We start from the raw sequence: 50212 nt of genomic DNA, 5'->3' as shown, positions 1-50212 counted from the left end.
GGGCCGGCCGGGCAGCAGCCCGGGCCGCCGCGACCGGGTGGTGGGCCGCCGGCGCAGGGGGGCGGCCGGCAGCGGCGCAAGCTGACGATGTTCCTCGCGGGTGTGGTGGGGGCGCTGGTCGTGATCGCGGCGGCGTTCTTCTTCACGGATCTCGGCGGGGGAGACGACGACAAGCAGGCCAAACAGCCGACCCCCACGCCGACGACGAACGACGCGGACCTGCCCGTCGGCGTCGAGTGCAGCGGTGACGACTGCACGGGCGAGGACCCGGAGTCGATGGGCTGCAGCGGCGAGTACGCGAAGACCACGGACGAGGTCACGGTGGGTACGACTCTCGTCGAGGTCCGCTACAGCAAGACGTGCGGGGCCGCGTGGGCGCGGATCAAGCAGGCCGCGGTGGGCGACGAGGTCGCCATCTCGGTGGACGGGGCCGGCAAGGGCGCGGAGCAGTCCGCGACCGTCAAGGACGGGGACGTCTACACCCCGATGGTGGCAGTGCCCAAGGCCTCGGCGGCCAAGGCGTGTGCGACGTTGGCGCTGGGCACGGAGGGTTGCACGTCCTGACCTCCCGGTCGGGGCACGGGTTTCTTGGCCTCGCCGGCCTGGCTCCAAGTGGCCTCAATCGCCGGCCGGGCTATATAAAGCCCGGCCGGCCATCTATAGCCCGGCCGGCGATTGAGGCCATCAAGAAGCCCGGCCGGCGTTCGAGGCCAAGAGGAGAGCCCGGCCGGCGTTCGAGGCCAAGGGGTCGCCCGGCGACCCCACCCCCACCCCACCCCGAGGACTCGGTATGGTGGCGGAAGGATCTCCCTTGACGTCAAGAGATCGATCATCCGTGGCGTCGGAGGGACCCCTCACCCGCCAGCTGTCTTAACGGAGATCTCCATGACCCGCACTCCCGTGAATGTCACCGTCACCGGCGCGGCCGGTCAGATCGGCTACGCGCTGCTGTTCCGCATCGCGTCCGGTCACCTGCTCGGCCCCGACGTGCCGGTCAAGCTCCGTCTCCTCGAGATCACCCCGGCGCTCGGCGCGGCCGAGGGCACCGCCATGGAGCTCGACGACTGCGCCTTCCCCCTCCTGCAGGGCATCGAGATCTCCGACGACCCGAACGTGGCCTTCGACGGTGCGAACGTCGCGCTGCTCGTCGGCGCCCGCCCCCGTACCAAGGGCATGGAGCGCGGCGACCTGCTCGAGGCCAACGGCGGCATCTTCAAGCCGCAGGGCAAGGCCATCAACGACCACGCCGCGGACGACATCAAGGTCCTCGTCGTCGGCAACCCGGCCAACACCAACGCGCTCATCGCGCAGGCCGCCGCCCCGGACGTACCGGCGGAGCGCTTCACCGCGATGACCCGCCTCGACCACAACCGGGCGCTCACCCAGCTCGCCAAGAAGACCGGCACCACGGTCTCCGACATCAAGCGGCTCACCATCTGGGGCAACCACTCGGCGACCCAGTACCCGGACATCTTCCACGCGGAGATCGCCGGCAAGAACGCGGCCGAGGTCGTGAACGACGAGCAGTGGCTGGGCGACACCTTCATCCCGACCGTCGCCAAGCGCGGCGCGGCGATCATCGAGGCCCGTGGCGCCTCCTCCGCCGCCTCCGCGGCCAACGCCGCGATCGACCACGTGCACACCTGGGTCAACGGCACGGCCGAGGGCGACTGGACGTCGATGGGCATCCCGTCGGACGGTTCGTACGGCGTCCCCGAGGGCCTGATCTCCTCGTTCCCCGTCACCACCAAGGACGGCGCGTACGAGATCGTGCAGGGCCTGGAGATCAACGAGTTCTCCCGTACCCGTATCGACGCCTCCGTCAAGGAGCTCTCCGAGGAGCGCGACGCGGTCCGCGGCCTCGGTCTCCTCTGACCCGAAGCAGCACCGCGCAGCACCGAGCAAGTACCGAGCAGCACCCGCCGCCCCCGGCAGCCGTACAGGCCGCCGGGGGCGGTCCGTTTTCACGGAGCGTGGCTGTACGGGTACGAACATGGCTCGCTTCGTCCTGGACATGACGTCACCTCTCGGCAAGTCAAAGCCCTCATAAGCAACTATTTTGGACCTATTACGGGCACCGGGAGTGATGAGCAGCACTTTCGAAAAGGGAACTGGCATGCTTTCCGGCCCCCGGGGCAGGGGGCATCCGACCGCAGCAGTGACTGGCTGTGAACAAATCGGTAAACGGAAGGCATAACGCGAAGTGTCCGCACAACACACCATCCACGTGCACGGAGAGTGGCGTCCCGCCGCCTCCGGGGCCACGCGAGAGATCCTCGACCCGGCGGACGCCAAGCCGTTCGCCGTGGTGGCCGAGGGCGGGATGCAGGACGCGGACGACGCGATCGCCGCCGCCCGCGCCGCATTCGACCGCGGCGACTGGCCGGCCACCCCCGTCGCCGAGCGCGCCGCGCTGCTTCGCCGGGTCGCCGACCTGCTCGTTCGGGACCGCGAGAAGATCGGGCTCCTGGAGAGCCAGGACGCCGGCAAGACCGTCGAGGAGGGCCGCGTCGACGTCGACTGCGTCGCGGATGCCTTCCGCTACTTCGCCGATCTCGTCATCGGCGAGGGCGCGGGCCGGGTCGTGGACGCCGGCTCCGACACTGTGCACAGCGTCGTCGTGCACGAGCCGGTCGGCGTCTGCGCGATGATCACGCCCTGGAACTACCCGCTTCTGCAGGCCAGCTGGAAGATCGCGCCCGCCCTCGCGGCCGGCAACACCTTCGTCATCAAGCCCAGCGAGGTCACCCCGCTCACCACCGTCGCGCTGATCGAGCTCCTGGTGGAGGCCGGTCTCCCGGCCGGCGTCGCGAATCTGGTGACCGGCCCCGGCGACCCGGTCGGCGCCCGCTTCGCCGAGCACCCCGACGTCGACCTGATCTCCTTCACCGGAGGCCTGGTCAGCGGCACCAAGGTCGCGCAGGCCGCGGCCGTCGGCGTCAAGAAGGTCGCACTCGAACTCGGCGGCAAGAACCCGAACGTGGTCTTCGCCGACGCCTGCCTCACCGACGAGGACTTCGACACCGCCGTCGACCAGGCGCTGAACGCGGCGTTCATCCACAGCGGCCAGGTCTGCTCGGCCGGCGGCCGGCTCATCGTCGAGGAGTCCGTACGCGACCGCTTCGTCGCCGAACTCGCCCGCCGCGCCGCGAAGATCAGGCTCGGCCGCGGCACCGAGGACGGCGTCGAGTGCGGCCCCCTCGTCTCCGCCGCCCAGCTCGCCAGGACCGAGGACTACGTGGCCTCCGCGCTCGCCGAGGGCGCCGTCCTGCGCTCCGGGGGCAAGCGCCCCGAGCCGTCCGAGGTACGGCCCGCCGAGGGCTACTTCTACGAGCCGACCGTGCTCGACCAGTGCCACCGCGAGATGCGCGTGGTGCGGGAGGAGGTGTTCGGACCGGTCCTCACCGTCGAGACCTTCCGTACCGAGGACGAGGCCGTCGCCCTGGCCAACGACACGGAGTACGGCCTCGCCGGCGGCGTCTGGACCGCCGACGCGGGCCGCGCCCGCCGCGTCGCCGGCCGGCTGCGCCACGGCACCGTGTGGATCAACGACTTCCACCCCTACCTGCCGCAGGCCGAATGGGGCGGCTTCGGCAAGTCCGGCGTCGGCCGCGAGCTCGGACCGGCCGGCCTCGCCGAGTACCGCGAGACCAAGCACGTGTACCAGAACCTCGCGCCCGAGCCGGTCCGGTGGTTCGCGGGCTGACCCCCCGCGGCCGCAGGGCCTCATTACGCGGAGCACCTTGCCTGCGACGTACGCGAGTACGAAGCGCGCACGAAGCACGAAGTACGAAGTGGAGAACCAGCACATGTCCCAGTACGACTACGTCGTCGTCGGTGGCGGCACCGCAGGATCGGTGATCGCCTCCCGCCTCACCGAGAACCCGGACGTCACGGTCGCCGTGATCGAGGGCGGCCCCTCCGACGTGGACCGCCCCGACGTCCTCACCCTGCGCCGCTGGATGGGACTGCTCGGCGGGGACCTCGACTACGACTACCCGACCACCGAGCAGCCGCGCGGCAACAGCCACATCCGGCACAGCCGCGCCAAGGTGCTCGGCGGCTGCTCCTCCCACAACACCCTCATCGCCTTCAAGCCGCTGCCGTCCGACTGGGACGAGTGGGCGGCGAACGGCGCCGAGGGCTGGGACGCCGCCGCCATGGACCCGTACTTCGGGAAGCTGCTGAACAACGTGGTGCCGGTCGACGAGAAGGACCGCAACGCGATCGCCCGCGACTTCGTCGACGCCGCCCAGGCCGCGCTCGGCGTGCCCCGCGTCGAGGGCTTCAACAAGAAGCCCTTCGACGACGGCGTCGGCTTCTTCGACCTCGCCTACCACCCGGAGAACAACAAGCGTTCCTCCGCCTCGGTGGCGTACCTGCACCCGGTCATGGACCAGCGCCCGAACCTGCACATCCTCCTGGAGACCTGGGCGTACCGCCTGGAACTCGAGGGCACCCGGGCCCGCGGCGTGCATGTGCGCACCAAGGACGGTGAGGAGCAGTACATCGAGGCGGCCCGCGAGGTGCTGGTGTGCGCCGGCGCCGTCGACACCCCGCGCCTGCTGATGCACTCCGGCATCGGGCCCCGCAAGGACCTCGAGGCGCTCGGCATACCCGTCGTGCACGACCTGCCCGGCGTCGGCGAGAACCTCCTCGACCACCCCGAGTCCGTCATCGTCTGGGAGACCAACGGCCCCATCCCGGAGAACTCGGCGATGGACAGCGACGCGGGTCTCTTCGTACGCCGCGACCCGGAGCACCAGGGCCCCGACCTGATGTTCCACTTCTACCAGATCCCGTTCACGGACAACCCGGAGCGCCTGGGCTACCAGCGGCCCGAGCACGGGGTGTCGATGACGCCCAACATCCCCAAGCCGAAGAGCCGCGGCCGCGTCTACCTGACCAGCGCCGACCCCGAGGTCAAGCCGGCTCTCGACTTCCGGTACTTCACCGACGAGGACGACTACGACGGCCGCACCCTCGTCGACGGCATCAAGATCGCCCGTGAGATCGCCAAGACCGAACCGCTCGCCAACTGGCTCAAGCGCGAGGTCGCACCCGGGCCCGACGTCAACGACGACGAGGCGCTCAGCGAGTACGCGCGCAAGGTCGCGCACACCGTCTACCACCCCGCCGGCACCTGCCGAATGGGCTCTTCCACTGATGAACTTGCCGTAGTGGCCCCGGACTTGAAGATCCGCGGCCTCGACGGCATCCGAATCGCCGACGCGTCCGTCTTCCCGACGATGCCAGCAGTGAACCCGATGATCGGGGTCCTGATGGTCGGGGAGAAATGCGCGGAACTGCTGACCGGGAGTGATGTCCGATGACCACCACCGACAAGACTCCGGCCCCGCCGGCCGACGGCGGGACCGCCGATGGACCCGTCTTCACCGTCCGGGACCTGTGGAAGGTCTTCGGCCCCAAGGCCGACCGCATCCCGGGCAACAAGGAGTACGCGGACCTGAGCCCCGCCGAGCTGCGCGAGCGCACCGGGTGCACCGCAGCCGTCCGCGACGTCAGCTTCGATGTGCGCCGCGGCGAGGTCTTCGTCGTCATGGGCCTGTCCGGCTCCGGCAAGTCGACCCTGGTGCGTACCCTCACCCGGCTCATCGAGCCGACCAGCGGCGCGATATCCATCGACGGCGAGGACGTCCTCGCGCTCGACAAGAACCGGCTGCGCGAACTGCGCCGCCACCGCGCCGCGATGGTCTTCCAGAACTTCGGCCTGCTCCCGCACCGCACCGTCCTCGACAACGTCGCGTACGGCCTGGAGATCCAGGGTGTCGCCAAGGCCGAGCGCCGCGCCAAGGCCCGCGAGGTCGTCGCCAAGGTCGGCCTCGAAGGTCTCGAGGAGCGCCGCCCCACCCAGCTCTCCGGTGGCCAGCAGCAGCGCGTCGGCCTCGCCCGCGCCCTCGCCGTCGACCCCGAAGTGCTGCTCTTCGACGAGCCGTTCAGCGCGCTCGACCCGCTGATCCGCCGGGACATGCAGGAGGAGGTCATCCGCCTGCACCGCGAAGAGGGCCGCACCATGGTCTTCATCACCCACGACCTGTCCGAGGCCCTCCGCCTCGGCGACCGCATCATGCTGATGCGGGACGGCGCGATCGTGCAGCTCGGCACCCCCGAGGAGATCGTCGCCAACCCGGCCGACGACTACGTCCGCGACTTCGTCCGCGACGTCCCCCGCGAGCAGGTCATCTCCGTACGCCGCGCCATGCGCCCCGCCGACGGCGCGGAGGCCGACTCGGGTGCGGCCATCGCCCCGGACATGCTCGTCGCCGACGCCATCGAGGCCGTCGCCCGCAGCGGTGAGCACTGCCGTGTCGTCGACGACGGCCGCACCCTCGGCGTCGTCGACCACTCGCAGCTGCTGGCTGTCGTGGCCGGTCTCGACGACAACCCGGACGGCACGCGGGACAAGGAGGTGGCGGCCGTATGAGTGCCGCCCCGAGCCCGGTCCTCGACAAGCAGGACCGCGCCCCCGATCCCGCGCCCGACCAGGACACCACCCCGAGCCTGCCGGCCCGACTGCTCGCGAGCCCGCGGGCGCTCGCCGTGGTCGTCGTGCTGCTGCTCGCGATCGTCAGCGCGGCCGTCACCAGCTCCGGTGTGTGGCCCGCGGACCTGACGTTCGACGCACGCTCCCCGCTGGACGACCTGAACAACTGGCTGGTCGACAACCGCACCACCCACCCGCTGTTCCTGTACTTCCTGCTGCACATCAGCAACACCGCACAGAGCTCCGTCGACGCCGTGCTCAGCGGCCTCGAGGCCCTCGGTTTCATCGGCGTCACCGTCCTGGCCGTCGCCCTCGCCTGGTACGCGGGCGGCGCGGGCCTGCGCCGCCGGGCGCTGCGCACCGCCGGCACCGCGCTCGCCACCTTCGTGGTGATCGGCCTGCTCGGCATGTGGGAACCGGCCATGGAGACCCTCGCCCTGATGGTCATCTGTGTCCTGGTGGCCGCGATCCTCGGCGCGCTGCTCGGCCTCGCGGCCGGGCTCTCGGACCGAGCGGAACGCATGCTGCGGCCGGTGTTCGACACGATGCAGGTCCTGCCGGCCTTCGCGTATCTGCTGCCGTTCGTGCTGATCTTCGAGGTCGGCACGCCCGCGGCCCTGGTCACCACGGTGATCTACGCGTCCCCGCCGATGGCCCGCCTCACCTCACTCGGCCTGCGCGGCGCGGACCCCGCGGCCCTGGAGGCCTCGGCCTCGCTCGGCGCGAGCCCCTGGCAGCGCCTGTGGACGGCGCGGCTTCCGCTCGCCCGCAAGCAGATGATGCTCGGCCTCAACCAGACGATCATGATGTGTCTCTCCATGGTCGTCCTCGCCTCGATGATCGGCGCCGGCGGCCTCGGCGACGAGATCTACACCGCCCTGTCCACGATCGACGTCGGCCTGGCCCTGGTGCCCGGCATCGCGATCGTGCTGATCGCGATCTGGCTGGACCGCACCACATCGGCCGCCGGCGAGCGGCTCGACGACCCGGCCACGACCGGCGGTGACCGAAAGCCCTGGCTGCTCTGGGCGATCGTGATCGGCAGCACGGTCGTCGGTACGGTCATCGGCGCCGCGCTCGGCCGCAAGGAGTGGCCGGAGGGCTGGGTCGTCCCGATCTCCGACCCGATCAATTCGGTCGTGGACTGGATCGAGGGGAACCTGCGCTCCGGCGTGCCGGTCTTCGGCGGCACCAAGGTGTGGGGCGAGGGCTTCGCGAACTACGTGATCAACCCGATCCGGGACGGTCTGCAGGCCACGCCCTGGTGGTCGCTGCTCCTGGTGGTCGCCGTGGTGGCGTACCTGGTCGGCCGCTGGCGGGCCGCGCTCGCCGCCGTGCTCGCGCTGGGTGTGATCGGGGCGATGGGGCTGTGGACCCGCTCCCTGGACACCCTGTCGCAGGTGATCGCCGGTCTCGTGGTGACGCTGATCCTGGGCTTCGCGATCGGTCTGCTCGCGGGCCGGGTGGCCTCGGTGCAGCGGGCGATCCGACCGGTCCTCGACACGATGCAGACGATCCCGCAGTTCATCTACCTCATCCCGATGATCGCCTTCTTCGACGGCGGCCGGACGGCCGGTGTGGCAGCCGCCGTGCTCTATGCGCTGCCCGCGGTGGTGCGCATCACCGCGCAGGGCATCCGCGCGACCGACCCGGCGGCTCTGGAGGCCTCGCGGTCCCTGGGCGCCAGTACGGGGCAGCAACTGCGGCAGGTCCAGATCCCGTTGGCCCGTCCCGCGCTGCAACTCGCCGTGAACCAGGGCGTCGTGCTCGTCCTGGCCATGGTCGTGATCGCCGGCATGGTCGGCGGCGGCGCGCTCGGCTTCGACGTCGTCAAGGGCCTGGCCAAGGGCGACCTCGGCCTCGGCATGACCGCCGGTATCGCCATCGTCTGCCTGGGCATCGTCCTCGACCGGATCTCGCAGCCGGGCCGCGACGTCAAGGAGCGCAACCTGTAGCGGGCCCCGCCCCGACGGGCCGCCCGCACCCCGCTTTTCCGATCCGACTCACCATTCGAAGCAAGGGAACACTCTCGTGAAGCTCAACAAGCGGATTCGCACTTCAGCCGTCGCCGGCATCGGCGCCCTGTCCATGGTGGCCCTCGCGGGCTGCGGCGCCGCGGACACCGGCTCCTCCGGCGGCTCGGACCAGGTCACCATCACCGTTCCGTCCTGGGTCGGCGCGCGCGCCAACGTCGAGGTCGCCAAGGTGATCATGGAGCAGGAGCTCGACGTCAAGGTCAAGGCCCAGACCATGGACGAGCCGCTCGCCTGGGACGCGCTGAACAACGGCAAGGCCGATGCGCTCATGGAGGACTGGGACGGCCAGCCCGAGAAGCAGAAGCTGTACCTCGACCAGAAGAAGACCGTCGTCCCCGGCGGTGACCTGGGCGTCGTCGGCCACATCGGCTGGTTCGTGCCGAAGTACTACGCCGACGCGCACCCCGAGGTGAAGACGTACAAGGGCCTCAACAAGCTCGCCAAGGACTTCAAGACCTCCGAGTCCGGCGACAAGGGCGAGTTCCTCGGCGCCGCCCCCTCGTACACCTCGTACGACGAGGCGCTGATCAAGAACCACAAGCTGAACTTCAAGGTCAAGGAGACGGGCAACGAGGCGGCCCAGCTCAAGGAGATCCAGCAGAAGTACAAGAACAAGGAACCGTTCATCACCTACTGGTGGGAGCCCCAGTGGCTGAACAATGACATCGACCTGGTCGAGGTCAAGCTGCCGGAGTTCAAGGAGGGCTGCAACGAGCCCGCCGCCAAGACCGAGTGCGCCTACGCCAACACCCCGCTGAAGAAGTTCCTGAACAAGGACTTCGCGGACGAGAACAGCGACGCGGCGAAGTTCATCAAGAACTTCAAGTGGACGACGGAGCAGCAGAACGAGGTCGCCAAGATGATCGCCAAGGACAAGATGTCCGGCGAGGCCGCGGCCAAGAAGTGGGTCAAGGACAACAAGGACGTCTGGGAGGCGTGGCTCCCGAAGAAGTAACCCAGCGCTGAGCCGCTTCGGCTGCGCGTAGTCCGATTGCCGGTGGGGCCGGCCCGGGGTTCCGGGCCGGCCTGCTGCTAGCGGCGCCCCCGTGTGGCGATCCACGCGGCCAGGGCTCCTCCGGGGAGGACCACCGCCGCGTAGATCAGGATGGTTTCACCGAGTCCGCCGCCCAAGCGCTGCTGCTCCGTGATGAGCATGACCAAGAAGAACAGCAGGACTGCGGTGATCCCGGCAATCGCCGAAGCAGTTCCCTTCTTCGTCATCTGTTCTGCTCCCGTCACTTCAGGCACTTGGCGCCCTTGAACTTGGCGAGGTACGAGAATCGCATCTCGACACCCTTCTTGCACTTCGCCAGGTTGTCGCTGCCGAGGCTGGCGACATATGAATAGACACCTGCCGCGACGGCACCGCCGATACCTCCGGTGATGGTGCCGATGATGCCCGCGGCTGTGGCAGCCGACCCGAACATGATGGCTCGGGCCTGCTTCTGGCTGATGCGGACGTATACGTACCAGCCGAGCGTGACACCCCTGGTGCTGGGCCCCGCCTCGTCAGGTATGTCCCCCTTGACGACCTGGACGGCGTCCGAATCCTTGAAGGCTTCGACTGCCTCCTCGTATGTGTAGCCTTCGGACGCGAGGTCGATGTAAGCGCCGTCGGCGGCCGCTGCGTTGCGCGTCGTTCCTGCGCCAGTGGTCGCGCCGGCGGTTGGAGCGACGGCGGCCAGGAGTGCCCCCGCGAGAAGCGTGGAGCATGTGGCCTTGAACAGCCGTGACTGATGGATGGACAAACTTCCCCCTACTGACGGCACGGATTTTGCCGTGCGCGGATCGGTCATGATCGCAATGAATCATGATCAAACCTCTTTCACAGGTCAAACCGCGGCCTGGCCCTCTCCCGCCGGTTGCCTTTTCAACAGGAATCCAATTCCTGTTCCATGGAGGGGACTTCGGTAAGCGGCGAAGTCAGAAGAGGGCCGGTCTTCCTGCACCCGGGCCTGTGCCCGGTCCGGCAGGAGGAGCCTGCCGGTGGGCGAAGGGGCTTGAGTCTCCAGTAGGGGGAGACGCGAAGGTGGGGGCATGGACGGCGACACGCTCTACTCGATCGGCGAGCTCGCTCGGCGGACCGGTCTCACGGTCAAGACCATTCGGTTCTACTCCGATCGCGGAATCGTGGCGCCCACGGACCGTAGCCCGGCCGGCTACCGCCGCTACAACGTCGATGCCGTCGCACGCCTCGACCTCGTGCGGACCCTGCGCGAGCTGGGCCTCGGCCTTCCCACGATCCGCAAGGTCGTGGACCGGGAGCTCTCGCTTCCCGAGGTCGCCGCGGCGCACGCCGACGCACTGGCAGTGCAGATCAGCGTGCTGCGCCTGCGGCGCGCGGTGCTGACGGCGGTCGCCGAGCGCGGGTCCACACCTGAGGAGACGGAACTCATGCACCGACTGGCCCAGCTCTCCGAGGACGAACGCCGACGTCTGATCGGCGATTTCCTCGACGCCGTCTTCGGCGGTCTTGACGCCACCCCCGCATTCGCGGGGGCCATGCGCTCGATGACCCCCGAGCTGCCCGACAACCCGGAGGCGGAACAGGTCAATGCGTGGGTGGAGTTGGCCGAAATGTCGCTGGACCCGGCCTTCCGGGCCGCCATGCGGCAGATGGTCGAGGACCTGGCAGCCGAGCAGGCCCTGAGCGACGCGACGGGCCCGCATCGCGACATCGCCGCGGCGGTCCGTGACCAGGCCGGTCCGGCCCTGACCGCCGGTATCGCCCCGGCCTCGCCCCAGGCCGATCCGATCGTCGCGGCGTTCACGGCGCCGTACGCGCGCCTCCTCGGCCGCCCCGACGACGTCGACCTCCGCCGCCGCCTCGCGACCCGCCTCGAGAACGTGAACGACCCCCGCAGGGAGCGATACCTCCAGCTGCTCGCGGTGGTCAACGGCTGGCCGGCCCCGGAGAGCCTGGCTCCAGCGTTCGACTGGTCCGTCCAGGCACTGCGCGTCCGGACGTGACATTGAGGGGGCGCGCTGGGGCCTTCGAGCCCTCGCCTACCTCGGCCGTACAGGTGAGCCCAGAAAGGTCCGCCAGGCGGTCGGGGTGAGCCGGATCGTTCCGGCGGTTGGGTGCTTGGAGTCGCGGATGGCGACAGCGTCGGGGATGTTGAGGGCGACCTCGACGCATTCGCCGCCGGCGGTGCTGTACGTCGACTTCATGAACTCGAACTCGGTCATCCGTCCGCACCTTCTTGCCCGTTGGGGCTTGTCGGGGTCGTGCGTCAATCCTGCAGGTGAGGGAGTAGGGCCTGCCAGGCATCCGGAGTGAGCCGGATCGTTCCGGCGGTGGGGTGCTTGGAGTCGCGGATGGCGACGGTGCGGGGGATGTTGAGGGCTACCTCTATGCATTCCCCGGAGCCCGTGCTGTAGGTCGACTTCACGAATACGTACGCGGTCATGCGTGCGTACCTTTCTGCCTGTTGGGGCCTTCGGGGCCGGGCGTCAATCCTGCAGGTGAGGTAGCAGGGCCTCCCATGCCGGCGAAGTGAGCCGGATCGTTCCGGCGTCCGGGTGCTTCGAGTCGCGGATGGCGACCGTGTCGGGGATGTTGAGGGCTATCTCGACGCATTCGCCGCCGGACGAGCTGTGGCTGGACTTCACGAATTCGAACTCGGTCACCCGTGCATCTCTCTTCCGATCGTCTCGATCAACTTCGCGGAGTCGTGGGGCGCCAGGCTGAGCCTTGCGGTGCGATCGAAGAAGGCGCAGTGGGTCGCACCTTCGGCCACGCTCTCCACCCATACCGTAGAGGCGATCGAGTCCACGTGGACGACGTCGAGCGCCTGGTCGTCGGCGAACGAGATGATGTTGAACGGGCCGGTGATGCACGGGTGTCCGCCCGCCCGGAACGGCAGCACCTGTACGTGGACGTTCGGCAGCTCCAACATCGTGCGCAGGTGATCCAGTTGAGCCCGCATAACGCCAGGTCCGCCGATCTGCTGGCGCAGGGCCGCTTCCCAGACCACCGCGTGCAGCAGCAATGGTGTCTCGTCGTGCAGACGCTCCTGCCGCTTCATGCGTACGGAGACGATGCGCTCGATGTCGTCCGGGTCCTCCCAGACGTCGTCGCTGACGGCGAGTGAGCGCGCGTAGTCGGCGGTCTGCAACAGGCCTGGAACAAGGGAGAGTTGCCAGGTTCGGACCCGCGTCGCCACGTCCTCCATGGCGATGTACTCGGCGAGCGAGCCCGCGTCGAGGGACTGCTTCCACCACCCCTTCGCCTTGCGGCGCTCGCGGTCGAGCTTGGCGATGCGGAGGAGGCCGTCGACCGTTTTCGGGTCGTCGACCTCGTACAGCTTGCACAGCGCTATGACGTCGGGGTCGCGGAAGGGCACCCAGCCGCGCTCCATCTTGGCGACCTTCGCCGCCGTCGCGCTGAGCGCAGCAGCCGCCTGTGGCTGGGTGAGCCCGGCCCGGTCGCGGTGTCGCAGCAGTTCGCTGCCCAGCTTGCGGGCCAGGACAGTCGACGTCCGGTTCCCCAACCCAGCCTGACTGGCTGCCACTTCGCACCACCTCCAGGAGCGGGACCAGTGTGCGCCCGATCAACTGGCCACACAACTTCCGGGGATATATATCTCCGGAATTTGTTGCGCATCCTGTTGCGGCATCGCTACGGTCGGTGCTCAACCGCTCGCCCTGCGAGGTCGATTGGCGGAAGTGCACCGCCCTGCCCTGTGCGGGTGCGGCAGAGCCACCGCTCAGACTCGGCTCGCCCGCACAAGGAGGTGCGTGAGCCCATGCCCGTACCCGCGCCCGTATTGCGCGACTCAGCCACCTACCCACCCCACCTCGCATCCGTCCCCCTCGCCCGCCGCCGGATCGACAGGGCGGTGCGTGGGTGGGGGTTACCCGAACTCGCCTACGACGCCGCGCTGTTGGGCAGTGAACTCGCCTCGAACGCGTTACTGCACGGCTGTCTGCGGGACCGGTTGTTCCGCGTCGAGGTGGAGCGTACGGCCGACGGTGTACGAGTCTCCGTCACCGACCCGAAGGGGGAGCGGTGGCCCCAGCCGCGTACCGCCGAGGCATCGGAACAGTTCGGCCGAGGGCTCGCGATCGTGCAGGCCGTGGCAACGCGCTGGGGCGTGCTCGCCCGTGCGGTCGGGAAGACCGTGTGGGCCGAGCTCGACGCGGGCGCCCCGTGAGGGGTCAGCGCGCGGCCGACACCTCCGCCGCCGACCGCGACTTCCCGTCCTCCTCCAGGGCTTCGCCCTGTTCGTCACTGCTCGCCCGGAGCTGGATCCTGGACGCACGGCGGGTGGACGGGAGGAACAGGGCGAAGAGGAGGCCCACCGCGACCGCGCCCATCGCGATCAGGAAGGACGTGCGGAAGCCCGTCATCGTGGGGATCGCGACGCCGTCCACATGGTCCGCCGTACTGGCCAGGACCATGCCGATGACGGCACTCGAGACCGACGTACCGATCGATCGCATCAGAGTGTTGAGGCCGTTCGCCGCGCCCGTCTCGGACGGGTCGACCGCGCCGATGATCAACGCGGGGAGCGAGGAGTAGGCGAGGCCGATGCCCGCACCGATCAGGACCGAGATGACGACGGTCTGCCAGGCGGCGCTCATCAGACCGAGGCCCGCGCCGTACCCGATCGCGATGATCAGCATGCCGAGGATCAGGGTCACCTTCGGCCCGTACTTCGCCGAAAGCCGCGCGTACACCGGCGCCGTGACCATCATCGTCAGGCCGAGCGGCGCCACGCACAGGCCCGCGACGACGATGGACCGGCCGAGTCCGTAGCCGGTCGACTCGGGGAGCTGCAGCAGCTGCGGCAGTACGAGCGAGATCGCGTAGAACGCGACGCCGACCATGACCGAGGCGAGGTTGGTGAAGAGGACGGCGGGGCGGGCCGTCGTACGCAGGTCCACCAGAGGTGCCTTGAGGCGCAGCTCCATCACGCCCCACAGGACCAGGACGACGGCCGACGCGCCGAACAGGCCGAGCGTCGTGCCCGAGGCCCACCCCCAGTCGCTGCCCTTGGTGATGGGGAGGAGGAAGAGGACCAGACCGGCGGAGAGGCCGAGCGCGCCGATGTGGTCGAAGGTGCCCTGCGCCTTGACGTCGCTCTCGGGCACGGCGAGGACGGTCAGGAGCATGGATATGAGCCCGAGGCCCGCCGCGCCGAAGAACAGCGTGTGCCAGTCGGTGTGCTGGACGGTGAGTGCCGCGAGCGGCAGCGCGAGGCCGCCGCCGACGCCGATCGACGAGCTCATCAGGGCCATCGCGGGGCCGAGCTTCTCGCGGGGAAGCGTGTCGCGCATCAGGCCGATGCCGAGCGGTATCGCGCCCATCGCGAAGCCCTGCAGCGCCCGGCCGACGATCATCACGACAAGGTCATCGGTGAACCCGCAGATCAGCGAGCCCACGACCATCACGGCCAGGCTCGCGAGCAGCATGCGCCGCTTGCCGTAGAGGTCGCCGAGGCGGCCCATGATCGGGGTCGACACGGCGCCCGCGAGCAGGGTCGCCGTCATGACCCAGGTGGCGTTCGCCGGGGTCGTACTCAGCAGCGTCGGCAGGTCCTTGATGATCGGTACCAGGAGCGTCTGCATCACCGCGACGGTGATGCCGGCGAAGGCGAGTACGGGGACGACTCCGCGGGTGCCGCTTCGGGTGCCGCGTTGATGGGTCGTCGACTGCGTCATTACGTGGGGCCTCCGGGGGCGGTGCGCAGGCCGGCGGGGCCGGCCGAGGTGGAGCCGGCAGGGGTGCGTGCAGGGCGTGGGCCGGCGGATACGTGCAGAAGGAACCTGTTTCCCCGGGCGACTATTCCGACGGATGCCGCGCCTGGGTAAATCCTTACCTGTTGTTAACCGTCCGCTTGTGCAGAGCCCTGGGGCTTGTGAAGAGTCCTGAGGCGTGTGCAGAGCCCTGGGCGCAGGGGATCACTCCGCACGCACCACCACCGCCCGGCGATCGTCCGCCCCGGCGGGGATGCCGTCGGCCTCGGCGGGAGTGCCGTCCGCCCCGGCATGAGCGAAGATCCCGTTGACCACCGCGGGCGTCAGCCGCAGCCGACGCTGGTGCTCGATGCGGGTGTGTGGGAATCGCACGAAGGCTCGGCGGTATACGGCGAGGCGTGTGGGTGGGGGAGGATACGGCGGGGGAGATTCGCCGGCATCGTATGGATCGTAGATCGCAAGGGGGGCGTCGATGGGCGTGAGTGGGGCGAAGGCGCGGCTCGGGTGGCGGCCCGGGCGTACGCCGATGCGGCGGCGGGTGCTCGCCGCCTTCGTCTTCGGGGCGATCTACTTCGGGCTCGGCGTGCTCAATGAGTTCGTACTGCCCTGGGGCGACCGGGACTTGGGGAAGGCGGTCGTCTTCGCGGCCGGCTTCGGAGTCATGGCCGCGGTCACCTTCCCCGGCTGGGACGACGACGAACTCGCCCGCTGCATCAGGGCGCAGCTCCCGACCGGGGAGACCGTGACCATGATGCTGCCCGTCCGCGCCGCCACCCGGGGCCGCCCCTACTGGTTCGTGCCCGACAGCCGCGTCCTCGTACTGACGGGCACCCGGCTCGTCGCGTACGGCCGGAACCGCCTCACCGGCAACCCGACGGGCCGGCTGTGGCAGTACGGTCTCGCCGATGCGACGGCGACCGCGACGGCGTCGCTGTCCGGCGACGGGAGACGCCTTGCCATCGCGGCGGCCGGCACTCCGGACGGCACGGGCGGCGTCCCCGCCGTCGAGCACTTCCACATCCAGCTCAAGTACCGCAAGCGCGCGGCCCGCTTCGTCACCCTGTCCCAGCGGGGTCCCGTCACCGAGTGAGCCCGTACCGCGAGGTCACCAGGGCTTGCCGCCCGGAGCGATGCGGCGGGCGACCATCAGGCGGTTCCAGGTGTTGATGACCGTGATCAGGGCGATGAGGTGGGCGAGTTCGGGCTCGTCGAAGTGGCGGGCCGCCTCCTCGTACACCTCGTCCGGGACGTAGGACTCGGTGAGCAGGGTGACCGACTCGGTGAGCGCGAGCGCGGCCCGCTCCCGAGGCGTGTAGTAACCCTCGGTCTCCGCCCAGGAGTTGAGCAGGTCGAGGCGCTGCTCGCTCTCGCCGGCCTTGCGGGCCAGCGCGAGATGCATGTCGAGGCAGAACGCACACCGGTTGATCTGGGAGGCCCGGACCTGCACCAGTTCGGCAAGGATCGCGTCCCCGAGCCCTCGCTTCGCGGCGGCGCCCGCGGCCTGCAGGGCGGCGGCGAAACCTGCCGGAAGACGGTTCGTACGCGACCTGCCGGCCCTCGAACTCGGCTCGGCGGCAACGGAATCGGTGGTGATGCTCACGTGCGCCCCCGTCAGTGCTGCGCCGACGCGGCGTGGTAGTGGCCGGGCGTCATCCGCGCGGTCACCCCGAACCTGTTCCACGCGTTGATCGTCGCGATCGCCGCGATGAGATGGGCGAGTTCGCCCTCCTCGAAGTGCTCGGCCGCCGCCTCGTACACCGCGTCCGGCACGAACCCGTCCGTGAGGACCGTCACCGCCTCCGTCAGCTCGAGCGCGGCCACCTCGCGGGCCGTGTAGAAGTGCCGCGACTCCTCCCACGCCCCGAGCTGCACGATGCGCTCCACCGTCTCGCCCTGCGCGAGCGCGTCCTTGCTGTGCATGTCGAGGCAGAACGCGCAGTGGTTGATCTGCGAAGCCCGGATCTTCACCAGGTGGAGCAGCACCGGGTCGATCCCCTCGGCGACCGCCTTCTCCAGGCCGAGCATCGCCTTGTACACCTCGGGCGCCTGCTTCGCCCACGCGAGCCGCGCCGGCCGTTCGGTGACGGTGGCCTGGGCGGAGGTGGTGGCCCGTGTGTCGTTCCCACGGTCGTTGTTCGTCATGCCTCGACCCTACGAACGGAATAGCCCATGGGTATGGTCCATTCCCGTACAGATCCGCTGGGCCAATCCCGATCCGGAGGCTGCACTCCAAGTGACCCGCAAACCGGCCCGCACCGCACCGGCCACCCCCACCGACCTCGGCGTCGACCTCCACCTCGACCTCACCACCACCGGCGTACGCAAAGGCCTCACCGACGCACTCCGCAACGCCGTACGCACCGGCCGCCTCACCCCGGGCACTCGACTCCCCGCGTCCCGCACCCTCGCCGCCGACCTCGGCATCGCCCGCAACACCGTCGCCGACGCCTACGGCGACCTCGTCGCGGAAGGCTGGCTCACCGCGCGCCAAGGCTCCGGCACCCGCGTCGCGACCCGCGCCGCGCCCGGCCCCGCCGCCTCGGCCACGCCCGGCCGGACCCGCGGCCACGTCACCCACGACCTCAAACCCGGCTCCCCCGACCTCGCCACCTTCCCCCGCGCCGCCTGGCTCAAGGCCGCCCGCCGCGCCCTCACCGACGCACCCAACGACGCCTTCGGCTACAACGACCCCCGCGGCCGCATCGAGCTGCGCACCGCCCTCGCCGACTACCTCTCCCGCGCCCGCGGCGTCCACGCCGACCCCGACCGCATCATCATCTGCTCCGGATTCGTCCACGGCCTCGCCCTCCTCGCCTCGGTCCTGCGCACCCGGCACGTCGCCAACATCGCCGTCGAGTCCTACGGCTTCGCCCTGCACCGCAAGCTCCTCACCGACGCCGGCCTGCGCCTGCCACCCCTCGCCTACGACGAACTCGGCACCCGAGTCGACGAGTTGCCCGCCCTCGAAGCGGGCGCCGCGCTCCTCACCCCCGCCCACTCCTTCCCGCTCGGCATGCCCCTGTCGCCCCAGCGCCGCGGCGACGCCGTCGACTGGGCGCGCCGCACCGGCGGACTGCTCCTGGACGACGACTACGACGGCGAATTCCGCTACGACCGCCAACCCGTCGGCGCCCTGCAGAGCCTCGACCCCGACCACGTCGTCCATCTCGGCACCGCAAGCAAGGCACTCGCCCCCGGACTGCGCATCGGCTGGATGGTGCTTCCCGGCCGGCTCGTCGGCGAAGTCGCCGCCGCCAAGGGCCGGATCGACTGGTCATGCAGCACCCTCGACCAGCTGACCCTCGCCGAGTTCCTCACCTCCGGCGCCTACGACCGGCACGTACGGGCCGGCCGGCTGCACTACCGGCGCCGCCGCGACGAACTGGTCACCGCCCTCGCCGAGCACGCACCCCATGTCACCGTCAGCGGCATCGCCGCCGGGCTCCACGCCGTCCTCGAACTCCCGCCCGGCACCGAACAGTCCACCGTCCGCGCCGCCGCCTGGCAGAACCTCGCCGTCAACGGCCTCACCGGCTTCCGCCACCCGACCGGGGCCCTGCCCCCGCGCGACGGCCTCGTCGTCGGCTACGGCACACCCGCCGACCACGCCTGGCCGGGCGCCCTCGAGGCCCTCTGTGCAGCACTGCGAGCCTGAACGTGTCGGGCCGCCGAGCGCCCGGCCACCGCACCCACCCCTACGAGCCGGATGAACCGGATGAACCGGATGAGCCAGTCGAGCCAATCGAGCCAATCGAGCCAGTCGAGCCGGACGAGTCCAGAAGCACCGCCCGCAACTGATCAAGTCCCCAGTCCAGATCCTCCTTACTGATCACCAGCGGCGGAGCGATCCGGATCGTCGAACCATGTGTGTCCTTCACCAGCACCCCCCGCCGCATCAACCGCTCCGAGATCTCCCGCCCCGTACCGTGCGCCGGATCGATGTCCACCCCCGCCCACAGACCGCGACCCCGCACCGCCCGCACCACACCCGAACCCGCGAGCGACCCCAACTCACGATGGAGGTGCTCACCCAACTCCGTCGCCCGCTCCTGGAACTCCCCGGTCCGCAGCATCGCGATCACCTCCAGCGCCACCGCACACGCCAGCGGATTCCCCCCGAACGTCGACCCGTGCTCCCCGGGGTGGAACACCCCCAGCACCTCCGACGACGCCGCCACCGCCGACACCGGCACCACACCGCCACCCAGCGCCTTGCCCAGGACATACATGTCCGGCACCACACCCTCGTGCTCACACGCGAACGTCCGCCCCGTACGGCCCAGACCCGACTGGATCTCGTCCGCGATGAACAGCACATTCCGCTCCCGGGTCACCTCCCGCACTCCCTGCAGATAGCCCGCAGGCGGCACGAGCACACCGGCCTCTCCCTGGATCGGCTCGAGCAGCACCGCCACTGTGTTCTCCGTGACAGCAGCCCGCAGCGCCGTGAGATCGCCGTACGGAACGATCTCGAACCCCGGCGTGTACGGACCGAAATCCGCCCTCGCCTCCGCATCCGTCGAGAAGCTGACGATCGTCGTCGTACGGCCGTGGAAATTGTCCGCCGCCACGACGATCTTCGCCATGTTGTCCGGCACGCCCTTGACGCGGTAACCCCACTTGCGAGCCGTCTTCACCGCCGTCTCCACCGCTTCCGCGCCCGTGTTCATCGGCAGCACCATGTCCATGCCGCACAGCTCCGCGAGCTGCGTACAGAACTCCGCGAACCGGTCGTGGAAGAACGCCCGGGACGTCAGCGTCACCCGCTCCAGCTGCGCCTGCGCCGCACCGATCAGCCGGCGGTTGCCATGACCGAAGTTCAGTGCCGAGTATCCGGCCAGCATGTCGAGATAGCGGCGGCCCTCGACATCCGTCATCCACGCGCCCTCCGCGGACGCCACGACCACGGGCAGCGGGTGGTAGTTGTGCGCACTGTGCGCCTCGGCAGATGCGATGGAATCTTCCGTACGAGACACGGGATCTCCGTTCGTCATGCGGCTCGGACGCGTCGGAGGGGCCACCGTGATGACCGCGACGCGACCCTGGCGGGCTGGGTGTCGCCCCATCCCTATCGTCGCTCGAATACTGGACCAAGAAACCTCGCCCGGCTGACCCCGGTAAGGTGCACGGCAGGGCCGTGACTGGCGCGCTTGGATGGGATCGACCATCGGGGAGCGGCCCGCCGACCGAGTGCCGTGCGCCTGGGCCGACCCGCGAACCACTCCGTCCGGAGGTCCGTCCGTCATGTCCCACGTGCCGCAGCCCGCCGAGGCCACTGCCGCCACCGCATCCACCGCCTTCCGCAGCGCGCTCGAAGTGATCCGCGGCGTCGAGCCGCGCGTCGCCGACGCCATCGGCCAGGAACTCGCCGACCAGCGCGAGATGCTCAAACTCATCGCCAGCGAGAACTACGCCTCGCCCGCGACCCTCCTCACCATGGGCAACTGGTTCAGCGACAAGTACGCCGAGGGCACCATCGGCCGCCGCTTCTACGCCGGCTGTCGCAACGTCGACACCGTCGAGGCCCTCGCCGCCGAGCACGCCCGCGAACTCTTCGGCGCCCAGCACGCCTACGCCCAACCCCACTCCGGCATCGACGCCAACCTCGTCGCCTTCTGGGCCGTCCTCGCCCAGCGCGTCGAGGCCCCCGCGCTCGAGCGGGCCGGCGCCCGCCAGGTCAACGACCTGACCGAACAGGACTGGGAAACCCTCCGCCGCGACCTCGGCAACCAGCGCATGCTCGGCATGTCCCTCGACGCCGGCGGCCACCTCACCCACGGCTTCCGCCCGAACATCTCCGGCAAGATGTTCAACCAGCGCAGCTACGGCACCGACCCGGAGACCGGCCTCCTCGACTACGAGGCCCTCCGCGCCACCGCCCGCGACTTCCGGCCCATGATCATCGTCGCCGGATACTCCGCCTACCCCCGCCTGGTGAACTTCCGCATCATGCGGGAGATCGCCGACGAGGTCGGCGCCACCCTCATGGTCGACATGGCCCACTTCGCGGGCCTGGTCGCCGGCAAGGTCCTCACCGGAGACTTCGACCCCGTACCGCACGCCCAGATCGTCACCACCACCACCCACAAGTCCCTCCGCGGACCACGCGGCGGCATGGTCCTCTGCGACTCCTCCCTCGCCGACCAGGTCGACCGGGGCTGCCCCATGGTCCTCGGCGGTCCGCTGCCGCACGTGATGGCCGCCAAGGCCGTCGCACTCGCCGAGGCCCGCCAGGACAGCTTCCGCGACTACGCCCAGCGCGTCGTCGACAACGCCCGCGCCCTCGCCGAGGGCCTCATGCGCCGCGGCGCCACCCTCGTCACCGGCGGCACCGACAACCACCTCAACCTCATCGACGTCGCCTCCTCCTACGGTCTCACCGGCCGGCAGGCCGAGGCAGCCCTGCTCGCCTCCGGCATCGTCACCAACCGCAACGCCATCCCCGCCGACCCCAACGGCGCCTGGTACACCTCCGGCATCCGCATCGGCACCCCGGCCCTCACCACCCGCGGCCTCGGCACCGGCGAGATGGACGAGATCGCCGGCCTCATCGACACCGTGCTCTCCGCCACCCAGCCGGGCACCACCAAGAAGGGCATCCCCTCCAAGGCCCAGCACGTCCTGGAGGAGAAGACCGCCGACGAGGTCTCCCAGCGGGCCACCGACCTCCTCAGCGGCTTCCCGCTCTACCCGGGAATCGACCTGAGCTGACAGCTCGCCCGGCACCCGATCGCGAGCGAGCGTGCCCCGCCCCCGCGGGCGGGCCACCCGGGTCCGCCCCGTCAGTTGTCGATCAACTCCTGGCGGGGCAGGCCCCGTTCGTCGTCGTCCCCGTCGTCGGGATGCCTCCTCCTCAGCCTTGCGCTCATCCCGGTGCTGCCGCGCAAGGCCTGGCGTATGGAGAGCGCCAGGGCGGCCCCGGCTCCGGCGCCCGGTATCGCCCACCACCAGCCCGTCGTGCCGTCGGCCACCGACAACTCGCCGTCACCGCCCGCCCGTTCCGCGCCCGCCCCGGATGCCTGCGCGCCGGCCTTCGGGCTCGCGGTGCCGCCCCGATCCGTGGTCCCCGGTGAGCCCGCCACAGCCGGGCCCTCGGCCTTGGCCGCCGGATCCTTGTCGAGGACCTTGAGCCGGTCCAGCAGAGCCAGCAGCCGCTTCCCGTCCTTCGCCTCGTGCCAGTAACCCGCACCCTCCTCGACCGGATAGGTCGTGGTGTGGATCCAGACGATGCCCGATGCCCCGGACCGCGGGGGATGGACCTGGTCCACCCGCCAGGGCCGGGTGTCGTGCACCATCCACGTCACATTGACCCGGGGAGCGTCCATCGCAGCGGCCAGCCCCGGCTGCTTCCCGGGTGACGGCGCCGCGCCCTCCGGCGGACCGAGGGCCTTCTCCAACCGCCCGTACTCCTTCTCCGTGTAGTACAGCGAAGCCGTCTGCCCATTGCTCGGCGAAGACAGAAGCACACTCGTGGGCCCTCCCGCCGCGGCCGGCCCGGCGCCGGTCAGTACGAGCGCCAACGCCGCCGCAGCCACGGACAGTGCGCCGGCCAGGCCGGCCCGGACCCTTCGGTAGTACATACGCCCTCACGCCCCCTCAGAAGCACTCCGCCGATCGGGACCACGACCCAACTGCGGCCGAGCGGTCCCGGTTCCACCTCTGGTACACCGCCCGGCCGCCCCGGGTTCCCAACTCGACAAACTTTTCCGAGACTTACCGACCGAACCGCTACGGTGCCCCTCCGTCACCGCTCGCGCTCCGCGCGATCCCCACCGCCCGCTCCCGTGACGTCTCGCCCTCCAGGCGCAGGGTGCGGTCGCCCGTCTGCCAGATCAGTGTCGGGCCGGCGGGGCGGGTCGTCCGGTGGTAGTGGTGGCCGTCCTCGCCGACGAGGCGCAGCTGCAAGGTGTGTGGCTCCGGGAACCACAGGCCGTTGAGCTCCGCCGTGCGGATCGTCTCGAACGGGGCGGGGGACGTCTTCCAGAACAACGGGTCGAGCGTGGCCGGGAATTGCTCCAGGCGTATCGGGGCGGCGTCCCTCTCCCAGCACAGGGTCAGGACGCGGCGGTACCCCGGGCCGTGGATGGTGACGGATGCGGCGGTCGGTGGCCCCAGCTTCTTCGGCAGGCGGGGAGCGAACCCGGCCAGGCGGGTGGCGTCGGCCACCGTGAGCAGCCCTGCGCATCCGTGCCCCTGTCCGGAAGGCGGAGCATCGGACGGTGGCGCCTTCGCCGACGGGTCATGGCGTACGGCCACGCCTCCGAAGCCGATCCAGTCGGCGACGGCCGCCCGGACGGGCGGCGTCACCGCCGTGACCGTGAGCAGACCGCACAGGGTCGCCGTCACACCGCGCCGGTGCCGCCGGAACCAGCCGCGTACGCGCTCCGTGCGGCCGGGCGTCACGAGGGCCGGTGTCGGGATCGAGTCGGCGACTATGCGGGCCAGAACCCGCTCGGCCATCGTCTCGCCGTGCAGGTCGGGGCCGCGCATCTGCCGGCCCAACTCGACGAGCTCACGGCGCAGTTCAGCATCTGTGCCTGTGCCTGTGCCGGTATCTGCACCCGTACCTGTATCTGCATCCGCAGGTGCGTCGTCGGGTCCCTGGTCGGCCCCGTCCTCGTCGGTCATGCCTCTCACCTCCTCTCCCTGTGCGGTACGTCGTGCCGTGGTGCTCCGGACGCCGGTCCCGGCAGCAGTCGGTGGAGCTTCTTCAGAGCGCGGTTCAGCCGGGACTTCACCGTGCCGCGGGGCCAGCCGAGCGCCTCCGCCGTCTCCGCCTCGTCCATCTCGAGGAGGTAGCGGTAGGTGACGACGAGGCGGTGGTCCCGGCTCAGTCGGGCGAGGGCGCGGCGCAGGGCCGCGCGCCGCTCGACTTCGACCGCTGCCACGGCCGGGTCCGCGGACTCGGGTATGGCCGGCTCGGAGGGCAGGAATGCCGCTTCCCGGTCGGTGGCCGCTCGCAGGCGGCCGGCCGATCGGACCGTGTTTTTTGTCTCATTTGCCACGATTTGAAGGAGCCAGGGGCGGAACGACCGGCCGTCCTGGAAGTGCCCCAGCGACTGGTACGCCTTGAGGAATGCCTGCTGCACCGCGTCCTCCGCGTCCGCTCCCGCTCCGAGTGCCCGCGCGGCCCGCAGGGCGATNTGAGGAATGCCTGCTGCACCGCGTCCTCCGCGTCCGCTCCCGCTCCGAGTGCCCGCGCGGCCCGCAGGGCGATGCCGGTGTGGGCGCGCACCAACTCCGCGTACGCCTCCGGCTCTCCGGCGCGCACCCGCTCGATGATCGCGGCCTCATCGCTGATGATGTGGCCCCCCTCCCGCGTTCTCACAGAGGTGATACACCGCTGCCGGGCGCGGGGTTCCCACTTCGAGACAGGCATTTTCCCGAGCGGTCGCGGCGGAGTCCCGGAGGCGGGTCCCCGGCCCCCTTCCGAGACGTTCCCCCACCAACGCCCGGACCGGTCCCCGCCACCTGAGACAATGGGCCGCATGGCCTCTGATCGTCCCTCCACCTCGCAGCGCCGCCCTCGTGCGTTCTCCGGCATCCAGCCCACGGCGGGCTCGTTCCACCTGGGCAACTACCTCGGCGCCATCCGTCAGTACGTCGCTCTGCAGGAGACCCACGACGCCTTCTACTCGGTCGTGGACCTGCATGCCGTGACGGTCCCGCAGGACCCGGCGGAACTGCGGGCGAACAGCCGGCTCGCGGCCGCGCAGCTGCTCGCCGCCGGTCTCGACCCGGAGCGCTGCACGCTCTTCGTCCAGAGCCACGTGCCGGAGCACGCGCAGCTCGCCTGGCTGATGAACTGCATCACAGGGTTCGGCGAGGCCTCCCGGATGACCCAGTTCAAGGACAAGTCGGCGCGGCACGGCGCCGACCAGGCGACGGTCGGCCTTTTCACGTACCCGATGCTGATGGTCGCCGACATCCTGCTCTACGACGCGGACGCGGTGCCGGTCGGTGAGGACCAGCGCCAGCACCTGGAGCTGACGCGGAATCTCGCGGAGCGCTTCAATTCCCGCTTCGGTGCGACCTTCAAGGTCCCCGAGCCGCACATCCTCAAGGAGGTCGCCAAGATCTACGACCTCCAGGACCCGTCGGTCAAGATGAGCAAGTCGGCGTCGACCCCCAAGGGTCTGGTCAATCTGCTCGACGAGCCGAAGGCGACCGCGAAGAAGTTCAAGAGCGCGGTGACGGACACGGACACCGAGATCCGTTTCGACGCCGAGGCCAAGCCGGGTGTGAGCAACCTGCTCACGATCTACTCCACCCTCACCGGTGCCGGTATCCCGGAACTGGAGCAGAAGTACGCGGGCAAGGGCTACGGTGCGCTGAAGACGGACCTGGCCGAGGTCATGGTGGAGTTCGTGACGCCGTTCCGGGAGCGGACCCAGGCGTACCTGGACGACCCGGAGACGCTCGACTCGATCCTGGCGAAGGGCGCGGAGAAGGCGCGGACCGTCGCGTCCGAGACCCTCGCCCAGGCCTACGACCGGGTGGGCTTCGTGCCCGCCAAGCACTGACCGGACGGAGTGTCCGGCGGGCCGGGAGGACTCCTGGCCCGCCGGTGGACAGGACGGACGACCCTGGCCGGGTGACGCGGGCGCCGGAGACACTGGCAGCGCCTGCACCCCGGGCAGCCCCTGCCGACCACAGATGGAGGACAACGACGTGGGGACCGTAACGCTCGGCGTTTCGATCGCGGTCCCGGAGCCTCATGGCAGCCTGCTCCAGGAGCGGCGCGCGGGCTTCGGTGATCCCGCGGCGCATGGCATTCCGACCCACGTCACCCTGCTGCCGCCGACCGAGGTGGACGCCGCCGCCCTGCCGGCCATCGAGCTTCATCTGGCGGAGGTCGCCGCGGCGGGCCGTCCGTTCCCGATGCGCCTCTCGGGTACGGGGACGTTCCGGCCCGTGTCGCCCGTCGTCTTCGTGCAGGTGGTGGAGGGCGCGGACGCCTGCACGTGGCTGCAGAAGCAGGTGCGGGACGCCTCCGGGCCGATCGCCCGTGAGCTGCAGTTCCCGTACCACCCGCATGTGACGGTGGCGCACGGCATCGACGACGAGGCGATGGATCGGGCGTACGAGGAGCTCTCGGACTACGAGGCGTCCTGGCCGTGCACGGGGTACGCGCTGTACGAGCAGGGCGCCGACTCGGTGTGGCGCAAGCTGCGCGAGTTCAGCTTCGGCGGGCCGACGATTCCGCCGCAGTCCGCCGGGCGTGACGTCCGCGGCTCACTGCCCGCCTGCTGACCGTACGTCCTGCGCCTACGGGCCCCGGCCTAAGGGACCCCCGGCACCCGTCGCCCCATCACACCGGCAGCCGCCGGAACAGCGCGCGTGGAGTGTGCCGCAGCGCCGACATCACAAGCCGCAGCGTCCCCGGCACCCACACCGTCTCCGAACGCCGCCGCAGCCCCAGCTCGATGGCGGTCGCCACGGCCTCGGGCGTGGTCGCGAGCGGCGCATCGGGCCGGCCCGCCGTCATCCTGGACCGTACGAATCCGGGGCGTACGACCATCACATGCACCCCCGACACATGCAGCGCATCGCCGAGGCCCTGGGTGAACGCGTCGAGCCCGGCCTTGCTCGAGCCGTAGATGAAGTCGGCCCGGCGGGCGCGTTCACCGGCGACGGAGGAGAGCACGACGAGCGAGCCGTGGCCCTGGGCCTGCAGTGCGGTGCCGCAGATCAGACCGGCCGAGACGGCCCCCGTGTAGTTGGTCTGTGCGACACGGACGGCGGCGAGCGGATCGGCCTCGTCGCGGTCCTGGTCGCCGAGGACGCCGAAGGCGAGCAGCACCAGGTCGATGTCGCCCTCGGCGAAGACCTTGCCGAGCACCTCGGCGTGCGATTCGGTGTCGAGTGCGTCGAAGGCGACGGTGCGGGTGTCGGCGCCGAGCGCCCGCAGCCCCTCGGCGGCTGCTTCGAGGGCGGGGGAGGGCCGGCCGGCGAGCCAGACGGTGCGGGTGCGCCGGGCGATGAGCCTGCGGGCGGTGGCGAGAGCGATCTCGGAGCTCCCGCCGAGCACGAGCAGGGACTGCGGAGTGCCGAAGGCGTCCTTCATGACAGGGGCTCCTGACTCGGATATCCGGGCTTGGGGGAGAGGACGAAGAGGCTCAGAGCGCCAGCCGGCGGGCCAGGTCCGAGGTGAAGACGCCCCGCGGATCGAGATGGGCGCGCAGCGCGCGGAAGGCGTCCAGGCGCGGGTACATGGTGGCGAGCAGTTCGGGCCGCAGCCGGGCGTCCTTGGCGAGGTAGACGCGCCCGCCGGCCTCCGCGACCTCGGTGTCGAGTTCGTCGAGGAACGCGGCAAGCCCGGACATCCGGGCGGGCAGGTCGAGCGCCAGCGACCAGCCGGGCACGGGGAAGGACAGCCAGCCCGGATCGCCCTCGCCGAACCGTTTCAGTACGGCCCGGACCGAGGGGCAGCCGCGCTCGGACAGCCGCCCCACGATGCGCCGCAGGGCCTCCTCCTGCCCGTATGGGACGACGAACTGGTACGGGACGATCCCGCTGCGCCCGGCCGCCCGGCTCCAGTGCGGCACCCCGTCGAGCGGATGGAAGAACGTGGACAGCTTCTGCAGTTCGCCGGTGCGGGCGCGGGGCGCACGCCGGTAGCGGAGTTCGTTGTACAGGCCGACCGACCCGCGCCCCAGGAGCCGCTCCGGGACCAGCGCGGGGGCGGACGGCAGTCGTCTCGGGCGGTAGACGAGCGGCTCCCTGCGCGCGCGGGCGGGCAGTGCGTCGACGGGCGCGTGGTCGCCGCGCCTCAGCACGGATCGGCCCATCGACGTCCCGCGCGCGAGGAGGTCGATCCAGGCGACGGAGTAGCGGTACTGGTGATCGCCGGCGGTGAGACGGGCCATCAGGTCGTCGAGGTCGCTGGCCCGTTCGGTGTCGACGGTCATCAACGAGGTGCGGACCTGGGTGAGTTCGACGGTCGCGGTGAGCACGATGCCGGTCAGGCCCATCCCGCCGGCGGTGGCGTCGAAGAGTTCGGTGCCGCGCTCCACGGTGCGTACGGAGCCGTCCGCGGTCAGCAGCTCGAGCGAGGACACATGCCGGCTGAACGACCCCGACCCGTGGTGATCGCGGCCGTGGATGTCGGCGCCGATGGCTCCGCCGACGGTCACATAGCGGGTCCCGGGGGTGACGGGCACGAACCAGCCGAGCGGAAGCAGCACTTCGATGAGCCGGTGCAGGCTGACGCCCGCGTCGCAGACGACCGTGCCCGCGTACGAGTCGATGGAGTGGACCTGGTCGAGGGCGGTCATGTCGAGGACGCAGCCGCCGGCGTTCTGCGCGGAGTCGCCGTAGGCGCGGCCGAGTCCGCGTGCGATGCTGCCGCGCGCCCCGCCGTCCCGTACGGCGGCGGCCGTCTCCTCGTGTGTGCGTGGGCGGATCAGGCGGGCGTTGGTGGGGGCCGTACGACCCCAGCCCGTGACGGAAACCGAGTCGGCAGACATGGGGGCGACGCTACCGGCCGTCGGGCGAATTGCCGGATCTATGACACTCGCGACCGCTGATGGCCAAAATGCGTGATTAAGGGAGTGTCACCCGGTATTGCGGTAGTGATATCGGCCGGACAGCGACAGACCGGACCACGGCGGACCGGATCACGGCAGAGTCGAGCAGGCCGGACGGGGAAGGCAGAAATCATGGACTGGCTCAAGAAGCTCCCGGTCATCGGACCGCTCGCCACTCGCCTGATGGGCACGCACGCGTGGCGGTCGTACGAGACCCTCGACGCGGCGCAGTGGTCGCGGCTCGCGGCGGCGATGACGTTCATCAGCTTCCTCGCGCTGTTCCCGCTGGTCACGGTCGGTGCGGCGCTGGCCGCGATGTTCCTGAGCGAGAGTCAGGTGGACAAGGTCGAGGAGACCCTCGCCGAACAGGTCCCCGGTATCGCCGGTGAACTGGACATCTCCGCCCTGGTGGAGAACGCCGGCACGGTCAGCCTGCTCGCCGGCGGCGCCCTGCTCCTGACCGGTATCAACTGGGTGGGATCGATGCGCGGCTGTCTGCGCGCGGTGTGGGGCAAGCCCGAGGTCGACGAGGACGAGAACGCGATCCGGCGCAAGGCCGCCGACGCGGCCGTGCTCGGCGGCCTCGGCCTGACCGGCCTGGCCTCCTTCGGCGCCTCGTACTTCGGCTCGGCCGCCGCGAGCTGGACCGCCCGCCAGGCCGGCGTCGAGGACACCTGGGCGGGCAGCGGACTGCTGGTCACGGTGGCCTTCGCCCTCGCCGTGCTCGCCGACTTCCTGATCCTGCTGTACGTCCTGAGCCTGCTGCCCGGGGTGCATCCGCCGCGCCGCCGCCTCGTGGTCGCGGCGCTGCTCGGCGCGGTCGGCTTCGAACTCCTCAAGCTGCTGATCGGCGGCTATATGCGCGAGGTGGCGGCGCGGTCCATGTACGGGGCGTTCGGGGTGCCGGTGGCGCTGCTCCTGTGGATCAACTTCACCGCGAAGCTGCTGCTCTTCTGCGCGGCCTGGACGGCGACGAAGTCCGTCACGCACCCCGAGCAGGACGAGACCGCCGAGGACGAGACCGCGGAGGAGGAGAGCGCCGAGGGCGTCAGCGGCGGGGCAGCCGGCGGACCAGGTCCGGCAGCGGCCAGCGGCGGTTGACGACGAAGACGCCCGCCCCGATCACGGCGAGCACACCGCCGGTGATCGCGAGCGCGATGCCGAGCCCGCCCGAGTCGTCACCCTTCGCGGCGGCGGACGCCTGACCCGTGCCCTTGCTGTGCGGCTTGCCGTGCGCGCCCTTGGACGCCGCATCGCCCGCCGCGCCCTTCGGGGCGACCAGCTCGCCGACGGGATCGACCTTGCCGACCGCGGCGAAGCCCCAGTCGAGCAGCCGCGCGCTCTCGTTGTAGACGGCCTGCGACTCGTCCGAGTCCGGGTTCATCACCGTCACCAGGAGCACCTTGCCGTCCCGCTCGGCGACACCGGTGAAGGTGGTGCCGGCGTGCGTGGTGCTGCCGTTCTTCACACCCGCGATGCCCTTGTACGGGGTGACGCCGTCGGCGCCGGTGAGCAGCCGGTTGGTGTTCTGGATGTCGAAGTACTCGCGCTTCCTGCCCTTGCCGTCGCCGGGGAACTTCGCGGTGGCCGTCGAGCAGTACTCCCGGAAGTCCTTCTTCTGCAGCCCCGAGCGCGCGATCAGGGAGAGGTCGTACGCGCTGGAGACCTGGCCCTTGGCGTCGTAGCCGTCCGGGCTGACGACGTGGGTGTCGAGGGCCTGCAGCTGCTCCGCGTGCCGGTTCATGTCCTGGACGGTCTTGTCGACGCCGCCGTTCATCGCGGAGAGCACATGCACCGCGTCGTTGCCGGACTGCAGGAAGACGCCGAGCCACAGGTCGTGCACCGAGTAGGTGTGGTCCTCCTTGACGCCGACCAGGCTGCTGCCCTCGCCCATGCCCGCCAGGTCCGTGGGCGCCACCTTGTGCTCCTGGTCCTTCGGGAGCTTCGGCAGCACGGTGTCGGCGAACAGCATCTTCAGGGTGCTCGCGGGCGGCAGCCGCCAGTGCGCGTTGTGCGCGGCGAGGATGTCGCCGGTCTCCGCGTCGGACACCATCCAGGAGCGGCCGGTGACCTTCTTCGGCAGGACGGGGGTCTTCGTGCCCAGGTTCACCTGGGTGCCGGGCTGGCCGAGCCGGGCGCCGCCCACGGAGGACATCGACGACGGGGGCTTCGGCTGCTTCGGCTTCCCGCCCGGCTTGTCGTCCGCGAGCGCCGGACCGGCGGCGGATACGGCGAGCAGCGCGGCGGAGACGATCGTCACCGCACCCTTCGTGACCCGGGAAGCCGCGGCACCGGTGGCCGGACCGCCGGCAGAACGGGCATCAGACGACAAAGAAGGCGCAGTACTTGGCGCAGAACTGGGCGCAGTGGCGGTCAAAGCAGACGCTCTCGATGCAGGCACGATCGAGAACGTACAGGGCGTCCCTCGGCTTGGGACCCCCGGAGTGCCCTGTGTCGTACGACAATCACTCTTTTCGTGACCGCTCCGGTCATCGAGACCGCTCTGGCAGTCGGGACCGCTCCGGTCGTCGAGCCCACCCCGGCGGAGGCTCCACCAGGGCCCCGGAGATACTGAAGGTATGAAGCTCAGCCGTCCGGTGTCCTGGTTCCTGCTCGCCTTCGGGGTCTGGAGCTGGGTCATCTGGGTCACTTTCGTCAAGAATCTCTGGAAGGACGGAAGCGGGCTCGCCTTCGACGACGCCGGTGACCCGACCGCGTACTTCTGGGTGCATCTGCTGCTCGCCGTGACGTCCTTTGTCCTGGGGACGGTGGTCGGGGCCATCGGGTTCCGTGGACTGCGCGCACTGCGCCGAAGCTGACAAGGAGCCCTGGACGTGGTCGCAGTCTTCGTGATCGCCGCGGTGGCGGTGCTCGCGGCGCTCGTCGCGCTGCACTGGTACGGATGGCGGCGCCTCGTCCGTGACACCACCGCCGCCGGATCGGTGCCCCGGCGGATCGGCACGGCCGTGTTCATCGCCGGACCGGCCTTGCTGGTCGCGGCGCCGGGCTCCGGGCGGGCCGGTGCGCCGTTCCGGGTCCAGCAGGTCGTGTCGTGGCCGGGCTATCTGTGGATGGCGTTCTTCATCTACGTGAGCCTCGCGCTGATCGTCGGAGAGGGCGCCCGGCCGCTGTTGCGCAGGTTCCTGGAACGCCGCGATGCGCGCCGCGCGGACGACACCGGAGCGGTGACCGTGCCCGCCGCGGCCGAAGCGGAACCCGTGCCCGTACCGGCGGCCGAGCCCTATCCCGCACCCGCGCCCGCCGCCCCCGTGCCCTCGCCCTCCCGCCGCCTCTTCGTCTCCCGGGTCGTCGGTGGTGCCGCCGTCGCCGCTGCGGTGGCGACCGTCGGGGCGGGTGCGTACAACGTGCTCAGCGGTCCCGCCGTCAAGCGGGTCACCGTGCCGCTGGCCCGACTCCCGCGCCGGGCCCACGGCTTCCGGATCGCCGTCGTCAGCGACATCCACCTCGGCCCGGTCCTGGGCCGCGGCCACACCCAGCGCATCGTCGACACCATCAACGCCACCGGGCCCGATCTGGTCGCCGTCGTCGGCGACCTCGTCGACGGCACCGTGGCCGATCTCGGCCCCGCCGCCGAGCCGCTGGCGCAGCTGAAGGCCCGGCACGGCTCGTTCTTCGTCACCGGCAACCACGAGTACATCTCGGACGCGGCCGAGGAATGGGTCGACCACGTACGGGAACTGGGCCTGCACCCCCTGGAGAACGCCCGCGTCCCCATCGGCGACTTCGACCTCGCGGGCGTCAACGACGTGTCCGGCGAGAGCCAGGACCAGGGCCCCGACTACGACAAGGCGCTCGGCGACCGCGACACCTCCCGGGCCTCCGTGCTGCTGGCCCACCAGCCCGTGATGATCCACGACGCGGTGAAGCACGGCGTCGACCTGCAGCTCTCCGGACACACCCACGGCGGCCAGATGTGGCCCGGCAACATCATCGCGGACCTGGCCAACCCGACGCTGGCCGGCCTCGAGCGCTACGGCGACACCCAGCTGTACGTGACCCGCGGCGCCGGAGCCTGGGGACCGCCCGTCCGGGTCGGCGCCCCCTCGGACATCACGGTCGTCACCCTCGCCTCCCGACAGGCCTGATCCCGCCCCCGGCGGCACCCGAACCGCCGGAAACAAGCCACGCGCCCCGCACTTGATCCCCTGCGGGATGACAGCGCCCGCTTCCGCATCGCACCATCGTGTGCCCGACGTGTGCGCGAACGGTGCCCGGAGGTGGCGCAGTGCTCCGACGCAACGTGGTCCGGCTGCCCCGGCACGCGGCCTATGTCTCCCTGGCCCGGGAGCGGGTACGGGACCACCTCGCCGCCTGGGGCCGCTGCACGGCCGACGACGTGGTGCTCCTGGTGTCCGAACTCGTCACCCTCGCCATCCGCCACGGGCCCGCGAGGGAGCGGGAGTTCGAGGTGGCGGTCACCGTGCTCGCCGGCCGTGGATGCTTCATCGAGGTGTCCGACGACGGGACGGCCGCGGTACGCCTCACCCTGGACGGCGACCTCGAGAGCGGCCCCGGCGACGACGGTCCCCAGGGCAGACCCCTGATAGTCGAGGCCCTCGCCCAGGCCTGGGGCGTCTGGCAGGGCGGACGCCACGGCCGTACGGTCTGGGCCCTGCTGACCGATCAGGCGATACCGTCCGATCAGGCCATACCGTCCGATCAGGCCGAACTGGCCGAAGGTGGCGGGGACATGCTCCGGCGCCCGCACCCTAGAGACGCTTCCCGCCCACCCGCGCCGGATCCGCCGGCAGGCTGACCGTCACCGTCAGCCCCGCCGACGGCTCCGTCACCACCGACACCTCGCCGCCGTGCGCCGTCACCACCCCGTGCACGATCGCCATCCCGAGCCCGCTGCCCGGACTCCCGCCCGTACGGAAGAACCGGTCGAAGATGCGCGCCGCATCCGCCGGCGGCAGCCCCGGCCCCTCGTCCGCCACCGTCAGCCGGACCACCCCGTCGCTGCGGGTCAGTCCGATCGACACCTCCGCCTCGTCCGGCGTATGAGCCCGTATGTTGCCCAGCAGATTGCCCACGACCTTGCGCAGGCCCGACTCGTCCGCACGCACCAGAAGCGCCCCGTCCGCCGACACCGACACCGGCCGCCGCGGCTGCTGCGCCCGCAGATCCTGCGCCGCGTCCCGTACGAGACGGCTCAGGTCCACATGGCGCAGCCGCAGTTCGGGCTCCTGGTCGAGGCGGGCCAGGGTGAGCAGCTCCTCGACGAGCCGGCCCATGCGGTCCACCTCGGCGTTCATCCGGCCCCAGACCCGGGTGCGTTCCTCCGCGTCGTGCAGGATGCCGCGGTCGTACAGCTGGAGGTAGCCGCGGATCGCGGACAGCGGGGTGCGCAGCTCGTGCGAGGCGTCCGCGACGAAACGGCGCAGCTGGTCGGAGCTGCGCTCCCGGGTGTCGAAGGCCGATTCGACCTGGTGGAGCATCGAGTTGAGGGCGAGCCGCAGCTGTTCGATCTCGGTCACCGGATCGTGGCCCGCGGGGACCCGGCGGGTCAGATCGCCCTCGGCGATCGCCGAAGCCGTCTCCACCATGTCCTCGAGCGGGCGCAGGCTGCGCCGCGTGCCGACCAGGGTCAGCACGGTGAGCAGCAGCACCAGGAGCGCACCGAAGGCCAGATCGAGCTTGAGGGCCTGCCGGATCCCCGCGTGCACGGCCTGGGTCGAGGTGGCCATCACCACCACCGACCCGTCGCCGAGCCGGGCGCCCACCGCCCGGTACGGGTCGCCGTCCACCTCGACGTCCCGCGGCCCGGCCGGTGAACGGGCCGTCCCCGCCGGATCGTCGAGCGCCTCCACCAGCGCGCGCTGTTCCTGCGTGGGCGGCACCCCGGCGAAGGACAGCGCCCTGCCCCGGCCGTCGACCGCGGCGAAGATCATGCCGGGCCGTGGCGGCGAGCCGTCGCTCCCCATCTCCCGGGCCAGCTGATCGCGCAGTGAACCGACCGCGCCGAGCGCCTCGATCTGCTGCCGGGTCAGGCCGGTGAGCTCCAACGACTCGCGGGACGAGACGAGTTCGGTGTCCACCTTGTCCAGCAGATAGTGCCGCATGCCCATCAGGCTGACCGCCGTCGCCGCCACCACGCCGAGCGCGAGCAGCACCACGTTCACCGCGGTGAGTTTGGCGCGCAGCGAATGGCGGCCGCGGCGCCTGCGGGCGGCGGCGAACCAGTGGCGCGGACGGCCGGGCAGTCTCATGCGAGCCCGTAGCCGACGCCGCGCCGGGTGGTGATCTCGGGCGCCCCGAGCGGCGCGAGCTTGCGTCGCAGATAGCTGATGTACGTCTCGACGACGGTGGACTCGGCGGCGTGCTCGTAGGACCAGACGTGGCGCAGCAGTTGCTCCTTGGTCACCACCCGGCCGCCGTTGCGGACCAGGAAGCGCAGCAGGGCGTACTCGGTGGGGGTGAGCTGGACCTCGCGGCCCTCGCGGCGCACCGTGTAGGTCGTCTCGTCCAGTTCGAGGCCCCGGTAGCGCAGCGGCGGCGGGGCGGGCAGCACGTCGCGGTCGGCGTCGTCGGTGGGGCGGATGCGGCGCAGTACGGCGCCGACGCGGGCGACGACCTCGTCGATGTTGAACGGCTTGGTGATGTAGTCGTCCCCGAGGCCGAGTCCGCCGACGATCTCCGCGGGCGCGTCCCGGGCGGTGAGGAACACGATCGCCGTGTCCGGGCAACTGCCGCGCAGCTCACGGGCGAACAGCCGGCCGTCCCCGTCCGGCAGCATCACATCGAGCAGTACGGCATCGGGCCGCGCCTCGGACACCTGGCCGCGGGCCTCCTTGACGCTGCTCGCGACGAGCACCCGGAAGCCGTGGTAGCGCAGGGCGATGGCGAGGACGTCGGCGATGCTCGGCTCGTCCTCGACGACGAGCACGGTCGCGCCCCGGTCGGGTGGCGGCTGGCTCATGGCACCAGTATCCGCGGCCGGGCGGGGCGCCGGGACGGGCCCACCCTTGGAGTTGCTTGAGAGTCTGACCGGAATGCGTGCTTCCGAGCCGTGTTCGGCGGATCCTGGGGTCCGATGTGCGTACGACTGGTACTCGCAGCGCTGCCGAGGCGGCGCGGCCGGTCCGTGGACGGCGCCGAGGGGGCAGCGGATGAGGACGGGAAGGAAACGACGCAGGGGACCGTGGTTCCCGTGGCACCGGCTGATGGTCCTGTGGCTGTGGACCGCCCCGGGCCCATGGCGGCCCCGGCGGGCCTGGCGCCGCCGGCGGAGCGCGGTACGACGAGGCGCGGCGCAGTGCAGTGTGGGTGCGGGCCGGGACGCGGCCGGCCCGGGTGCGGGCGGCTCCACGGCCGGTGACTCCCGTGCGGCCGACCGCGGTCCGGACCCTTCGGACGCCTCGGCCCCGGGCATCGTCTCCGCGGTCTTCGGCCTGATCCGCACCCCGGAGGGCGAGCCGGTCCAGGGCGCGACCCTCACCCTCTTCGGGCCCTCCGGCGCGCGTCTGGACCGCGTCGACTCGCTCGCCGACGGCTCCTACATCGTGTCGGTGCCGGGCACCGGCGCCTACGACCTGGTGGTCAGCGCGCCCGGCAGCGCACCGCGCTCGTTCCTCATCGAGGTGGGCGCGGACCCGCTGGTGTACGACGTGGAACTGCCGGTCAGCCCCGACGCGGTCACTTGACGTCCTGCTTCCCGGACGCGGGCGCCGGGCCGTCCCCCTCCGGCGGCCCGGCGGCCCGCGTGATCCCGGGCAGGAAATCGGTGAACAGGTCGTGGATCTCGAGCACCAGCGGCCGCAGCACCCGGAAGCGGGCCAGCGCCACCCCTCGGGCGGTCAGCCGCGCCCCGCGCTCCGCGAGCCGGTAGCTGCGCCGGCGCCCGGGGGAGCGGTCGAACACCCAGTACAGGACGAGTCCCATCTGGGCGAGCCACGTCAACTCCGGCAGTATGTCCCGCAGTTCGGCCGGCACCTTCGCCTTGGAGCCGGCGAGCAGCTCCCGGTGCACATCGAGCGCCGCCTCCCGCGCATGCTCCGACTCCGCGGAGAACGGGCTGAGCGGACTGTCCGGATCCGCGGCGTTCTTGAAGAACTGGGTGGCGAACTCGTGGTACGGGGCGGCCACATCGAGCCACGCCCGCAGCACCCCGGCGAGGCGTGCCTCCAGATCCGTCTCGCGGTCGAGCACCGGCCGCACCGCTGCCCGGTGTTCGGTCGCGATCCGGTCGTAGAAGCCCTGGATCAGGTGCTCCTTGCCGCCGAAGTAGTAGTACGCGTTCCCGACCGAGACCCCGGCCTCCTTGGCGATGGCCCGCATCGTGGTCTTGTCGTAGCCCCGCTCCTGGAAGAGGCGCATCGCCGTCTCAAGGATCAGCGTCCGCGTCTGCTCGCTCTTCGCGGGGCGCGGCTGCCTGCCCTTGCCGCCGGTCGCGGGGGGCTGCTCCTCGGGGGCGCCCTGGGTGTCCGGGGTGTCGCTCGCTCCTAGCACGGTGTCAGAGCCTAACCAGTCGGGCAGCGGCCGCTGTCGCAGCCGTCGGGGGCGGTGCCGGCGCCGGCGAACACCCAGCCCCGGTCGGGCCGGTACGTCCAGCCGTCGCCCCTGCGGTACACCCCGCCGCCCCACTTGCCCTCCGAGGGCCGCTGCGCCGACCGGTAGCGGGCGGCGGCGAGTGCGGTGGCCCGGGCGATCCTGGCGCCCGCCGGGGTGGACAACCGGTGGGCGAGCGGCCGGTGTTCGGCCAGCGCCCACAGGGTGACGACCCAGGCGGCGGGGCCGCGGTAGAGCTGCCCGCCGTCGCCGATGACGGTGATGTCGTCGAAGGTCGAGCCGTGGTCGATCGCCGGGAAGCGCCGGCGCGCCTCCTCGGACCCGGCCGGCACCAGGTCGATCGGCACCAGTTGTCGCTGTCCGGCCAGCCAGCCCCGTACATGGGTGCAGAGCGAGCACTCGGCGTCGTAGAGCACGGTGAGGCGGCGGACCGGCGGCAGCGCGGGCCGCCGGTCGGCGATGGGGCCGGTCATCGTCAGGCTCCGGTCGGGGTCGCCCACGGACCCTGCTCGCCGGCGAATCCCTGCGGCGGGACCGGCGGCTGCTGCTCGCGCTCCATCATGCCCCTGCGGCGGATCTTGTTGAGCACCCAGACATTGCCGAGGTGCAGGATGCCGAGCACGAGCAGCACGACGCCGAGCTTCACCGAGAGCGCCTCGAACACCTCGCGGGCGTCCGAGATCGCGTCGTCCCCGCTCAGATAGAGCGCCACGAAGCCGAGGTTGACCAGATAGAAGCCGACCACCAGGAGGTGGTTCACGGCGTCCGCGAGCTTCTCGTTCCCGTGCAGCACGTCCGCCAGGAAGATCCGCCCGTTGCGGCTGAGGGTGCGTGCCACCCACACGGTGAGGCCGATGCTGACGACCAGGTACACGACGTACGCGAGGACTGTGAGGTCCATGATCCCGCCCTTGCTCGATCCGTCTCCGGAACGCGTTCGCCCCGCCCCTCGGCAGTTCTTGAACACGTTCAAAAGCTGATGGCCCTGACTGTAGCGCTGTTTTTGAACATGTTCAACCAGGCGTGGCGTGGAGTGCGCGCGGCGGACTCGATACCCTGCGGCTTCCGATCGGGGAGGTGTGGCGCGCGATGGTCGCGGGGCTGGTGCCGGGACAGCAGTTGGATCAAGGGCGATACGTCGTCGGGGAGTTGATGGGTGAGGGCGGGATGGCGACCGTCCACCGGGCCTGGGACTCCGAGCTGGACCGTGAGGTCGCGCTCAAGACGATGAACGCCGCGGTCGCGGTCGACGCGAGCGCCCGCGAGCGCTTCCGGCGGGAGGCGCGGGCCATCGCCCGGCTCAGTCACCCCATGATCGTTGCGGTCTACGACGTCCGGGAGGAGCGGCTCGACGGCGGTGCCGTGCCGTACATCGTGATGGAGTACCTGGACGGCCGGACGCTCGCGCAGTGGGCGCCACGTGCGGCCGGACTCGACGAGGTGCTCGCGGTGGTGTCCGACGTACTGTCCGGCCTCGCGGCGAGCCACGCCCGAGGCATGGTCCACCGCGACATCAAACCGGCCAACGTCATGGTGTGCCGGGACGGTTCGGTCAAGGTCATGGACTTCGGTATCGCGCACGCCCTCGACCACCAGGGCAGCGCACTCACCCGGACCGGCTTCTCGGTGGGCACGCCGCACTACATGGCGCCCGAGCAGTTCGAGTCGGGCCGCAACCTGGACGGACGCACGGACCTGTACGCGGTCGGTGTGCTGCTCTTCCAACTGCTCACCGGAGATGTGCCGTTCGACGCGGACAGCGGTTTCCGGATCGGCTACAAGCACGCGACGATGGCACCGCCGAAGCTCGCCGACCGTGGCGCCGAACTCCCCGAATACGTCGAGGAGTTAGTGGCGACAGCGCTGGCCAAGAGCCCGGACGACCGCTTTGCCGACGCCGGACGCATGCGCGCCGCGGTGGAGGACGTCAGGGCCCGGCTCGCGAGCTCCCGGGCCCTATACAGTCCCACGGAGCCGGTCGACATCGGCGCGGGCGGCGTCGCTGCGTCGCCGCAGTCCCCGGCAGGCCCGGCGGGCGGCCTGCACGCCGAACCGACCCGCACATCGGCCGCGCGCCACGCGGAGGCGGCTCCCGCGCCGGCAGCCGCGCCCCGGCCCGCACCACAGCCCGCCGCCTGGCAACCACCGGCCCGCCGCGCGAGTGCCGCGCAGCTCTTTCCGCGCTCGCTGCGGCCGGGCGTCCCCGTGGACTCACTGCAGGAACGGAAGACCCTGCTCGGGTTCTCCTTCCTGCTGATGGTCGTGGTCGCGGTGGTCCTGGCGCCCATGCTGGGCGGAGCGTCCAGTGGGTCGACGACCGTGCTGGGGCTGCTCCTGGGGGCCGTATCGGCATACGGGGTGTGGTTGTCCCGCAAGGGAGGCCTGTGGCGGAGGTTCGAGGGCGATCGAAGCTGGCACTTTCTGTGGATGCACCCCGCCGCGCTCTTTCTGACCATGGCCCATGTGTCGCTGCTGATCGCCTCGGTGGGCATGGTGTTCGGCATCCGCTAGGGGGAGACGCTCCCTGGCACCACCGACGCCCCGTGCCGGACGTCCGCTCAACCCCGCGCCAGCTCCGGCCTCTTCAGATAGTCCGTGAACCCCGTGACGTTCCCCCACGGGTCCGCGATCTCCACGGTCCAGCCGGTCGATCCGGACATCGGGCGGCCGAGTACGGCCACTCCGGCGGTCTCGAGTGCGGCGGCCGCCGCCTTCGCGTCCGGGACCTCGAACCAGGCGCGCGGGGCGGTGTCCCGCGGCGGGCCCGGCAGCATGCCCTCCTCGAAGCGCAGCAGCACCCCGGGCGTCTCGGCGCCCACCTTGAACAGCGCGATACCGGCCTCGTCGAGCCGGAAGGAGAGCGGAAATCCGGCCTGTTGGTAGAACTCGACGGCGGCGCCCAGATCGCCGACGGGGAGCAGGACGTGGTCGAAGCCGAGCAGTTCTAGTGACATGGCGTCAGATTAGACGCGGCGTTCAGCCCTCGCGGCGCGGCTCTCCGGCCTTGAGGATCTCGGCGACATCGAGGGTGACTTCGGCGCCGACGGAGGCGGGGAGGGTGACCTGTTCGCCGGGGGCGTGGATGCGGTGGCTGCCGTAGCCGTCCGGGGCCGGGTCGGTCAGTACGTGCAGCCGCTGGTGCTTGCGGTCGACGACCAGATACACCGGGAGCTTGGCGTTCGCGTAGGCGGAGACCTTGGTCCTCAGGTCGTCCTTCCAGTTGCTCGACGTGACTTCGAGCACGAGGCGGAAGCAGACCGGGTCGTAGGCATTGTTCTCGACGAAGTGATCGTCGATGTCGGCGTCCACCACCACGAGATCCGGGATGGTGTAGTCCTCGGCTCCGGTGGGCAGCCAGAGTCCCACGCTCTGCAGGACTTCCGTGTCGCCGTCGTCTAGGCCGGCGGCGATGAAGGGGCGCATGAGCTTGGTCAGTGCGCGGGCGTGTGGGGCATCCGGGGACGGTGTCACGAGGAGATGGCCTCCGATGATCTCGACGCGGTAGCCCGGATGGCGCTCCATGATCTCGTCGGCGATCGCCGTCAGGGAGAACGGCTCGTCGTCGTCGAAGGGCTGCTCGACGGATGCAGCGGACATCGCGTGCCTCCTAGGGGCTGGTGTCGAGGACATCATCGTAAGCCGGTGAGGACCCGAACGTCCCGTTCGCGGGCGTTCACCCGTACGTGAGCCGAAGCCCTGACGCGATCCTTGATGAGGCCGGGGTTCCGGTCGATCGTGGGGGCATGAGTGAACAGGTGACACGTACCCACAGCTGGATCCCGCCCCTGCCGGCCGCTGAGATGGTCCAGTACTCCGGCGAGAAACTCATGCGGGAGTGCCTCGAGGGCCGCCTTCCGCCGCCGCCGATCGCCTCCACCCTCGGCATCCGGCTCGTCGAGGTCGGGCACGGTTCGATCGAGTTCGAGGGCGAATCGGACGACCACCTGATCAACGGGTACGGGACGCTCTTCGGCGGCTACTTCGCGGCGCTGCTCGACTGCGCGCTGAGCGGCGCCGTGCTCACCAGGCTCCCGGCGGGCACCTACCAGACCACCGTGCAGCTCAACACCCACATGGTCCGCCCCGCACGCCCCGGCATCGGCCCGCTGCGCTGCACCGGACGCGCCCTGCACGTGGGCCGCTCCATCGCCACCGCCGAGGGCTCGGTGACGAGCGCCGCGGACGGCAAGCTCCTCGCGCACGCCACGGCGACCTGCGCGGTGATCACCCCGGGCTGACCTCGTACGCGAAGAGCCCTGCTGTACGCGAAGAGCCCCGCTCCACCCGGCGCATACCGGGGGAGCGGGGCTCGGTGTCGTACGGGCGAAGTGCCCGGCCGACTCAGTAGCGCGCCGACTCAGTACCGCCGCGTGATCAGCGCCTTCTTCACCTCGGCGATCGCCTTGGTGACCTCGATGCCGCGCGGGCAGGCGTCCGTGCAGTTGAACGTGGTGCGGCAGCGCCACACACCGTCCTTGTCGTTCAGGATCTCGAGCCGCTGCTCACCCGCCTCGTCACGCGAGTCGAAGATGAAGCGGTGCGCGTTGACGATCGCCGCCGGGCCGAAGTACTGGCCGTCGTTCCAGAACACCGGGCACGAGGACGTGCACGCGGCGCACAGGATGCACTTGGTGGTGTCGTCGAAGCGCTCGCGGTCCTCGGCGGACTGCAGGCGCTCACGCGTCGGCTCGTTCCCCTCGGTGACCAGGAACGGCATGACGTCCCGGTACGCCTGGAAGAACGGCTCCATGTCCACGATCAGGTCCTTGAGGACCGTGAGGCCCTTGATGGGCTCGACCGTGATGGGCTTCTCGGGGCTGAGGTCCTTGATCAGCGTCTTGCACGCGAGCCGGTTGCGGCCGTTGATGCGCATCGCGTCGGAGCCGCAGATGCCGTGCGCGCAGGACCGGCGGAACGTCAGCGTCCCGTCGAGCTCCCACTTGATCTTGTGCAGCGCGTCGAGGACACGCTCCTTCGGGTCGATCTCGACCGTGAAGTCCTCCCAGACCGCCGCGTCCGAGACCTCCGGGTTGAACCGGCGGATCCGGAAGGTCGCGGTGATGTAGGGGGAGGCGGCCGAGTCTGCCTCGACCTTGTCCAGTACGGGAGTAGCCATCAGTACTTACGCTCCATCGGCTGGTAGCGGGTCGTGACAACCGGCTTGTAGTCCAGGCGGATGGACTCGGCGCCGTCGTCGCCGACCTCGCGGTACGCCATGGTGTGGCGCATGAAGTTGACGTCGTCACGGTTGGGGAAGTCCTCGCGGTAGTGACCGCCGCGGGACTCCTTGCGGGCGAGCGCGGAGGTCGCCATCACCTCGGCCAGGTCGAGCAGATTGCCCAGCTCGATGGCCTCGAGGAGATCGGTGTTGAACCGCTTGCCCTTGTCCTGGACGGACACGTTCTTGTACCGCTTGCGCAGCTCGGCGATCTTCTCGACCGCGGTCTTGATCGTCTGCTCGGTGCGGAACACCATGACGTTGGCGTCCATGGTCTCCTGCAGCTCCTTGCGGATCTCCGAGACCCGCTCGGTGCCCGTGGAGTCCCGCAGCATCTCGACCTGCTCCTCGACGAACGCGGCCGGATTCTCCGGCAGTTCGACGAAGTCGTGCTTCGCCGAGTACTCGGCGGCCGCGATGCCGGATCGGCGCCCGAACACGTTGATGTCCAGGAGCGAGTTGGTGCCGAGCCGGTTCGCGCCGTGCACCGAGACGCAGGCGACCTCGCCCGCCGCGTAGAGACCGGGCACCACCGTGTCGTTGTCGGCGAGCACCTCGCCCTCGACGTTGGTGGGGATGCCGCCCATCGCGTAGTGCGCGGTCGGCTGGATCGGGATCGGGTCCGTGTACGGCTCGATGCCGAGGTACGTCCGCGCGAACTCGGTGATGTCCGGGAGCTTGGCGTCCAGCTGCTCCGGCGGCAGGTGGGTCAGGTCCAGGTAGACGTGGTCGCCCTCGGGACCGCAGCCGCGGCCCTCGCGGATCTCGGTGTAGATCGCCCGGGAGACGACGTCACGCGAGGCGAGGTCCTTCATGACGGGCGCGTACTTCTCCATGAAGCGCTCGCCGTCCTTGTTGCGCAGGATGCCGCCCTCACCGCGGGCGCCCTCCGTGAGCAGGATGCCCATCCGCCAGATGCCGGTCGGGTGGAACTGGAAGAACTCCATGTCCTCGAGCGGCAGTCCGCGCCGGAAGCAGGCCGCCTGGCCGTCGCCGGTGAGGGTGTGCGCGTTCGAGGTCACCTTGAAGAACTTGCCGGTGCCGCCGGACGCGTAGACCACGGCCTTCGCCTGGAAGATGTGGATCTCGCCGGTCGCCAGCTCGAAGGCGACGACGCCGGCGGACTTCTTGACCCCGTCCTCCTCGACGATCAGCTGGTCGAGTACGTAGAACTCGTTGAAGAACTCCACGCCTTCCTTGACGCAGTTCTGATAGAGCGTCTGGAGGATCATGTGGCCGGTGCGGTCCGCCGCGTAGCAGGCCCGGCGGACCGGGGCCTCGCCGTGCGAGCGGGAGTGGCCGCCGAAGCGGCGCTGGTCGATGGTGCCGTCCGGGGTGCGGTTGAACGGCAGGCCCATCTTCTCGAGGTCGAGGACCGCGTCGATGGCCTCCTTCGCGAGGATCTCGGCGGCGTCCTGGTCGACCAGGTAGTCACCGCCCTTGATCGTGTCGAAGGTGTGCCACTCCCAGTTGTCCTCCTCCACGTTGGCGAGCGCGGCGGCCATACCGCCCTGCGCGGCGCCCGTGTGGGAGCGGGTGGGGTAGAGCTTGGTCAGCACGGCGGTACGGCTGCGCTTGGTCGACTCGATGGCCGCGCGCATGCCGGCGCCGCCTGCGCCGACGATGACGGTGTCGTACTTGTGGATCTTCATCAGTGGTTACCTCGGTCCCTGGTATCCAAGCGCCTAGCGGATGTTCGGGTCGAAGGTGAAGATCACCAGCGTGCCCAGCAGGATGGTGAACACCGTGGCGGTGTACAGGAGGCCCTTCAGCCACAGGCGGGTGTTCGGCCGCTCCGCGTAGTCATTGATGACCGTACGCAGGCCGTTGGCGCCGTGCAGCATCGCGAGCCACAGCATGACGAGGTCCCAGGTCTGCCAGAACGGCGAGGCCCAGCGGCCTGCCACGAAGGCGAAGCCGATCTTGGAGACGCCGCCGTCGAGCACCAGCTGGATCAGCAGGTGGCCGATGACCAGGACGACGAGGACGACTCCGGACAGGCGCATGAACAGCCATGCGGCGAGCTCGAAGTTGCCGCGCGTCGACTTGGGGGTCTTCCTGGTGCGCTTGCGCGGGGGCTCGATGACGGGCGCGGGGTTGTCCACGTCGTAGAGGGTCACCTCGTCCACGGCGACGGCGCCGGAGGTGGCCGACTCGGTCTGGTTCGTGGTCATCTCGCCTCAGCTCCCGAAGACTTCGCGTACGGCGTGGCCGAGCACCGGGTAAAGGGCACCCACCATCAGGACGAACCAGACACCCATGACGGTCCAGAGCAGCTGCTTCTGATAGCGCGCGCCCTTCGACCAGAAGTCGACGGCGATCACACGCAGGCCGTTGAGCGCGTGGAAGAGGATGGCCGCGACGAGGCCGTACTCCAGCAGCGCCACGATCGGCGTCTTGTAGGTGGCCACGACCTCGTCGTACGCCTCGGGCGATACGCGTACGAGAGCGGTGTCGAGGACGTGTACGAACAGGAAGAAGAAGATGAGGACGCCGGTGACTCGATGAGCCACCCAGGACCACATTCCTTCCCGGCCGCGGTACAGCGTTCCAGCCGGCACGGAAGAACCCTCCGGGAGCGGGGATGGGAGTAGGCCGTCATCTTCTCCTCGTGTACGGACCCGCGGACTTGCGAGTACTACGAGGAATTCGCAGTGATGTCGGTCTGACCCGGCCGGGTACGGTCCACCGGCCGCTCGACATCGTATCGACGAGTTGTCGGTTCGCTCGCCCGGGGTCCACGGGTGTGATCAAACAGGCACGTACGGCCTATCGGCGGGGCCCCGGGGCCGTCCGGAATCGGCCGGCGGGCCGGCGGCGAGGCCCGGCCGGCCGGCTCCCACGAGGCGGGTGAGGCGGGATCTGGCGAGCCGGCGGAGCTCCTCGGCGGCCGTCGCCCGCTCGTCGTCCGGGTCGTTTCCCAGGCGGGTGCGCAGGCCCGCGAGGATCTGGTCCAGCCGCTCGGCGCGCGCGAAGCCGTCCAGGCTGATCACGAAGGGGTGGCCGAAGCGGCTCTCGTACGCGCCGTGCGCGGCCGCCAGGGCGGTGAGGGCGGAGCGGGGGACCTCGCCCTGCTCGGGCGCGGCGGGTGATTCGGCGGCCAGGGCCGCGGTGAGCTCGCCGGTCGACAGGTCGTATCCGGCCTCGTCGGCGGCGGCGAGCAGGGACTCCAGGTCCGGGTACGGGCGATGGGCGGCGATGCGGCCGGCCCAGCCGGGGCTGGCGCAGCAGCCGAGCAGGGCCCGCTCGGCCTCGGCGACCGGGCGGGCGTTGAACTCGACGAGGCCGCTGGGCGTGGCGGTGGGCGTGGCGCTCTGCGTGGCGACGGGCCCTCGATCCCGGTCGGGGCGCGCGCCGTGGGCCTGCGCCGGCACGGCCTCGGGGGCGGTGCGGTGCGGCGGACGGGGTGCGTGGGACGTCGGCAGCGTGCGCTCCAGGTCGGCGGCCCCGGGACGGCCGGCCGGTGGGGGCGGCGGCGGATCCGCGGGACGTCGGGACGGCTGTGATCTGTGCGGGGAGTGGCGAGGCGTGGCACACGCTATCCACGGGTGATGAGAGTCGGATGAAGGATGCGCGAATTTCACCCGGACGGGAGAGTTTCGATACGGGCGGTGGACGCGGCGCGTTCTCGGCTCGGTGGGGGAACGGCTCCCGTGGGAGGTTGCAGGGGTGAAACGGACAGACGCAGAGCGGTCATTGCGGTGCATATCCGGGCGGCCTCGGCCGGGGTGGTCCCCCGTTCGGCGGTGCGGCCCGCAGAAACCGTGGGGAATCGCGCAGGAACCGTGGGGCTCATTGTCGGGCAGCCCGGGTGACGGGCCGGCGCCCGACGGGCCGGCGATGCGGAGGCCGGCGATGCGGAGGTCGGCGCGATGACGCACGCACACCCGCACGGGGGCGACCGCCGCCGGCGCACCCGGCTCCTGATCGGTGCCGTGGCCGCGGCCGCCGTGGCCGCACTGCTCACGGTGCTGCTCTGGCCGGGCGGCGGCGACTCCGGCGGCACGGACACGGCCGCCACGGGCAGCGCGAGCGCCCGCTCGGCGCCCACGCCCTCGAAGAGTTACCCCCTGTCCGAGCCGCCGCGCACCATCCCCGCGGTCCGCGAGCACGAGGCCGCCCGCGGCCCGGGCTGGAAGCCGGACGGCGACGGCCGGGTCGTGGTGGCGAAGGACGACGCGAAGGCCCTCGCCGACGAGGGCAAGCTGCTCGCCGGCGAGCTGCACCTCACGTACGCGGAGGGCGCGAAGCCCCGCTCGGGCGACGTGGTCCTCGCCGTCACGGATGCGAAGGGCTCCGGCGCGAAGGGCTCGGGCCCGGAGGCGTACGAACTCGCCGTCCGCGACGGCCAGGTCCGCATCTCCGGCGCCGCCCAGGCCGGCGTCTTCTACGGCACCCGCACCCTCAAGCAGATCGTCCGCGACGACGGCACGGCCCCCGAGGGTGTCGTACGGGACCAGCCGGCGAAGCCGCAGCGCGGGTTCATGCTCGACATCGCGCGCAAGCACTTCACGGCCGGCTGGATCGAGGAACGCGTACGCGAGCTCGCCGACCTCAAGTACAACCAGCTCGGCCTGCACTTCTCCGACGACCAGGCCTTCCGTATCGAGTCGTCCTCGCATCCCGAGGTGGTCTCGCAGCCGCACCTCACCAAGGCCGAGGTCCGCAGGATCGTGCAGCTCGCGCAGCAGCTGCACATCACGGTCATCCCGGAGATCGACTCGCCCGGCCACCTGGGCGCGGTCATCAAGGCCCACCCCGACCTCCAGCTGAAGAACGCCTCCGGCGTCCCGGCCCGCGGCGCGATCGACATCGCCAACCCGGACTCCGCGAAGATCGTCGACGAGCTGCTCGACGAGTACACCGACCTGTTCCCCGGCGCGTACTGGCACCTCGGCTCCGACGAGTACCAGGCGCTGATGGCGAGCAACCCCGGCACCTCGTACCCCGGACTCGCGCAGGCCGCCCGCGAGAAGTACGGGCCGGACGCCGGCGTCCAGGACCTCGCCACCGGCTGGCTCAACGACCGCGCGGACCTGATGCGTTCGCACGACCGGAAGCTGAAGGCCTGGAACGACGGCTTCTACCGCGGCGGTACGGTCCAGGCCGCGAAGGACATCGAGGTCGAGTACTGGACGGGCAAGGAGATCGGCGCCCGCGAACCCACCGAGTATCTGAGCGCGGACCGCGACCTGGTCAACCTCAACGACGAGTACCTCTACTACGTACTCGGCCAGCCGAACGACTTCACGTACCCGACCGGCGAACGCATCTACCGGGACTGGACGCCGCGCGTGGTGCGCGGCACGAAGCCCGTCGACGCGAAGTACGACGGGCAGATCCTCGGCGCCCGTTTCGCGGTCTGGTGCGATCTGGCCAACTCCCAGACGCAGGATCAGATCGCCGACGGGATCCGGATGCCGCTGCGGGCCCTCGCCCAGAAGGTCTGGGACTCCCGCCAACCCGCCCTCTCCTGGGCCGACTTCAGCAAACTGGCCCGCGACCTGGGCTGAAGCGGAATCTGCGCCGGAGGCCCGTCGGCACCGGGGGTGCGCCCCGTGCGCGCCCCCGACCGCACAGAACAGGCCTCGTCGTCTGTGCGCTTTGGGTGGCGAACTTCCGTACGGGTGTGTTGGATTCTCAGAGCGGAGGCCGTTGACGTCGGCCGTCCTGGAGCCGTCGTGCCCTCGGGCACCCCTGCGCGGGGTGTGCCGGGGTGCACGCGTACGTGAGCGCACGAGTACGTGGGGCGCGTGAGCACATGAGCAAGGGGGAAGCAGCATGGGCTTCTGGGGGTACTACGTGGTGGGCCGCAGCGAGCGGCCGCTGGCGGAGCTCGACGCGCTGAGCGCCGTGCGGGACGGCATCGCGCTGCACGAACAGCGGGCGGGCGGCTGGCAGATCTGGGAGGCGGCCGTCCCCGACGTCGGCTCGATGAGCAAGCTGGCCCAGGAGACGGGCGCGCCCGCGCTCTTCGGCTTCGTGATGGACAGCGAATGCGTGGCCGTGGAGGCGGCGGGGCCCGAGAGCGGCGCATGGAACGCCTGCCTGGACCGTGAGGCGATGTCCGGCTACCTCTCCGCCGAGGGCAAGGAACCGGACGACCTCTTCCTGCCGGCCGCGGACGCGGCGGAGCGCGCGGCCGGCTGGTCCGCGGAAGCGGGCCTCACCGCGGACCCCACCCGCCTCACCACGGTCCTCACGTCCCCCGCGGACCCCTCGGCCGAACTCCTCTTCTTCCGCTTCCTGGACCACCTGGGCCTGCCGGCGCAGTGAACGCACCGGCTCCCTTCCCGTACGTACGGTGGCAATCCACGCACGCCGACGAACGCGGCCACTTCGACCAGGCGGTCAACCCGGGGGCCGCGGCCTGGTTCAAGCCTTCGGCCACGCATCTCCTGGAGCGGAACCCCGGCTACCTCGACATCCTCGCCGCCCATGAAGTCCCCTGCCACCAGGTGCACTCACCGGACCCGGGGCGGGTGGTGTACGAGGACGAGGTCCAGGTCGTGGTGGTGCCGTACCAGAGCTCGTGAGGGCAGCCATCGCGGAGTCGGGCCTGACGGAAGGCCGCGTCCGGCATCTGCCCGAACTCGGCGATGGCGAGCGCGTGAGGTCGCCTGGATCAACGTTCCTCGCTGAGAACCCGCCGACGGCCTGCGCAGACGCGTCCCGCCAAATCTTGGCGCTGGTATGTTCGAGATCCGTATGGGCTGCCGGATTCTGTCCAGTAAGCGGTCTGTATTTCTGGCCAAGCATTTCATTGAGTCGTGCTTGTCGCTACTGATGCCGTGCCCTGCTTTCGACAGTCGTTTCCATGCCCGCTTGATCGAGGGTTTCGGCGATAGCGCTGACCTCCATCAACGTCGCCGAGTAGCCGCTTCCTCTCATTTCAGTGAGAGTACTAGAGGACCCGGAAATCGATGTTCCCAGGGCGTCGCGTACGGCCTTTAGCGCTCGTCCGCCGGATACGTCATGCGGATCATTTAGGCGAATCGAATAACATCCAAACTGTTCAATTATCGAGTTTCGTACACGGTCAGGGCCGCGCCCCCAATCTCCGTCTTCTGCGATCGTCCCGCAGTGTTCGCACTGCCATTCCGTCTCCCAGCGTAGTATTCCTTCCTGGGATATTTGCACAAGCCACTCAGTGCAGGGAGATGCACAGTTCGCGCATGCGATTATCAGGGATGCGGCTTGCTGTTTCACTTCCAACCTCGAATTCTCATATATCTGTCCACTGTTTCATAGAACCTTCCCGAGCTTCCCGATCCATCCCGGGAGTGATGGGTGGAAAATATCCCTCGATTGAACCATCGATGGTGCAGCTCCTCATGGATTATGGTATCGCGGAGGTCGTTGCGGCTCGAGAATCTCTTCCAGCCGATTTGGGTTCCGACTCCATGCTTGGCGATTCCGGTGTTCACCCAAGGGCTGTACTGAGGTTTGTGGGTGAGCCTGAGTTCGGGAAAGTCTTGACGCAGAATGGCGTCGATTGCGCGATTCCTCGATCTTGCTGTTCGGCCAGTTACGTGACTCAAGTCATGGGTCCACACATTTCCTGTGCCATCGCCCATGTGTTGGGTCTCGTTTGTACCCCGAGTTCTGGGAGGGCATGGTGCGAGTCCGAGTGGGTCGGTTTGGGTGTGGGGGTTGGTGACGTAGGTGGTGGGGTTGGGGGATGGGGTGAGGC

General features: G+C 70.3%; 52 protein-coding genes, 4 pseudogenes and 1 riboswitch. Of the genes and pseudogenes, 25 read left to right on the top strand and 31 right to left on the bottom strand.

Going from position 1 to position 50212, the window contains the following annotated elements; all coding sequences use genetic code 11:
* The 7 genes from DY218_RS06735 to DY218_RS06705 all read left to right on the top strand — a co-directional run.
* Positions 1-564, top strand: a 564-nt coding sequence (locus tag DY218_RS06735) for a DUF2690 domain-containing protein (protein ID WP_128554992.1), incomplete at its 5' end; no start/stop codon positions are given.
* 321 nt (positions 565-885) lie between these two features.
* Positions 886-1875 (top strand): malate dehydrogenase, encoded by a 990-nt coding sequence (locus DY218_RS06730; protein ID WP_128554991.1) that lies wholly within the window; start codon positions 886-888, stop codon positions 1873-1875.
* Positions 1876-2203: 328 nt separating this feature from the next.
* Positions 2204-3706 (top strand): aldehyde dehydrogenase family protein, encoded by a 1503-nt coding sequence (locus DY218_RS06725; RefSeq protein ID WP_128554990.1) that lies wholly within the window; start codon positions 2204-2206, stop codon positions 3704-3706.
* A 103-nt stretch (positions 3707-3809) separates the two neighbouring features.
* Positions 3810-5333 carry a GMC family oxidoreductase gene (locus tag DY218_RS06720; protein WP_128554989.1) on the top strand — a complete coding sequence of 508 codons (1524 nt, stop codon included), beginning with the start codon at positions 3810-3812 and terminating at the stop codon, positions 5331-5333.
* Positions 5330-6445 (top strand): quaternary amine ABC transporter ATP-binding protein, encoded by a 1116-nt coding sequence (locus DY218_RS06715; RefSeq protein ID WP_128554988.1) that lies wholly within the window; start codon positions 5330-5332, stop codon positions 6443-6445. Before DY218_RS06720 ends, DY218_RS06715 begins: the two co-directional genes overlap by 4 nt.
* Positions 6442-8460 (top strand): ABC transporter permease, encoded by a 2019-nt coding sequence (locus tag DY218_RS06710; protein WP_128554987.1) that lies wholly within the window; start codon positions 6442-6444, stop codon positions 8458-8460. The genes DY218_RS06715 and DY218_RS06710 overlap by 4 nt, the downstream gene beginning before the upstream one ends.
* Before the next feature lie 76 nt (positions 8461-8536).
* Positions 8537-9496 carry an ABC transporter substrate-binding protein gene (locus tag DY218_RS06705; protein ID WP_233521406.1) on the top strand — a complete coding sequence of 320 codons (960 nt, stop codon included), beginning with the start codon at positions 8537-8539 and terminating at the stop codon, positions 9494-9496.
* A 77-nt stretch (positions 9497-9573) separates the two neighbouring features.
* On the opposite strand, the gene DY218_RS06700 is transcribed toward DY218_RS06705, so the two are convergent.
* Positions 9574-9762: a hypothetical protein gene (locus DY218_RS06700; RefSeq protein ID WP_128554986.1), complete on the bottom strand. Its 189-nt coding sequence runs from the start codon at positions 9760-9762 to the stop codon at positions 9574-9576.
* A gap of 14 nt (positions 9763-9776) precedes the next feature.
* Complete coding sequence (locus DY218_RS06695; RefSeq protein WP_128554985.1) at positions 9777-10289, bottom strand: hypothetical protein; 513 nt, start codon at positions 10287-10289, stop codon at positions 9777-9779.
* Positions 10290-10578: 289 nt separating this feature from the next.
* Here DY218_RS06695 and DY218_RS06690 point away from each other — a divergent pair, with 289 nt between their 5' ends.
* A complete protein-coding gene (locus DY218_RS06690) occupies positions 10579-11511 on the top strand; it encodes a MerR family transcriptional regulator (RefSeq protein ID WP_128554984.1) in 933 nt (310 codons plus the stop codon).
* 36 nt (positions 11512-11547) lie between these two features.
* On the opposite strand, the gene DY218_RS06685 is transcribed toward DY218_RS06690, so the two are convergent.
* From DY218_RS06685 to DY218_RS06670, 4 genes are read right to left on the bottom strand one after another with little or no spacing between them, the layout of a single operon-like run.
* On the bottom strand, positions 11548-11730 hold the full coding sequence (locus DY218_RS06685; protein WP_128554983.1) for a DUF397 domain-containing protein: 183 nt from the start codon (positions 11728-11730) through the stop codon (positions 11548-11550).
* Positions 11731-11774: 44 nt separating this feature from the next.
* Positions 11775-11951 (bottom strand): DUF397 domain-containing protein, encoded by a 177-nt coding sequence (locus DY218_RS06680; protein WP_128554982.1) that lies wholly within the window; start codon positions 11949-11951, stop codon positions 11775-11777.
* A 43-nt stretch (positions 11952-11994) separates the two neighbouring features.
* Positions 11995-12171 carry a DUF397 domain-containing protein gene (locus DY218_RS06675; protein WP_128554981.1) on the bottom strand — a complete coding sequence of 59 codons (177 nt, stop codon included), beginning with the start codon at positions 12169-12171 and terminating at the stop codon, positions 11995-11997.
* The gene (locus tag DY218_RS06670; protein WP_233521405.1) at positions 12168-13055 is read right to left on the bottom strand and encodes a helix-turn-helix domain-containing protein; all 888 of its coding nucleotides are present in this window, start codon (positions 13053-13055) and stop codon (positions 12168-12170) included. The genes DY218_RS06675 and DY218_RS06670 overlap by 4 nt, the downstream gene beginning before the upstream one ends.
* A 234-nt stretch (positions 13056-13289) precedes the next feature.
* Here DY218_RS06670 and DY218_RS06665 point away from each other — a divergent pair, with 234 nt between their 5' ends.
* Complete coding sequence (locus DY218_RS06665) at positions 13290-13697, top strand: ATP-binding protein (protein ID WP_128554980.1); 408 nt, start codon at positions 13290-13292, stop codon at positions 13695-13697.
* A 4-nt stretch (positions 13698-13701) separates the two neighbouring features.
* Here the strand turns inward: DY218_RS06665 and DY218_RS06660 are convergent, their stop codons facing one another.
* Positions 13702-15207: an MFS transporter gene (locus DY218_RS06660; RefSeq protein ID WP_128554979.1), complete on the bottom strand. Its 1506-nt coding sequence runs from the start codon at positions 15205-15207 to the stop codon at positions 13702-13704.
* Between the two features lie 240 nt (positions 15208-15447).
* A complete protein-coding gene (locus DY218_RS34445; protein WP_199566645.1) occupies positions 15448-15615 on the bottom strand; it encodes a hypothetical protein in 168 nt (55 codons plus the stop codon).
* Between DY218_RS34445 and DY218_RS35680 the strand changes: the two genes are divergently transcribed.
* Complete coding sequence (locus tag DY218_RS35680; RefSeq protein WP_407703569.1) at positions 15593-15697, top strand: hypothetical protein; 105 nt, start codon at positions 15593-15595, stop codon at positions 15695-15697. The genes DY218_RS34445 and DY218_RS35680 overlap by 23 nt on opposite strands.
* Positions 15698-15715: 18 nt before the next feature.
* Positions 15716-16333, top strand: a complete 618-nt coding sequence (locus DY218_RS06650; RefSeq protein WP_128554978.1) for a hypothetical protein — start codon at positions 15716-15718, stop codon at positions 16331-16333.
* 15 nt (positions 16334-16348) lie between these two features.
* Here DY218_RS06650 and DY218_RS06645 read toward each other — a convergent pair whose 3' ends face one another.
* Together DY218_RS06645 and DY218_RS06640 are read right to left on the bottom strand one after the other, a co-directional pair.
* Positions 16349-16837, bottom strand: coding sequence for a carboxymuconolactone decarboxylase family protein (locus tag DY218_RS06645; protein WP_407703568.1), 489 nt, complete (start codon positions 16835-16837; stop codon positions 16349-16351).
* A 17-nt stretch (positions 16838-16854) separates the two neighbouring features.
* Positions 16855-17385, bottom strand: coding sequence for a carboxymuconolactone decarboxylase family protein (locus DY218_RS06640; protein WP_128554976.1), 531 nt, complete (start codon positions 17383-17385; stop codon positions 16855-16857).
* A gap of 91 nt (positions 17386-17476) precedes the next feature.
* On the opposite strand from DY218_RS06640, the gene pdxR reads away from it, so the two are divergent.
* Positions 17477-18898 carry a MocR-like pyridoxine biosynthesis transcription factor PdxR gene (gene pdxR / locus DY218_RS06635; RefSeq protein WP_233521404.1) on the top strand — a complete coding sequence of 474 codons (1422 nt, stop codon included), beginning with the start codon at positions 17477-17479 and terminating at the stop codon, positions 18896-18898.
* A gap of 124 nt (positions 18899-19022) precedes the next feature.
* On the opposite strand, the pseudogene rocD reads toward pdxR, so the two are convergent.
* Positions 19023-20219: pseudogene (gene rocD, locus DY218_RS06630) on the bottom strand (ornithine--oxo-acid transaminase); the annotation flags it as partial.
* 151 nt (positions 20220-20370) lie between these two features.
* A riboswitch (ZMP/ZTP riboswitch) is annotated at positions 20371-20457 on the top strand.
* A 30-nt stretch (positions 20458-20487) separates the two neighbouring features.
* Between rocD and DY218_RS06625 the strand changes: the two are divergent.
* Complete coding sequence (locus tag DY218_RS06625; RefSeq protein ID WP_128554974.1) at positions 20488-21954, top strand: glycine hydroxymethyltransferase; 1467 nt, start codon at positions 20488-20490, stop codon at positions 21952-21954.
* A gap of 71 nt (positions 21955-22025) precedes the next feature.
* On the opposite strand, the gene DY218_RS06620 is transcribed toward DY218_RS06625, so the two are convergent.
* The 4 genes and pseudogenes from DY218_RS06620 to DY218_RS34875 form a co-directional block, all read right to left on the bottom strand.
* On the bottom strand, positions 22026-22823 hold the full coding sequence (locus DY218_RS06620) for a hypothetical protein (protein ID WP_128554973.1): 798 nt from the start codon (positions 22821-22823) through the stop codon (positions 22026-22028).
* 148 nt (positions 22824-22971) lie between these two features.
* Positions 22972-23871 (bottom strand): hypothetical protein, encoded by a 900-nt coding sequence (locus tag DY218_RS06615; RefSeq protein ID WP_233521403.1) that lies wholly within the window; start codon positions 23869-23871, stop codon positions 22972-22974.
* 5 nt (positions 23872-23876) lie between these two features.
* Positions 23877-24386: pseudogene (locus DY218_RS06610) on the bottom strand (RNA polymerase sigma factor); the annotation flags it as partial.
* Position 24387: 1 nt separating this feature from the next.
* Positions 24388-24571 (bottom strand): annotated as a pseudogene (locus DY218_RS34875) (siderophore-interacting protein); the annotation flags it as partial.
* Between the two features lie 160 nt (positions 24572-24731).
* On the opposite strand from DY218_RS34875, the gene trpS reads away from it, so the two are divergent.
* Positions 24732-25766, top strand: a complete 1035-nt coding sequence (gene trpS / locus DY218_RS06605; protein ID WP_128554972.1) for a tryptophan--tRNA ligase — start codon at positions 24732-24734, stop codon at positions 25764-25766.
* A gap of 148 nt (positions 25767-25914) precedes the next feature.
* Positions 25915-26496, top strand: coding sequence for a 2'-5' RNA ligase family protein (locus DY218_RS06600; RefSeq protein ID WP_128554971.1), 582 nt, complete (start codon positions 25915-25917; stop codon positions 26494-26496).
* A 58-nt stretch (positions 26497-26554) separates the two neighbouring features.
* Here DY218_RS06600 and DY218_RS06595 read toward each other — a convergent pair whose 3' ends face one another.
* The gene (locus tag DY218_RS06595) at positions 26555-27310 is read right to left on the bottom strand and encodes a decaprenylphospho-beta-D-erythro-pentofuranosid-2-ulose 2-reductase (RefSeq protein ID WP_128554970.1); all 756 of its coding nucleotides are present in this window, start codon (positions 27308-27310) and stop codon (positions 26555-26557) included.
* A gap of 52 nt (positions 27311-27362) precedes the next feature.
* Entirely contained in the window at positions 27363-28712 is a 1350-nt protein-coding gene (locus DY218_RS06590) for an FAD-binding protein (RefSeq protein WP_128554969.1), read from the bottom strand.
* A 192-nt stretch (positions 28713-28904) separates the two neighbouring features.
* On the opposite strand from DY218_RS06590, the gene DY218_RS06585 reads away from it, so the two are divergent.
* Complete coding sequence (locus DY218_RS06585) at positions 28905-29873, top strand: YihY/virulence factor BrkB family protein (protein WP_128554968.1); 969 nt, start codon at positions 28905-28907, stop codon at positions 29871-29873.
* Here DY218_RS06585 and DY218_RS06580 read toward each other — a convergent pair.
* Positions 29821-31032: a D-alanyl-D-alanine carboxypeptidase family protein gene (locus DY218_RS06580; protein ID WP_325051973.1), complete on the bottom strand. Its 1212-nt coding sequence runs from the start codon at positions 31030-31032 to the stop codon at positions 29821-29823. The two genes, DY218_RS06585 and DY218_RS06580, sit on opposite strands and share 53 nt — an antisense overlap.
* A gap of 319 nt (positions 31033-31351) precedes the next feature.
* On the opposite strand from DY218_RS06580, the gene DY218_RS34870 reads away from it, so the two are divergent.
* The 3 genes from DY218_RS34870 to DY218_RS06570 all read left to right on the top strand — a co-directional run bounded on the left by DY218_RS34870 (position 31352) and on the right by DY218_RS06570 (position 33549).
* Entirely contained in the window at positions 31352-31591 is a 240-nt protein-coding gene (locus tag DY218_RS34870; RefSeq protein ID WP_233521401.1) for an SCO4848 family membrane protein, read from the top strand.
* A 15-nt stretch (positions 31592-31606) separates the two neighbouring features.
* Positions 31607-32878, top strand: a complete 1272-nt coding sequence (locus DY218_RS06575; protein WP_128554966.1) for a metallophosphoesterase — start codon at positions 31607-31609, stop codon at positions 32876-32878.
* A gap of 140 nt (positions 32879-33018) precedes the next feature.
* Positions 33019-33549, top strand: coding sequence for an ATP-binding protein (locus DY218_RS06570; protein ID WP_325051972.1), 531 nt, complete (start codon positions 33019-33021; stop codon positions 33547-33549).
* Here DY218_RS06570 and DY218_RS06565 read toward each other — a convergent pair.
* Positions 33503-35002, bottom strand: coding sequence for a sensor histidine kinase (locus DY218_RS06565; protein ID WP_128554965.1), 1500 nt, complete (start codon positions 35000-35002; stop codon positions 33503-33505). The two genes, DY218_RS06570 and DY218_RS06565, sit on opposite strands and share 47 nt — an antisense overlap.
* Entirely contained in the window at positions 34999-35712 is a 714-nt protein-coding gene (locus DY218_RS06560) for a response regulator transcription factor (protein ID WP_128554964.1), read from the bottom strand. Before DY218_RS06560 ends, DY218_RS06565 begins: the two co-directional genes overlap by 4 nt.
* 190 nt (positions 35713-35902) lie before the next feature.
* Here DY218_RS06560 and DY218_RS06555 point away from each other — a divergent pair, with 190 nt between their 5' ends.
* Positions 35903-36436: a carboxypeptidase-like regulatory domain-containing protein gene (locus DY218_RS06555; protein WP_128554963.1), complete on the top strand. Its 534-nt coding sequence runs from the start codon at positions 35903-35905 to the stop codon at positions 36434-36436.
* Here DY218_RS06555 and DY218_RS06550 read toward each other — a convergent pair.
* The 3 genes from DY218_RS06550 to DY218_RS06540 all read right to left on the bottom strand — a co-directional run bounded on the left by DY218_RS06550 (position 36429) and on the right by DY218_RS06540 (position 38202).
* Positions 36429-37109, bottom strand: a complete 681-nt coding sequence (locus DY218_RS06550; RefSeq protein ID WP_128554993.1) for a TetR/AcrR family transcriptional regulator — start codon at positions 37107-37109, stop codon at positions 36429-36431. The two genes, DY218_RS06555 and DY218_RS06550, sit on opposite strands and share 8 nt — an antisense overlap.
* Before the next feature lie 143 nt (positions 37110-37252).
* Entirely contained in the window at positions 37253-37774 is a 522-nt protein-coding gene (locus DY218_RS06545; RefSeq protein ID WP_128554962.1) for a thiol-disulfide oxidoreductase DCC family protein, read from the bottom strand.
* 2 nt (positions 37775-37776) lie between these two features.
* On the bottom strand, positions 37777-38202 hold the full coding sequence (locus DY218_RS06540) for a hypothetical protein (protein WP_128554961.1): 426 nt from the start codon (positions 38200-38202) through the stop codon (positions 37777-37779).
* A 188-nt stretch (positions 38203-38390) separates the two neighbouring features.
* On the opposite strand from DY218_RS06540, the gene DY218_RS34440 reads away from it, so the two are divergent.
* Positions 38391-39812, top strand: coding sequence for a protein kinase domain-containing protein (locus tag DY218_RS34440; RefSeq protein WP_233521400.1), 1422 nt, complete (start codon positions 38391-38393; stop codon positions 39810-39812).
* 47 nt (positions 39813-39859) lie between these two features.
* On the opposite strand, the gene DY218_RS06530 is transcribed toward DY218_RS34440, so the two are convergent.
* Together DY218_RS06530 and DY218_RS06525 are read right to left on the bottom strand one after the other, a co-directional pair.
* Positions 39860-40255, bottom strand: a complete 396-nt coding sequence (locus DY218_RS06530) for a VOC family protein (RefSeq protein WP_128554960.1) — start codon at positions 40253-40255, stop codon at positions 39860-39862.
* A gap of 22 nt (positions 40256-40277) precedes the next feature.
* The gene (locus tag DY218_RS06525; RefSeq protein WP_128554959.1) at positions 40278-40898 is read right to left on the bottom strand and encodes a Uma2 family endonuclease; all 621 of its coding nucleotides are present in this window, start codon (positions 40896-40898) and stop codon (positions 40278-40280) included.
* Between the two features lie 146 nt (positions 40899-41044).
* Here DY218_RS06525 and DY218_RS06520 point away from each other — a divergent pair, with 146 nt between their 5' ends.
* Entirely contained in the window at positions 41045-41539 is a 495-nt protein-coding gene (locus DY218_RS06520; protein WP_128554958.1) for a PaaI family thioesterase, read from the top strand.
* Positions 41540-41658: 119 nt separating this feature from the next.
* On the opposite strand, the gene DY218_RS06515 is transcribed toward DY218_RS06520, so the two are convergent.
* From DY218_RS06515 to DY218_RS06495, 5 genes are all read right to left on the bottom strand, one after another.
* Positions 41659-42417: a succinate dehydrogenase iron-sulfur subunit gene (locus DY218_RS06515; RefSeq protein ID WP_128554957.1), complete on the bottom strand. Its 759-nt coding sequence runs from the start codon at positions 42415-42417 to the stop codon at positions 41659-41661.
* Entirely contained in the window at positions 42417-44171 is a 1755-nt protein-coding gene (gene sdhA / locus DY218_RS06510) for a succinate dehydrogenase flavoprotein subunit (protein WP_128554956.1), read from the bottom strand. Before sdhA ends, DY218_RS06515 begins: the two co-directional genes overlap by 1 nt.
* A gap of 33 nt (positions 44172-44204) precedes the next feature.
* Positions 44205-44693 (bottom strand): succinate dehydrogenase hydrophobic membrane anchor subunit, encoded by a 489-nt coding sequence (locus DY218_RS06505; RefSeq protein ID WP_128554955.1) that lies wholly within the window; start codon positions 44691-44693, stop codon positions 44205-44207.
* Between the two features lie 6 nt (positions 44694-44699).
* Positions 44700-45080 carry a succinate dehydrogenase, cytochrome b556 subunit gene (sdhC, locus tag DY218_RS06500; RefSeq protein ID WP_128554954.1) on the bottom strand — a complete coding sequence of 127 codons (381 nt, stop codon included), beginning with the start codon at positions 45078-45080 and terminating at the stop codon, positions 44700-44702.
* Between the two features lie 189 nt (positions 45081-45269).
* The gene (locus DY218_RS06495; RefSeq protein WP_233521399.1) at positions 45270-45893 is read right to left on the bottom strand and encodes a 2-oxo-4-hydroxy-4-carboxy-5-ureidoimidazoline decarboxylase; all 624 of its coding nucleotides are present in this window, start codon (positions 45891-45893) and stop codon (positions 45270-45272) included.
* A 498-nt stretch (positions 45894-46391) separates the two neighbouring features.
* Between DY218_RS06495 and DY218_RS06490 the strand changes: the two genes are divergently transcribed.
* The 3 genes and pseudogenes from DY218_RS06490 to DY218_RS06480 all read left to right on the top strand — a co-directional run.
* On the top strand, positions 46392-48032 hold the full coding sequence (locus tag DY218_RS06490) for a beta-N-acetylhexosaminidase (protein WP_128554952.1): 1641 nt from the start codon (positions 46392-46394) through the stop codon (positions 48030-48032).
* A 268-nt stretch (positions 48033-48300) separates the two neighbouring features.
* On the top strand, positions 48301-48795 hold the full coding sequence (locus DY218_RS06485) for a hypothetical protein (protein WP_128554951.1): 495 nt from the start codon (positions 48301-48303) through the stop codon (positions 48793-48795).
* 62 nt (positions 48796-48857) lie between these two features.
* Positions 48858-49055: pseudogene (locus tag DY218_RS06480) on the top strand (hypothetical protein); the annotation flags it as partial.
* Between the two features lie 669 nt (positions 49056-49724).
* Here DY218_RS06480 and DY218_RS06475 read toward each other — a convergent pair.
* Positions 49725-50096, bottom strand: coding sequence for a hypothetical protein (locus DY218_RS06475; RefSeq protein WP_233521407.1), 372 nt, complete (start codon positions 50094-50096; stop codon positions 49725-49727).
* Positions 50097-50212: the final 116 nt, after the last annotated feature.

Source organism: Streptomyces triticagri (assembly GCF_003429565.1).
Taxonomy (GTDB): domain Bacteria; phylum Actinomycetota; class Actinomycetes; order Streptomycetales; family Streptomycetaceae; genus Streptomyces; species Streptomyces triticagri.
This window is presented reverse-complemented; position numbering and strand designations above follow the sequence as displayed.

Bases quoted from the DNA above. Each gene is read 5' to 3' on its own strand.
- DY218_RS06520 (WP_128554958.1), top strand. From the start codon at position 41,045: ATGAGTGAACAGGTGACACGTACCCACAGCTGGATCCCGCCCCTGCCG.
- DY218_RS06515 (WP_128554957.1), bottom strand. From the start codon at position 42,417: ATGGCTACTCCCGTACTGGACAAGGTCGAGGCAGACTCGGCCGCCTCC.
- DY218_RS06530 (WP_128554960.1), bottom strand. From the start codon at position 40,255: ATGTCACTAGAACTGCTCGGCTTCGACCACGTCCTGCTCCCCGTCGGC.
- DY218_RS06475 (WP_233521407.1), bottom strand. From the start codon at position 50,096: ATGGGCGATGGCACAGGAAATGTGTGGACCCATGACTTGAGTCACGTA.
- DY218_RS06525 (WP_128554959.1), bottom strand. From the start codon at position 40,898: ATGTCCGCTGCATCCGTCGAGCAGCCCTTCGACGACGACGAGCCGTTC.
- DY218_RS06565 (WP_128554965.1), bottom strand. From the start codon at position 35,002: ATGAGACTGCCCGGCCGTCCGCGCCACTGGTTCGCCGCCGCCCGCAGG.
- DY218_RS06555 (WP_128554963.1), top strand. From the start codon at position 35,903: ATGAGGACGGGAAGGAAACGACGCAGGGGACCGTGGTTCCCGTGGCAC.
- DY218_RS06685 (WP_128554983.1), bottom strand. From the start codon at position 11,730: ATGACCGAGTTCGAGTTCATGAAGTCGACGTACAGCACCGCCGGCGGC.
- trpS (WP_128554972.1), top strand. From the start codon at position 24,732: ATGGCCTCTGATCGTCCCTCCACCTCGCAGCGCCGCCCTCGTGCGTTC.
- DY218_RS06730 (WP_128554991.1), top strand. From the start codon at position 886: ATGACCCGCACTCCCGTGAATGTCACCGTCACCGGCGCGGCCGGTCAG.
- DY218_RS06545 (WP_128554962.1), bottom strand. From the start codon at position 37,774: ATGACCGGCCCCATCGCCGACCGGCGGCCCGCGCTGCCGCCGGTCCGC.
- DY218_RS06700 (WP_128554986.1), bottom strand. From the start codon at position 9,762: ATGACGAAGAAGGGAACTGCTTCGGCGATTGCCGGGATCACCGCAGTC.
- DY218_RS06650 (WP_128554978.1), top strand. From the start codon at position 15,716: ATGGGCGTGAGTGGGGCGAAGGCGCGGCTCGGGTGGCGGCCCGGGCGT.
- DY218_RS06625 (WP_128554974.1), top strand. From the start codon at position 20,488: ATGTCCCACGTGCCGCAGCCCGCCGAGGCCACTGCCGCCACCGCATCC.
- DY218_RS06595 (WP_128554970.1), bottom strand. From the start codon at position 27,310: ATGAAGGACGCCTTCGGCACTCCGCAGTCCCTGCTCGTGCTCGGCGGG.
- DY218_RS06590 (WP_128554969.1), bottom strand. From the start codon at position 28,712: ATGTCTGCCGACTCGGTTTCCGTCACGGGCTGGGGTCGTACGGCCCCC.
- DY218_RS06585 (WP_128554968.1), top strand. From the start codon at position 28,905: ATGGACTGGCTCAAGAAGCTCCCGGTCATCGGACCGCTCGCCACTCGC.
- DY218_RS06490 (WP_128554952.1), top strand. From the start codon at position 46,392: ATGACGCACGCACACCCGCACGGGGGCGACCGCCGCCGGCGCACCCGG.
- DY218_RS06505 (WP_128554955.1), bottom strand. From the start codon at position 44,693: ATGACCACGAACCAGACCGAGTCGGCCACCTCCGGCGCCGTCGCCGTG.
- DY218_RS34440 (WP_233521400.1), top strand. From the start codon at position 38,391: ATGGTCGCGGGGCTGGTGCCGGGACAGCAGTTGGATCAAGGGCGATAC.
- DY218_RS06560 (WP_128554964.1), bottom strand. From the start codon at position 35,712: ATGAGCCAGCCGCCACCCGACCGGGGCGCGACCGTGCTCGTCGTCGAG.
- DY218_RS34870 (WP_233521401.1), top strand. From the start codon at position 31,352: ATGAAGCTCAGCCGTCCGGTGTCCTGGTTCCTGCTCGCCTTCGGGGTC.
- DY218_RS06550 (WP_128554993.1), bottom strand. From the start codon at position 37,109: ATGCGCCTCTTCCAGGAGCGGGGCTACGACAAGACCACGATGCGGGCC.
- sdhA (WP_128554956.1), bottom strand. From the start codon at position 44,171: ATGAAGATCCACAAGTACGACACCGTCATCGTCGGCGCAGGCGGCGCC.
- DY218_RS06615 (WP_233521403.1), bottom strand. From the start codon at position 23,871: ATGACCGACGAGGACGGGGCCGACCAGGGACCCGACGACGCACCTGCG.
- DY218_RS06690 (WP_128554984.1), top strand. From the start codon at position 10,579: ATGGACGGCGACACGCTCTACTCGATCGGCGAGCTCGCTCGGCGGACC.
- DY218_RS06640 (WP_128554976.1), bottom strand. From the start codon at position 17,385: ATGACGAACAACGACCGTGGGAACGACACACGGGCCACCACCTCCGCC.
- DY218_RS35680 (WP_407703569.1), top strand. From the start codon at position 15,593: ATGCGGGTGTGTGGGAATCGCACGAAGGCTCGGCGGTATACGGCGAGG.
- DY218_RS06540 (WP_128554961.1), bottom strand. From the start codon at position 38,202: ATGGACCTCACAGTCCTCGCGTACGTCGTGTACCTGGTCGTCAGCATC.
- DY218_RS06665 (WP_128554980.1), top strand. From the start codon at position 13,290: ATGCCCGTACCCGCGCCCGTATTGCGCGACTCAGCCACCTACCCACCC.
- DY218_RS06720 (WP_128554989.1), top strand. From the start codon at position 3,810: ATGTCCCAGTACGACTACGTCGTCGTCGGTGGCGGCACCGCAGGATCG.
- DY218_RS06710 (WP_128554987.1), top strand. From the start codon at position 6,442: ATGAGTGCCGCCCCGAGCCCGGTCCTCGACAAGCAGGACCGCGCCCCC.
- DY218_RS06660 (WP_128554979.1), bottom strand. From the start codon at position 15,207: ATGACGCAGTCGACGACCCATCAACGCGGCACCCGAAGCGGCACCCGC.
- DY218_RS06715 (WP_128554988.1), top strand. From the start codon at position 5,330: ATGACCACCACCGACAAGACTCCGGCCCCGCCGGCCGACGGCGGGACC.
- DY218_RS06485 (WP_128554951.1), top strand. From the start codon at position 48,301: ATGGGCTTCTGGGGGTACTACGTGGTGGGCCGCAGCGAGCGGCCGCTG.
- DY218_RS06620 (WP_128554973.1), bottom strand. From the start codon at position 22,823: ATGTACTACCGAAGGGTCCGGGCCGGCCTGGCCGGCGCACTGTCCGTG.
- DY218_RS06680 (WP_128554982.1), bottom strand. From the start codon at position 11,951: ATGACCGCGTACGTATTCGTGAAGTCGACCTACAGCACGGGCTCCGGG.